Source organism: Streptomyces siamensis (assembly GCF_039543605.1).
Classification (GTDB): Bacteria; Actinomycetota; Actinomycetes; order Streptomycetales; family Streptomycetaceae; genus Streptomyces; species Streptomyces siamensis.
The window spans coordinates 57,672-115,342 of sequence record NZ_BAABKB010000042.1 but is presented as its reverse complement, the minus strand read 5'-3'; the positions used below and the strand labels follow the sequence as shown (position 1 = coordinate 115,342).

General features: G+C 72.2%; 42 protein-coding genes (2 of these 42 cut by a window edge). 26 read left to right on the top strand and 16 right to left on the bottom strand.

All coding sequences use genetic code 11. The annotated features are described in order from the left end of the window. From ABEB03_RS38995 to ABEB03_RS38980, 4 genes are all read right to left on the bottom strand, one after another. Positions 1–823 carry the 5' portion of an ABC transporter substrate-binding protein gene (locus ABEB03_RS38995; RefSeq protein ID WP_345657691.1) on the bottom strand. It extends 443 nt beyond the left edge of the window, so 823 of the gene's 1,266 nt are visible here — the first part of the coding sequence; its start codon is at positions 821–823; the stop codon falls past the left edge of the window. Positions 824–1,169: 346 nt separating this feature from the next. After that, positions 1,170–2,411, bottom strand: a complete 1,242-nt coding sequence (locus ABEB03_RS38990; RefSeq protein WP_345657690.1) for an ROK family transcriptional regulator — start codon at positions 2,409–2,411, stop codon at positions 1,170–1,172. A gap of 103 nt (positions 2,412–2,514) precedes the next feature. Further along, complete coding sequence (locus tag ABEB03_RS38985; RefSeq protein WP_345657688.1) at positions 2,515–3,774, bottom strand: FAD-binding protein; 1,260 nt, start codon at positions 3,772–3,774, stop codon at positions 2,515–2,517. A 120-nt stretch (positions 3,775–3,894) separates the two neighbouring features. Then, on the bottom strand, positions 3,895–4,029 hold the full coding sequence (locus ABEB03_RS38980) for a hypothetical protein (RefSeq protein ID WP_257005006.1): 135 nt from the start codon (positions 4,027–4,029) through the stop codon (positions 3,895–3,897). Here ABEB03_RS38980 and ABEB03_RS38975 point away from each other — a divergent pair. From ABEB03_RS38975 to ABEB03_RS38945, 7 genes are all read left to right on the top strand, one after another. Next, the gene (locus ABEB03_RS38975) at positions 3,998–5,005 is read left to right on the top strand and encodes a hydroxyacid dehydrogenase (protein ID WP_345657687.1); all 1,008 of its coding nucleotides are present in this window, start codon (positions 3,998–4,000) and stop codon (positions 5,003–5,005) included. The two genes, ABEB03_RS38980 and ABEB03_RS38975, sit on opposite strands and share 32 nt — an antisense overlap. A 163-nt stretch (positions 5,006–5,168) precedes the next feature. After that, entirely contained in the window at positions 5,169–5,831 is a 663-nt protein-coding gene (locus ABEB03_RS38970; RefSeq protein ID WP_345657686.1) for a pyridoxamine 5'-phosphate oxidase family protein, read from the top strand. A 71-nt stretch (positions 5,832–5,902) separates the two neighbouring features. Then, positions 5,903–7,234, top strand: coding sequence for a radical SAM protein (locus tag ABEB03_RS38965; protein ID WP_345657685.1), 1,332 nt, complete (start codon positions 5,903–5,905; stop codon positions 7,232–7,234). Positions 7,235–7,400: 166 nt separating this feature from the next. Continuing rightward, entirely contained in the window at positions 7,401–8,027 is a 627-nt protein-coding gene (locus ABEB03_RS38960) for a hypothetical protein (protein ID WP_345657684.1), read from the top strand. 260 nt (positions 8,028–8,287) lie between these two features. Continuing rightward, a complete protein-coding gene (locus ABEB03_RS38955) occupies positions 8,288–9,772 on the top strand; it encodes a cellulose binding domain-containing protein (protein ID WP_345657683.1) in 1,485 nt (494 codons plus the stop codon). Positions 9,773–10,026: 254 nt separating this feature from the next. Beyond that, positions 10,027–11,142, top strand: coding sequence for a ribosome small subunit-dependent GTPase A (gene rsgA / locus ABEB03_RS38950; protein WP_345657682.1), 1,116 nt, complete (start codon positions 10,027–10,029; stop codon positions 11,140–11,142). Positions 11,143–11,538: 396 nt separating this feature from the next. Further along, positions 11,539–12,975, top strand: coding sequence for a DNA-3-methyladenine glycosylase 2 family protein (locus tag ABEB03_RS38945; RefSeq protein WP_345657739.1), 1,437 nt, complete (start codon positions 11,539–11,541; stop codon positions 12,973–12,975). Positions 12,976–13,143: 168 nt separating this feature from the next. On the opposite strand, the gene ABEB03_RS38940 is transcribed toward ABEB03_RS38945, so the two are convergent. Then, entirely contained in the window at positions 13,144–13,884 is a 741-nt protein-coding gene (locus ABEB03_RS38940) for a Type 1 glutamine amidotransferase-like domain-containing protein (protein WP_345657738.1), read from the bottom strand. 404 nt (positions 13,885–14,288) lie between these two features. On the opposite strand from ABEB03_RS38940, the gene ABEB03_RS38930 reads away from it, so the two are divergent. Continuing rightward, complete coding sequence (locus tag ABEB03_RS38930; RefSeq protein WP_345657681.1) at positions 14,289–15,533, top strand: SGNH/GDSL hydrolase family protein; 1,245 nt, start codon at positions 14,289–14,291, stop codon at positions 15,531–15,533. Positions 15,534–15,541: 8 nt separating this feature from the next. On the opposite strand, the gene ABEB03_RS38925 is transcribed toward ABEB03_RS38930, so the two are convergent. From ABEB03_RS38925 to ABEB03_RS38915, 3 genes are all read right to left on the bottom strand, one after another. Beyond that, on the bottom strand, positions 15,542–17,860 hold the full coding sequence (locus ABEB03_RS38925) for a glycosyl hydrolase family 95 catalytic domain-containing protein (protein WP_345657679.1): 2,319 nt from the start codon (positions 17,858–17,860) through the stop codon (positions 15,542–15,544). 407 nt (positions 17,861–18,267) lie between these two features. Continuing rightward, complete coding sequence (locus tag ABEB03_RS38920) at positions 18,268–18,750, bottom strand: DUF456 domain-containing protein (protein ID WP_345657678.1); 483 nt, start codon at positions 18,748–18,750, stop codon at positions 18,268–18,270. A 36-nt stretch (positions 18,751–18,786) separates the two neighbouring features. After that, the gene (locus tag ABEB03_RS38915; protein ID WP_345657677.1) at positions 18,787–19,767 is read right to left on the bottom strand and encodes a helix-turn-helix domain-containing protein; all 981 of its coding nucleotides are present in this window, start codon (positions 19,765–19,767) and stop codon (positions 18,787–18,789) included. Between the two features lie 251 nt (positions 19,768–20,018). Between ABEB03_RS38915 and ABEB03_RS38910 the strand changes: the two genes are divergently transcribed. From ABEB03_RS38910 to ABEB03_RS38900, 3 genes are all read left to right on the top strand, one after another. Next, positions 20,019–23,717: a S8 family peptidase gene (locus ABEB03_RS38910; protein WP_345657676.1), complete on the top strand. Its 3,699-nt coding sequence runs from the start codon at positions 20,019–20,021 to the stop codon at positions 23,715–23,717. A gap of 198 nt (positions 23,718–23,915) precedes the next feature. Then, a complete protein-coding gene (locus ABEB03_RS38905) occupies positions 23,916–25,520 on the top strand; it encodes a protein phosphatase 2C domain-containing protein (RefSeq protein WP_345657675.1) in 1,605 nt (534 codons plus the stop codon). A 62-nt stretch (positions 25,521–25,582) separates the two neighbouring features. Further along, a complete protein-coding gene (locus ABEB03_RS38900; protein WP_345657674.1) occupies positions 25,583–27,325 on the top strand; it encodes a pyruvate dehydrogenase in 1,743 nt (580 codons plus the stop codon). Between the two features lie 98 nt (positions 27,326–27,423). Here the strand turns inward: ABEB03_RS38900 and ABEB03_RS38895 are convergent, their stop codons facing one another. Further along, positions 27,424–30,447 (bottom strand): alpha-mannosidase, encoded by a 3,024-nt coding sequence (locus ABEB03_RS38895; protein WP_345657673.1) that lies wholly within the window; start codon positions 30,445–30,447, stop codon positions 27,424–27,426. Between the two features lie 216 nt (positions 30,448–30,663). Here ABEB03_RS38895 and ABEB03_RS38890 point away from each other — a divergent pair, with 216 nt between their 5' ends. Continuing rightward, entirely contained in the window at positions 30,664–31,119 is a 456-nt protein-coding gene (locus ABEB03_RS38890; protein WP_345657672.1) for an ATP-binding protein, read from the top strand. A 76-nt stretch (positions 31,120–31,195) separates the two neighbouring features. Here ABEB03_RS38890 and ABEB03_RS38885 read toward each other — a convergent pair whose 3' ends face one another. Then, entirely contained in the window at positions 31,196–32,236 is a 1,041-nt protein-coding gene (locus ABEB03_RS38885) for a DUF2637 domain-containing protein (RefSeq protein ID WP_345657671.1), read from the bottom strand. Between the two features lie 313 nt (positions 32,237–32,549). Continuing rightward, positions 32,550–33,431, bottom strand: coding sequence for a (2Fe-2S)-binding protein (locus tag ABEB03_RS38880; RefSeq protein ID WP_345657669.1), 882 nt, complete (start codon positions 33,429–33,431; stop codon positions 32,550–32,552). Between the two features lie 156 nt (positions 33,432–33,587). On the opposite strand from ABEB03_RS38880, the gene ABEB03_RS38875 reads away from it, so the two are divergent. Next, positions 33,588–34,502 (top strand): GntR family transcriptional regulator, encoded by a 915-nt coding sequence (locus tag ABEB03_RS38875; protein ID WP_345657668.1) that lies wholly within the window; start codon positions 33,588–33,590, stop codon positions 34,500–34,502. A gap of 146 nt (positions 34,503–34,648) precedes the next feature. After that, positions 34,649–34,960 (top strand): hypothetical protein, encoded by a 312-nt coding sequence (locus tag ABEB03_RS38870; protein WP_345657667.1) that lies wholly within the window; start codon positions 34,649–34,651, stop codon positions 34,958–34,960. Between the two features lie 129 nt (positions 34,961–35,089). Here ABEB03_RS38870 and ABEB03_RS38865 read toward each other — a convergent pair whose 3' ends face one another. Next, on the bottom strand, positions 35,090–35,863 hold the full coding sequence (locus ABEB03_RS38865) for a hypothetical protein (protein ID WP_345657665.1): 774 nt from the start codon (positions 35,861–35,863) through the stop codon (positions 35,090–35,092). 135 nt (positions 35,864–35,998) lie between these two features. Continuing rightward, positions 35,999–37,672 (bottom strand): PucR family transcriptional regulator, encoded by a 1,674-nt coding sequence (locus ABEB03_RS38860; protein WP_345657664.1) that lies wholly within the window; start codon positions 37,670–37,672, stop codon positions 35,999–36,001. A gap of 404 nt (positions 37,673–38,076) precedes the next feature. Here ABEB03_RS38860 and ABEB03_RS38855 point away from each other — a divergent pair, with 404 nt between their 5' ends. From ABEB03_RS38855 to ABEB03_RS38835, 5 genes are all read left to right on the top strand, one after another. Further along, entirely contained in the window at positions 38,077–38,967 is an 891-nt protein-coding gene (locus tag ABEB03_RS38855; RefSeq protein WP_345657663.1) for an FAD binding domain-containing protein, read from the top strand. Next, a complete protein-coding gene (locus ABEB03_RS38850) occupies positions 38,967–39,575 on the top strand; it encodes a (2Fe-2S)-binding protein (RefSeq protein WP_345657662.1) in 609 nt (202 codons plus the stop codon). Before ABEB03_RS38855 ends, ABEB03_RS38850 begins: the two co-directional genes overlap by 1 nt. A 4-nt stretch (positions 39,576–39,579) precedes the next feature. Then, complete coding sequence (locus ABEB03_RS38845) at positions 39,580–41,973, top strand: xanthine dehydrogenase family protein molybdopterin-binding subunit (RefSeq protein WP_345657661.1); 2,394 nt, start codon at positions 39,580–39,582, stop codon at positions 41,971–41,973. A 269-nt stretch (positions 41,974–42,242) separates the two neighbouring features. After that, a complete protein-coding gene (locus tag ABEB03_RS38840) occupies positions 42,243–43,700 on the top strand; it encodes an NCS2 family permease (RefSeq protein WP_345657660.1) in 1,458 nt (485 codons plus the stop codon). Positions 43,701–43,744: 44 nt separating this feature from the next. Further along, entirely contained in the window at positions 43,745–44,896 is a 1,152-nt protein-coding gene (locus ABEB03_RS38835) for an XdhC/CoxI family protein (RefSeq protein ID WP_345657659.1), read from the top strand. 15 nt (positions 44,897–44,911) lie between these two features. On the opposite strand, the gene ABEB03_RS38830 is transcribed toward ABEB03_RS38835, so the two are convergent. Next, positions 44,912–47,674, bottom strand: coding sequence for a P-loop NTPase (locus ABEB03_RS38830; protein WP_345657658.1), 2,763 nt, complete (start codon positions 47,672–47,674; stop codon positions 44,912–44,914). A 164-nt stretch (positions 47,675–47,838) separates the two neighbouring features. On the opposite strand from ABEB03_RS38830, the gene ABEB03_RS38825 reads away from it, so the two are divergent. Further along, the gene (locus tag ABEB03_RS38825) at positions 47,839–48,462 is read left to right on the top strand and encodes a hypothetical protein (RefSeq protein ID WP_345657657.1); all 624 of its coding nucleotides are present in this window, start codon (positions 47,839–47,841) and stop codon (positions 48,460–48,462) included. A 154-nt stretch (positions 48,463–48,616) separates the two neighbouring features. Beyond that, the gene (locus ABEB03_RS38820; protein WP_345657656.1) at positions 48,617–49,798 is read left to right on the top strand and encodes a glycoside hydrolase family 6 protein; all 1,182 of its coding nucleotides are present in this window, start codon (positions 48,617–48,619) and stop codon (positions 49,796–49,798) included. A 331-nt stretch (positions 49,799–50,129) separates the two neighbouring features. On the opposite strand, the gene ABEB03_RS38815 is transcribed toward ABEB03_RS38820, so the two are convergent. After that, positions 50,130–50,618: an SRPBCC family protein gene (locus ABEB03_RS38815; RefSeq protein ID WP_345657655.1), complete on the bottom strand. Its 489-nt coding sequence runs from the start codon at positions 50,616–50,618 to the stop codon at positions 50,130–50,132. Between the two features lie 126 nt (positions 50,619–50,744). Here ABEB03_RS38815 and ABEB03_RS38810 point away from each other — a divergent pair, with 126 nt between their 5' ends. The 3 genes from ABEB03_RS38810 (at position 50,745) to ABEB03_RS38800 (ending at position 53,593) form a co-directional block, all read left to right on the top strand. After that, positions 50,745–51,755 carry a DUF2278 family protein gene (locus ABEB03_RS38810; RefSeq protein ID WP_345657654.1) on the top strand — a complete coding sequence of 337 codons (1,011 nt, stop codon included), beginning with the start codon at positions 50,745–50,747 and terminating at the stop codon, positions 51,753–51,755. Between the two features lie 247 nt (positions 51,756–52,002). Next, positions 52,003–52,224 carry an H/ACA ribonucleoprotein complex subunit GAR1/NAF1 gene (locus tag ABEB03_RS38805; protein WP_345657653.1) on the top strand — a complete coding sequence of 74 codons (222 nt, stop codon included), beginning with the start codon at positions 52,003–52,005 and terminating at the stop codon, positions 52,222–52,224. Between the two features lie 154 nt (positions 52,225–52,378). Further along, entirely contained in the window at positions 52,379–53,593 is a 1,215-nt protein-coding gene (locus ABEB03_RS38800; RefSeq protein WP_345657652.1) for a cytochrome P450 family protein, read from the top strand. A 164-nt stretch (positions 53,594–53,757) separates the two neighbouring features. Here ABEB03_RS38800 and ABEB03_RS38795 read toward each other — a convergent pair whose 3' ends face one another. Beyond that, positions 53,758–54,525 carry a polysaccharide deacetylase family protein gene (locus ABEB03_RS38795; RefSeq protein WP_345657737.1) on the bottom strand — a complete coding sequence of 256 codons (768 nt, stop codon included), beginning with the start codon at positions 54,523–54,525 and terminating at the stop codon, positions 53,758–53,760. 381 nt (positions 54,526–54,906) lie between these two features. Between ABEB03_RS38795 and ABEB03_RS38790 the strand changes: the two genes are divergently transcribed. Both ABEB03_RS38790 and ABEB03_RS38785 read left to right on the top strand, forming a co-directional pair. Then, entirely contained in the window at positions 54,907–56,577 is a 1,671-nt protein-coding gene (locus ABEB03_RS38790) for an NAD(P)/FAD-dependent oxidoreductase (RefSeq protein WP_345657651.1), read from the top strand. 129 nt (positions 56,578–56,706) lie between these two features. Continuing rightward, a protein-coding gene (locus ABEB03_RS38785) for an NAD(P)/FAD-dependent oxidoreductase (RefSeq protein WP_345657650.1) crosses the window boundary here: on the top strand, positions 56,707–57,671 show its 5' portion. 712 nt of this gene lie beyond the right edge of the window; 965 of the gene's 1,677 nt are visible here — the first part of the coding sequence; it begins with the start codon at positions 56,707–56,709; the stop codon falls past the right edge of the window.

Sequence of the window (57,671 nt, the reverse complement as noted above, 5' to 3'; positions counted from 1 at the left end):
GCATCTGCGGCATGGCCCACATGCCGCAGAACTGGATCGCGCACAGGCCCTGGTCGATCGCGGAGGGGTCCCAGTAGTCGGCCGGGGCGTCGAGGAGGAGATCCCCGCTGGTGAAGAGCTTGCGCATCTTCTTGAGGCCTTCCTTGACCCCCTCGGTGTGGTACGCGATGCGGTTCTGGTCGTCGAGGGTGTCGGCGCCCGCGGACCAGATCATCGGGTTGATGACCGCGTGCAGGTCGTTGCCGAGGAACAGGCCCTTGACCTTGCCGGTGGTGAGCTTTGCGGCGGCCTCGATCAGCTCGTCGAGCGTGGCCGGCACCTCGACGCCCGCCTTCTCCAGCAACGACGGGCGGTAGAAGAAGAACTGCGGGTCGTCGATCATCCGGACGCCGTAGATCTTCCCGTCGACCGTGTGCGAGGCGATGTCGGCCGGATTGAAGTCGTCCTTGACCGGCTCGACGATGTCGCTCAGGTCGGCGACCTGGCCGCTCTTGACGAGCTGGATCTGTGGATGGAACTCGAACAGGTCGGGCGCGTTCTTGGTGAGCAGGGAGGCGAAGAGCTTGCTCTCGAAGTCGGAGCCGGTGATCCACTGCGTGGACACGTTCGCCTTGTCGTAGTCCTTCGCGTACCGCTTGACGGCCTGTTCGGTGCCGGCCTCGCCGTACGCGTGGAAGTACTGGACGAGGTTCTTGCCCGAACCGCTGCCTCCTCCACGGCCGTTGTTGCCCCCGCACGCGGCCAGCGGGCCGAGGGCGGCGAGGCCCGCGGCGGCGCGCAGTACGGATCGACGGTCCCAGTTGCTGCTGCTCATTGCCGACATGCTTGACGTCCTTGTCTCGAATACGGCTGCGGCTCGGTCGCTCACGCGCCAACTGGCTCAAAGAACGTTGCGGTGCCGGACGTTAACCTTCGGCTAATACTTCGGCAAGGGGTTGGACGAAGCCCGTTCGAAGAGTTGCGGCGGGTTCGGAGTACCGGACAGGACGAGTCGGCGGGCGGGTCGGAACGGCCGTGCGGACACCGCCGACTCCCGTGCGATCACTGCGACATGAGCAGGCGGGCCGCGATCCGTCGTGACGGAGACGGCGGACGGCGTCGGGGCCACCGGGAGCCGTGACCGAGCGTCCGCGCTCAGCGGGGCGCCGGCGTCGAACCCCCGGCGGTGGTCAGCCCTTCGAGCCGCCGCGCGCCCGCACCCGTGGCATGGCCGCGTTCCGCTGCCCGACCGACTGAAGGGCCCCCTCCAGTGCGAACGTCGCGGCGCCGAGGCAGACGGGGTCGGTCGGAATGGGGGAGAGGACGATCTCGGTGGCGGCCAGCGGCCGCTTCAACGCGTGCCGGGCCACCGCGTCGCGCACCTCGTGCAGCAGCGGCTCCCCGAGCGTGGCCGCGACCCAGCTGCTGAGCACGACCACTTCGGGGTTCAGCAGATTCACCAGGTCGGAGATCCCGGCGCCGAGATAACGGGCTGTGTCCCGTACGACCTTGAGCGCCACGGGGTCCTGTGCGGCGACCCCCCGCGCGAGCGCGTCGATGGTGGCGGTCTGGTCCTCCGGGTGCAGCAGCACGCTGCCGGGGCTCAGCTCCCGCAGATTCAGCATGATGCCCGGCGCCCCGACATAGGTCTCCACGCAGCCGTGATTGCCGCAGTGGCACAGCCGGCCGTCCAGGACCAGCGTCGTGTGGCCCCATTCGCCCGCGCTGTTGCTGACCCCCCGGTGCAGCCCGCCGCCGAGGGCGAGCCCCGCGCCGACGCCCGTGCCCAGATTGACCACCACGGCGTCGCCGCGCCCCCGGGCCGCACCGAACCAGAGCTCCGCGACCGCGCAGGCGCGCAGCGGATTGTCGAGGTGCAGCGGGTAGGCGATGTGCTCGGCGAGCAGGTCGAGCAACGGCACGTCGTGCCAGTCCCAGTTGGGGGCGTACTCGCAGACGCCGCCCTCCCGGTCGACCTGCCCGGGCACGCTCACCCCGACGCCGAGGACCCGGGCCGCTTCCACGCCGGCCTGCGCGACCACCGAGCCGACGGCCGTCGCGACGTGCCCGACGACCTGCTCCGGACGGCTCTCGCCCGGGCGCATGTCCTCGTCCGCGCGCGCCAGCACGTTCAGCGCCAGGTCGAAGAGCTCGACCCGCACGTACGTCTCCGCGATGTCGACGCCGATCAACGCTCCCCCCGAGGCGTTGACGGCCACGAGGCCCCGCGGGCGGCCGCCCGCGGAGTCCTCGAAACCGACCTCGGTCAGCATGCGCAGGTCGAGCAGCTCACCGACGAGCGTGGCCACCGTGGCCAGACTCAGTCCGGTCGCCGCCGCCAGTTCCTGCCGGGAGGTGGGTGATTCGGCGATGATCTGACGCAGCACCTCGTAGCGGTTCGCCGTACGGATGTCGCGTGATGTGCGCTTCACCGGACCTGCCACCTCGATCCCCCGGTCCCTCCCCGTCACGGCCGGGCCCAGCGGCCACGGCGCGCCGCAAGGCTATGACTCGGGAAGGGCTTTCGACAAGGGGTTAGGAAAGGGGCTGGAGGAAGTCCCGCACAAACGCGTTGGTGAAGGTCCCCGCGGGGTCGAGGGCAGCCGCCAGCGCCCCGAAGTCGGTGAGCCGCGGACTGCGCGCGCGCACCACCTCGGAGGGCACCGTGAACACCTTGCCCCAGTGCGGCCGCGCGTCGAACGGCGCCAGCGCCTCCTCGACCCGGGCCACCACCGGCAGCACCGCCTGCGTGTCCGCGACCCAGGTGAAGTGCAGGGCGACCGAGTCCCGGCCGTACGCCGGGCTCAGCCACTGGCGGTCGGCGGCCACCGTCCGCACCTCGCAGATCTGCAGCAGCGGCGCGATCACGTGGCGGATCGCGTCGAGGGCGTGCAGCGCGGCCAGGGCGTCCGAGCGCGGCAGCAAGTACTCCGACTGGAGCTCGGCACCGCTGCTCGGGGTGAACTCGGCCCGGAAGTGGGGGAGCCGGTCGTGCCAGGGGCCGGGGACGCCGAGCTGCTCGGTGCAGTTCCGCGCGGGCATGCCGGGCACCGGGTGCATCGCCTCGGTGGCGGGCGCCGCCCACGGGAAGTCCACCGCCGGACGGTCGGTGCGCCGCTTCAGCCACACCTGTCCGAAGCCCGGCTGCCGCCAGTCGGTGAACAGGCTGACGCTGTACGCGGCCGCGGCGACCGCCTCGAAGTCCAGCCCCGCCAGCGGAAGTCCGGTGAAGACGTGCTGGCTCACCCCGAAGGCCGGCTCCAGGTCGAGGGTGAGCGCGGTGACCACGCCGAGCGCGCCGAGCGCCGTCACGGCGCCGTCGAAGCGGGTGTCGTCCCGGCCGATCGTCACGGTCGCACCGTCGGCGGTGACCAGTTCGACCTCGCGCACGGCGGAGGCGAGCGAACCGTTGGTGACCCCCGAGCCGTGCGTGCCGGTCGCCACCGACCCCGCCACCGAGATGTGCGGGAGGGAGGCCATGTTGTGCAGCGCCAGCCCGTGCTCGTGCACCCTGCGGGCGAGTTCGGCGTACCGCACGCCGCCCGAGACCCGTACCGTACGGGCCGTCGTGTCGACGTCCACCGCGGGCGGCAGCCCGGTCAGCGACAGCAGTACGCCGCCGTCGCCCGGTTCGGCGATCGCGTTGAAGGAGTGGCCGCTGCCCAGCACCCGCACCCGCGTGCTGTCGGCGACGAGGGCGCGCAGCGCGTCGAGCGAACGGGGCCGGTGGAGCTCCCCGGCCGTGTACGTGATGTTGCCGGCCCAGTTGGTCAGGGTGCCTGTCGTGCCTGTCATCCCTGTCGTCCTCCACGGGAAGTCGCCGTCCACGGCCGGTGGGACGGCCGTTCGTGGAACCTGTCCGGCCGGTCCGGCGCGGTGATCGGCCCCTCCGTTGACCCTCTCACGAGGCCACACCTACCGTAGAGACCGCTTGCTGTCGTGGAAGCCGATCACGACACCGATCGCGGCGTCGAGCGCGACACCGATCACGAAGCCGCCGAGCCGGAAGGTCACCTCGTTGCCCGAGCGTCCCCTGGCGATGTTCGCCATGACAGCCCAGAACGTGCCGCTGATCTTCCCGCCCGGGCCGATGGCCCGGCTGCGCGGGCTGGTCGACGTGGACCCCGCCCTGGTGGCGCACGACTTCACCGATCCCCGCGTCCGCGCCGTCCTCGCGGAGACCGAGATCCTCGTCACCGGCTGGGGCTGCCCCCCGCTCGACGCCGACACCCTGGACGCGGCCCCGAAACTGCGTGCCGTGCTGCACTCCGCCGGCTCCGTCAAGGGCTTCACCACGCCCGCCGTCTGGGAGCGCGGGCTCCTCGTGTCGTCGGCGGCCGACGCCAACGCGCTGCCCGTCGCCGAGTACACGCTCGCGATGATCCTGCTCGCGGGCAAGGACGTGTTCGCCCAAAGGGACCGCCTGCGCACCGAACGTGCCTTCCCCTACGGGCAGATCCTCCCCGGCACCGGCAACTTCGGGCGCCGCGTCGGCATCGTCGGAGCCTCGCGGGTCGGCCGCCGCCTCGTCGAACTGCTGCGCCCCTTCGACCTGGAGGTGAGCCTCGCCGACCCGTACCTCGACGAGGCGGGGGCGGCGGCGCTCGGCGTCCGGCTGCTGCCGCTCGACGACTTGCTCTCCGGCAGCGACATCGTGACCGTCCACGCCCCGGAGACGCCCGAGACCCGGCACATGATCGGCCGCCGCGAACTCGCCCTGATGCCCACCGGATCCGTCCTGATCAACACCGCCCGCGGCTCCCTCGTCGAGCACGACGCCCTGGCCGCCGCGCTGCGCGCCGACCGGATCGGCGCGATCCTCGATGTCACCGATCCCGAGCCGCTGCCGGCCGACTCCCCGCTGTACGACCTGCCGAACGCCTTCATCACCCCCCATCTCGCGGGGTCGCAGGGCAACGAGGTCGCCCGGCTGGGCCGCACGGTGCTGGAGGAACTCGAACGACTGCTGTCGGGGGAGGAGCTGGCGTGCCGGGTCGACGCGGCCGGGCTGGAGCGCGCGGCCTGACGCGGCCCGCGTGCCCCGGGGCCGGGTGATCCCGGCGGTGCGTCCCGTCCTCAGCCGAAGAGCGGCGCCGATGATTCTGCGAAATTCGTCGCGCACGACGGTTCAAGAGACTGATTCGGTCGAAGCGTGGCGTTGACGATGCGATATCGGTAGCGTGCCGGTCATGACCTACGGCCCTCTCCCTGAAACCGCCGTCACCCGCCACCGCCGGCTCCGTGAGCGGGGCAGCCTCGATCGGGCCGACCTGGACGCGATCCTCGACGCGGGGTTCGTCTGCCATCTCGGCGTGATCGTCGAAGGGCGGCCGGTCGTGGTGCCGACCGTGTACGGGCGCGACGAGCGGCACCTGTACGTACACGGTTCCGTGGCGAGCCGGAGCCTCGCCGCGGGGCACCCGGTGTGCGTGACCGTCACGCACGTCGACGGACTCGTCCTCGCCCGCTCGGTCTTCGAGCACGGGGTCAACTACCGCAGCGCGATGATCCACGGAACACCCCGCAAGGTCACCGACCCGGAGGAGAAGACCGAGGGGCTGCGGCTGCTCACCGAGCACGCGGCGCCCGGCCAGTGGGACTACGCCCGTCGGCCCAGCCGCAAGGAACTGGCCGCGACGACCCTGCTCGCGCTCTCCCTGGAGGAGGCCTCCGTGAAGATCCGTACCGGAGCCCCCGACGACGGCGACGGCCCCGACGCGGCGCTCGGCCTGTGGGCCGGCACCCTGCCCCTGGTCCCCACCTGGGGCGCGCCCGAGCCCGACCCGCTGCTGCCCGCGGATCTGGCCCCTCCGGCGCACATCGCGCGACGCGGGGGGACCCGGCACGGCTGACGCGCGGGCAGGGGCATACCGTGAGGAGTCGAGCAACGCAGACTGAACTGGTCGGGAGCGAGGAGAACGGGATGGGCAGCCGCACCGCGCTGGTCGAGGATCTGATGGAGCGGTTCCCGCACGTGCCACGGGAGGCCGTCTTCAAGGAGGACCTGCTCCGCGGGGGCGTCGCCTTCGACGCGTCGGCCCTCAGCGACAACGAGAGCGGCGAGGTCAAGCCGAAGTCCTACTTCATCTTCTCCTTCGACCACGGCACCCTGCCCGAACTGGGCGAGGCCGCCCTGCGGCGCCCGCCGGAGGAGATCATCCTCACCGGAGGGCCGTACGACCTGCGGCGCACCGTCGTGTCCGTACGGGTCAACCCGTCCTCGCCCTACCGTGTCGCCGCCGACGCGGACGGCATGCTCGGGCTGTACCTGGACGGGAAGCGGATCTCCGACGTCGGGGTGCCGCCCATGCCGGAGTACTACCGGCACAAGCTGTCCAACGGGAAGTCCGTGATGGAGGTGGCACCCACCATCCAGTGGGGGTACCTGATCTACCTCACGGTCTTCCGCGTCTGCCAGTACTTCGGCGCCAAGGAGGAGTGTCAGTACTGCGACATCAACCACAACTGGCGCCAGCACAAGGCGGCCGGCCGTCCCTACACCGGCGTGAAGGACGTCGAGGAGGTCCTCGAGGCGCTGGAGATCATCGACCGGTACGACACGGCGAAGGCGTCCACCGCGTACACCCTGACCGGCGGCGCGATCACCAAGACGGTCGCCGGACGCGACGAGGCCGACTTCTACGGCCACTACGCCAAGGCCATCGAGGAGCGCTTCCCCGGACGATGGATCGGCAAGGTCGTGGCGCAGGCGCTGCCGCGCGACGACGTGCAGCGCTTCAAGGACTACGGCGTGCAGATCTACCACCCCAACTACGAGGTGTGGGACCGCCGCCTGTTCGAGCTGTACTGCCCCGGCAAGGAGCGGTACGTCGGCCGCGACGAATGGCACAAGCGCATCCTGGACTCGGCGGAGATCTTCGGCGCGCGCAACGTCATCCCCAACTTCGTGGCGGGCGTGGAGATGGCGGAGCCCTTCGGCTTCACCACCGTCGACGAGGCCATCGCGTCGACGACCGAAGGTCTGCGCTTTTTCATGTCGCACGGCATCACTCCGCGCTTCACCACCTGGTGCCCGGAGCCGACGACCCCGCTCGGCAAGGCCAACCCGCAGGGCGCGCCGCTGGAGTACCACATCCGCCTCCTGGAGGCCTACCGCTCCACGATGGAGGACTTCGGGCTCTCCTCGCCGCCCGGATACGGCCCGCCCGGACCGGGCCGCGCCGTCTTCTCCGTCAGCTCCTTCATGGACAGCCTCCCGGCCCGGGACGAAGCGCAGGAACCGACCCAGGTGTGACCCCCGGTCGGCCCGTCGGGGCCCGGTGACCGTCTCCAGGAGTGAAGAGGCGCAGACGGTCGGGGAGCGGCCGCCCGGCGGAGTCGTGCAGACCGGCGGCCGCGACCGGTGGCGGTCGCGGGCCGCGCGGGGGAGCAGACCTGTCCGCGCCGGGTGGGTGGGGGCCATGGACGCGTGGGACGGTACGGCCGGTGTCGACGGCGCTTCGCCGACGCTTGCGCACGAGAGGCTGGAGGCCGGGTGCGCACCGGTCGCCGTGTTCGCGGAACTCGCGGCACGGACCGGTGACTGGCCTCTGTCGGCGTGGGCCGTCTGCCTGGCACTCGGCATCCCGGCCCCGGACGTGGCGGGGCGGTTCGCCCGCGGCATGGGCGGCATCGCCACGGAATTCCACCCGGGCGAAGAGGAACTGTGCGGCGAGGTCCTGGAGACCGTCGGGCTGTTCGACGTTCCCCGGCCGCTCGACGAGCGCGGCACCGAGATCGCATGTCTGCTGACGACCGCCGCCGGGGCGCTGGGCGGCATGCCCAGCGGCCGCGCGCTCACCCTGTCGCGCAGACACGTCAGGGGCGAGCTGACCGCGATGTTCCTGTCGCCGGCACGGACGCCGCCCCGGCGCGAGCGGGCCAGACCCGCGGAGTACTGGGCTGCCCTGTCCGCCGCGGGTGACCTGCTGCTCCAGGCCGGCGGCGAGGAAGGGCGCGAGGTCGAACGCGCGCTTCAGGAGTGCCGACGACACGCGGCCGAACACCCCTCGAACGGGGAGAGACCTGTGGTGCCGGAAGCGGATTGATACTCTCCGGCGTTCCTTCCGTATCACTCGGGGGACGCCGTGCCCGGACGGTCCGACGGACCGAACCGGTGCCACCGGGTGCCACGCCATGTGCGTACGGAGTTCGAGTACGGCATTTGAATACGCCGCTTGTCAGTTGTGCGGGAACCGTGAAAAGCTCGGGCCCCGTCGCGAGAGACAGGCCCCAACTCCCCCGTGGAAAAAGTCGAGTTGGGCATTGCATGACCTGGCACACGGAAGCAGCGGATGCAGGAGCCCCCATGCCCGACCTGCCGACCCCTCAGAACGCCGCCGAGGCCGCGCTGTTCTCGGAGTGCTGGGACGCCGTCCTGTCGTACGCGGACCTGTGCACGTCCGGCTCCGCGGCGGCCACCCAGCTGGCCACCGAGGCGTTCACCCACGGCATCCGGGAAGCGCGCACGAACAACGACGCGACCAAGGGCGCCGGCCGCAGGACGCCCCGCCTGCCCCGCGTCCCCCTGCTGCTCACCTCCGTCCGTACCACCGCCGCCGCCTGGGAGACCCACGGACAGGGCCACCGCCTCGACCCCGACCTCAGGCTGTGGCTCAACTCCGAGAAGGCCGCCCGTTACACGGGACCGCCACTGCACCGCCCGCTCGCGCTGCGCGGCCTCAAGGACATGCAGGAGGCCGACGCGGCACTCCTGTGGCTCGCCGAGGTCGAAGCGGTGCCGCTGCCCGCCGTGGCCCGGCGGCTCGGCCTCGACCCGACGGCCGCGGCCGAGGAACTCGGCCATGTACGGGCACTGTTCAGGGACCGCTGCCACCGCAACCACCTCGACACCCCCATGGACGCCGGCTGCCGCAGCTATGCCCGGCTCCTCGACGCCGTCACCCGCTCACCCGGTGCCGAGACACCCGAGGACCTCTCCCGCCACCTCGCCCAGTGCGTCGAGTGCGCGGAGGCCGCCGCCTGTCTGCGGCTGCACGGCGGCGGCCTGCCCGCGGCGGTCGCCGGCGGAGTGATCGGCTGGGGCGGCCTCGCCTATCTGGAGCGCCGGCGGCGGGCCGCGGAGGCGGGCCTGGCCGGCGGACGCGCCGACGCGGCCTCGGACACGGGCATCGCCGTGGGCACGGTGGCCCGGCCGCGGCTCGGACGGACCGGGCTCCTCGCCGCGGCCGTCCTCGTGTCGGGCCTCGCCCTCACGGTCTCCCTGATGCCCTTCGGCGACGGGAGCGGGCGCGACGCCTCCGCACGCGGCGACTCCACCGACCGGCAGCCCGTCGCGGACCCGGGCATCCCCTCCCCGTCCGCCACCGCCCGCCCGGCCGACTCGTCGGCATCGCCGGAGCCGAAGAAGCCGGCGTCGGCCACCGCCACGCACACGAGACCGGACCCGGAACCCCAGGGCACGTCCTCCTCTCCGGCCGGTTCCGCCACCCCGTCCGCGCACCCCACCCGGAGCGCGTCCTGCAAGGTGAAGTACGAGATCGTCGACGAGTGGCCGGACGGCTTCCAGGCCACCGTCGCCGTCACCTCCGCGCAGGCCCTCGACGACTGGCAGGTCGCCTGGACCTTCCCCGACGGCCAGCGCGTCACCCAGATGTGGGACGGCACCTTCACCCAGCACGGCTCCCGCGTCACCGCCTCTGCCGCGTCCTACAACAAGTCCGTCGCGGCCGGCGGCACCTTCGCCGTCGGCTTCATCGGCTCCTGGGACGACCGCAACGCGGTCCCGGACAACTTCACGCTCAACGGCGGACGTTGCATCCGCACGACTTGAGCCGCGGACTCCCGGATTTAATCGGTTGACGGACCTCAGGGGGGTCCGGCTACGGTGTGCGTGTTCGAGCGAAGGCCGGTCGCCTTCGCTCCCGGCGAGCGTTCCTGAGGAGGTGTGACCGATGGCTGTCGTTGCGATGGGCGCTGCCCGCATCCAGAAGTTCATCAAGTCCACCTCCGTGGCCGCCGGCTGACCTTCCTCTTTCCTCCGCGCCGGAGTGCGCGTGCCGGGGCCGCCCTTGTGAAGGGTCTCCCTTGACTTCCAGCTCCGCCTTCTCCGCTTCTCCCGCCTCCTCCACCCCCTCCGCCCTCGCCCCCTACGGCTGGGACGACGCATGGGCGGACGAGTTCGCCCCGTACGCCGCCGAAGGCCTCGTCGCCGGGCGGGTGGTCCGGGTCGACCGCGGCCAGTGCGACGTGGTCACCGCCGACGGGCTCATGCGCGCGGATACCGCGTTCGTGACGCCGCACGACCCGATGCGGGTCGTGTGCACCGGTGACTGGGTCGCCGTCGAACCCTCGGGCCACCCGCGCTACGTGCGCACGTATCTGCCGCGCCGTACCGCCTTCGTGCGTTCCACCTCCTCCAAGCGTTCCGAGGGACAGATCCTCGCCGCCAACGTCGACCACGCCGTGGTGGCGGTGTCCCTCGCCGTGGAACTCGACCTCGGCCGCATCGAACGCTTCCTGGCCCTGGCCTGGGAGTCCGGGGCGCAGCCGGTGGTCGTGCTCACCAAGGCCGACCTGGTGCCGGAGCCGGCGACGCTCGGACACCTCGTGCAGGACGTGGAGACGACCGCGCCGGGCGTCCCGGTGCTGACGGTCAGCTCCGCGACCGGCGAGGGCGTCGACGTCCTCGCGGCCGTCCTCGCCGGCGGCACGTCGGTCCTCCTCGGCCAGTCCGGGGCGGGCAAGTCCACGCTCGCGAACGCCCTGCTCGGCGAGGACGTCATGGACGTCCAGGCCACGCGGGACGTCGACGGCAAGGGCCGGCACACCACCACGACCCGCAACCTCCTCGCCCTGCCCGGCGGCGGCGTCCTCATCGACACCCCGGGGCTGCGTGGCGTCGGCCTCTGGGACGCGGAGACCGGCGTCGGACAGGTCTTCGCCGAGATCGAGGAGTTCGCGGCCGACTGCCGCTTCACGGACTGCGCCCATGTCGCCGAACCCGGTTGCGCGGTGCTCGCGGCCCTCGACTCGGGTGCGCTCCACGAACGCCGCCTCGACAGCTATCGGAAGCTGCTGCGCGAGAACCAGCGGATCGTGGCCAAGACGGACGCACGGCTGCGCGCCGAGATCCGTCGCGACTGGAAGCGCAAGGGGGCGGAGGGCCGGGCCGCCATGGAGGCGAAGCGAGGACGCTTCTAGCCGGGCCGGCCCGTTCCGTACTGAGCGGGCCGGTCCGTCCCGTACTGAGCGGGCTGGTCCGTCCCGTACTGCGCGGGCCGGCCCGTCCCGCGCTGCTCCGGCGGGTCCGTCCCGCGCTGCCCCGGCCGGTCCGTGCGGCCGGCTCCGGCAGGGACCGGATCGGGGCCGGGACCAGGCGGAGACCGGCGGGGACCCGTAGGGACCGGCAGGGTCCCGCCAGGCGCCGGGGCGAGGCGGTCCGGGCGGCGGCGGGGCGGTTCAGGGTGGCGGCGAGGGGCCCCACGTCGCCGCGCCGTGCCACGCACCGCCGCTCCGCCGCGCCCATCGGCTCGCGCCCAGCGTCATGTCCGAAATCCGCCGGACCCGTGTCGGGCGACGGCGCACACTGGGAGGGTGATCGACGAAGACACCAGGTACGAGGCCGTACGGAGCAGGGACGCCCGGTTCGACGGGGAGTTCTTCTTCGCGGTGGAGACGACCGGGATCTACTGCCGGCCGAGCTGCCCCGCCGTGACGCCGAAGCGGCAGAACGTGCGGTTCTACCCGACGGCCGCCGCGGCGCAGGGTTCCGGCTTCCGAGCCTGCCGCAGGTGCCGCCCGGACGCCGTGCCCGGCTCCGCGGAGTGGAACGTACGCGCCGACGTCGTCGGCCGGGCCATGCGCCTGATCGGGGACGGCGTCGTCGACCGCGAGGGGGTCGGCGGCCTCGCCGTACGCCTCGGCTACAGCTCCCGGCAGGTGCAGCGGCAGCTCACGGCGGAGGTCGGCGCCGGCCCCGTCGCACTGGCCCGTGCCCAGCGCGCCCACACCGCGCGCGTGCTGCTCCAGACGACCGGACTCCCGGTCACGCACATCGCGTTCGCGGCCGGGTTCGCCAGCGTGCGGCAGTTCAACGACACGATCCGTGCGGTGTACGCGTCGACGCCGAGCGAGCTGCGGGCCGCGGCGCCACGCACCGGTTCCGGCGTCCCGCGCGGGGCCACGCCCACCGCCGGGGTCCCGCTCCGGCTCGCCTTCCGGGGGCCCTACCAGTCCACCGACGTCTTCGACCTGCTCGCCGCGGAGGCGGTCCCGGGCATCGAGGACGTCGGCGGCCCGCACGGCAGGCGCACCTACCGGCGCACGCTCCGGCTGCCGTACGGAAGCGGCATCGCCGCGGTCGACGAACGCCCCAGCGGTGCCCGGCGACGTCCCGGTCCCGCGGACGCGGCGCACCCCGGCGGCTGGCTCGACGCCCGGCTCCACCTCACCGACCTGCGCGATCTGACCACCGCCGTGCAGCGGCTGCGCAGACTGTTCGACCTGGACGCCGACCCGTACGCCGTCGACGAGCGGCTGGGCGCCGATCCGCTGCTGGGCCGGCTGGTCGTCGCGCGGCCGGGCCTGCGGTCACCGGGCGCCGCCGACCCGGACGAGCTCGCGGTGCGCGCGCTGGTGGGGCGGACGGCGGCCGAGGACCTGGTGCGACGGTACGGGAAGGCGCTGGACGCCCCGTGCGGCACGCTCACGCATCTCTTCCCGGAACCGGCCGTGCTGGCGCAGGCCGAGCCGGACGGCACCCTGGGGGCCCTGGCCGCCGCCCTCGCCGACGGCGCACTGCGGCTCGACCCGGGCGCCGACCGTGACGACGCCCACGAGGCGCTGCTCGCGCTCGCGGGCATGGACGAGGGGACCGCGGCCGTCATCCGTACTCGTGCGCTCGGGGATCCGGACGTGGCCCCGCCCGGGCAGGACGTGCCGGACGGCTGGCGGCCCTGGCGGTCCTACGCCGTGCGGCACCTGCGCGTGGCGCGGCAGCGGGGGGAGGGGCCGGGCCGGGATCGCACGGTCTGATCGGACGGCCCGTCGGGACGGCGTGCGCAGACCGTCGGGACGAACCGTCGTGACGGCACGCCGGAGCCGACCGGTCGAAGCCGACCGGTCGAAGCCGTCCGGTCGAAGCCGACCGGACGGAGCCGGCACGACGGAGCCGAGGAGCCGTCGCGAGGACCCCGCGACGGCTCAGCCCACCGGCGACGGCAGCAGACGCGGTTCGATGCGTTCCTCCACCGCCGTGTCACCCTCGCGCCTGACCAGGTACGCGCCTTTGCCCGGTATCTCGGTGACGGCCTCGGTGAGTCGGGTGCCGCGGTAGACCAGGCCCACCCCGTCGTCGGTGCAGTGGGTGTCGGGCAGCGTGCCGTCGGCGACGAGCCGGTGCACCAGCGGGCGGCGGCCCGCGTCGCTGTCGTAGTGCACGCCGTTGCCGTACGGCAGGTAGCCGAGTCCGTCGGTGAGCGGGCGCAGCTCGGGGCCGAAGGAGTCCGTGGTGCCGCCCCGGAACCAGCAGAGGGAACCGGCGCTCACACCGCTGAGCACGACCCCGGCCTGCCAGGCGCGCCGGAAGACCGCGTCGAGGCCGTGGACGCGCCACACCGCGAGCAGGTTCGCCGCCGAACCGCCCATGACCCACACGACGTCCTGGTCGAGCACCGACGCCTCGATGTCCTCGAGGTTCGGCATGGGGAAGAGATGGAGGGGAGTCAGGTCGAAACCCGCCACACGGGCCGCCTCGGTCATCCGGGTGGTGAAGTGCTCGGCGTCGCCGATCGCCGTCCCGACGTACATGACACGAGGGCGACGGCCCCGGACCTCCGCCAGTTCCACGGCGTGGTGGACGAGGGCGTCGAAGGTCACCCGCGTGCGGTCTCCGGGACGATGACCACCCGAGGTGGCCAGAATGGTGGGCTCCGAAGCGGTCATGGCTCGCGACCCTACCAAGGGCGTGCCGTCGGACGATCTTCGACGGGAGGACCGCCGGAGCGGTCGGTCCTCAAGGCCCCGGCTGTGGATCCGCTTCGGGCGGACGCGGATCAGTTGCTCACCGAAGTGCGGCACCAACTCGTGCGGTCCGGTGAGCAGTTCGACCTCCTCGCGCATGCCGACGCCGCGCACTTCCACGGCCGAAGGCTGACGATGTCGTCGACGACGAGGGCGACCTCCGGGTTCTGCCGACGGGTTTCGGCAACCTCGGCAGGCCGTGCCCACCCGGCCTCGGCGCTGCCCGCCCCTCCGGCCTCCTGAACCGGCCCGCCGGTTTCCGCGGGGTGCGCCCAATGGTGTGACAGCGTGTTGAGCGGGCCGACGGCCAGGGAAACGATGCCCCCATGACCCGCGCGATCAAGGTCCGGTATCTTCTGGCCGCTCTGGTGACCACCGTGGTTCTCGCGCCGCCGCACGCGAACGCGGACACGGGGCGGTTCCCGGACGGGACGGCCGCCGGGGCGCGGGGCCCGGCGTGGACCGGCACGTGGGAGGCGGCCGCCTCCGGCACCGCCGACGCCCTGCCCGGTGCCTCGATCCGCAACGTCGTGCACACCAGTGTCGGCGGACGTGCGGCCCGCGTCCGCCTGTCCAACCGGCTCGGCACGGCACCGCTGCAACTCGGCTCCGTGACCCTCGCGTTGCGGCGCCCCGGCGCGACGGCCGGTCCGCGCGCCGTCGCGGGTTCGATGCGCAAGGTCACCTTCTCCGGTGCCGGATCGGTGACGATCCCCGCGGGCAGGGACGTGGTCAGCGACCGCGTGGACCTCACGGTCCCCGCCGACGCCGACCTGCTGATCTCGGTGCACACGCCCGTCGACTCCGGCCCCGCCACGTATCACCGCTCCGCGCTCCAGCCCAACTTCGTGGCGGTCCGGGGCGACCGCACGGCCGACGAGAGCGGCACCGCGTACACCACCACGCTCAACAACTGGTACTACGTCACCGGTGTCGACGTGCTCGGTTCCTCCGCCGCGGGCAGTGTGGTCGCGCTCGGCGACTCCCTCACGGACGGCACGGGCTCGACGTTCGGTGCCAACCACCGCTGGCCCGACCGGCTCGCCGACCGGCTGAGCGCCCTGCCCGCGCACCGCCGGCTCGGCGTCCTCAACGCGGGCGTCGCCGGGAACCGGATCCTGCTCGACGGCCGCGGCCCGAGGGCCCTGTCCCGGCTCGACGCCGACGTCTTCTCCCGCACCGGCGTCCGCTCGCTGATCGTGCTGCAGGGCATCAACGACATCAAGGGCCCACCGGAGCAGACGGATCCGCGTGTCATCGAGGACGCCTACCGTCTGATCGTGCGCCGTGCCCACGCCCACGGCATCCGCGTCGTCGGCGCCACGATCACCCCGTACGGCGGTCACAGCGCGTACACCCGGGCCCGTGAGGCCGCGCGGCGGGCGGTCAACGCCGCCATCCGCACACGCGGCCTCTTCGACGCGGTCGCGGACTTCGACGCCACCGTCCGCGACCCGGCCCACCCGAGCCGCATCCGCCCCGCCTACGACCCCGGTGACCACCTCCACTTCAACGACGCGGGCATGAAGGCGCTGGCCGACACCGTCGACCTCACGGCGCTCGCGCCCTGAAGCGTTCGCTACGCGGGCTGCCCCCATCGAGGTGCGGCCTCGGCCGGCCGGACCGGTGCGACGGTGAGGTCCGGGCGGTCGCCCCGCGCGGTGATCAGCGCCGACTCGCCCTTGCGCAGGGCGATGCGGATCGCGCCGTCGCCCGCGTCGGCGGTGCGCGGGGTCCGCCCGTGTCCGTCGCGGACCTCGACCGGTCCCGTGATGCCGTGCCGTACGACGCAGGGCGCACCCGCCTCGCTGAACAGCCGTACCCAGCGGGTCGTGCCGCCCGTGCGGACCGCCGAGAGCAGGAAGGCGCCCTGGGTGCGGAAGTCGTGGACGGTGAGGTCGCGCCAGGCCGCGGGCAGGGCGGGGAAGACGCGGACGACTCCGCCCCATGACTGGCAGACCATGTCGTGCAGGGACTGGGCGGCGGAGAGCGGGGTCTCGATGACCGGGCCCGACTCCTTGTACATGGTGTTGGGCTGGATGAACCGGGCCATCAGCTCGCCCAGGTACGCGAGCGCGTCCTCGCCCTTGCCGAGCAGCGCGGACATCGACGCGGCGCCGGTGAACGTGTAGCCCTGGAGGGCACCCTCGAAGCCCACCCAGTGCGCCAGCGACCTCTCGATCAGGGCGCGTTCGTCGGGTGTGCGGCCGGTCAGCTCGTACAGCGGGTACACGGCGAGCAGGTGCGAGTAGTGGCGGTGCGACTTCGCGAACGGGATGTCGGCGCCGATCATGAAGCCGTTGGTGTCGGTCGGGTAGTCCACCCGCCGGGCGAGCACTTCGCGCCAGCGGGGCGCCGACTCGTCGTCCACGCCGAGGAGTTCGGCGGACTCCAGGAGCGTGCGGCAGCCCCATGTCAGCAGCATCAGGTCGTAGTTGCAGTCGTGGGTGTTGCCGCCGTACTCGGGGGAGAAGGTCGCCGGGAGGTGGAGCCGGCCGTCCGCGCCCGGTTCCAGGAAGTGCAGGTAGTAGTTGACCGCCTTGCGCAGGAGCGGGAAGAGGACGTCGCGCAGGATCGACTCGTCCATGGTGTGGCGGTAGCTGAGCCAGACGTTGTGCAGGGCCCAGGTGAGGTTGCCGACCTCGGGGGTCGGCGGGTCCTGGCCCGGGATGCCGACGCCGTAGCCGGTGAGGGTGCCGGCCGCGCCGTTGACGAGCTGCGGGTCGGTGGTGCGCGGGATGCCGAGGGAGTCGCCCCGGTACCGCTCCGCCACCTCCTTGGCGAGGTTGTCCCGGAATTCGCCCAACGCCCTGGTCACCGCGTCGAGTTCGAGGTGGTTGGAGCCGTGGATCAGCCAGTACTCCAGTTGGACGTTGAGGTTCCACCAGGTGTTCGGCCACGGGGTGGGCTCCAGCCAGGGTCCGCTGGTGGCCATCACGGGGGCGTCCCGGCGGGCGGCCGACGCCGTCTTGTACAGCTGGATCCAGTAGAAGCGCTGGAGGCGCGCGTCGGGCAGGGAGAGGAAGCTCTTGCGGTAGTAGGCGTGCCACCGGGCGCGATGCGTCCGAGCCAGCCCGTCGTACGTCAGGGCGGAGGCGCCGCGCACGGCGGCGACCGCCCGCTCCGGCGCCGTGGCCTTCGGGTAGGAGTGCGCGACATGGACGTACAGGGTGCGCGTGCCGCCCCTGGTCCGCTCCCGCCACGCGGTCGCGTGTCCGCCGCCCGACAGCAGCGGCTGCACGGCGGTGAGGACGCCGTCGCGCTCCACGACCTCGGCGGGCGGATTGCCCCGGTAGCCGTCCGGCAGCGGTTTGAACGCGGCGCGCGGGCTGATGGCTTCCGCCGGGTGGAACACCCAGCGGAAGTCGCGCTCGCCCTCGCTGGGCGTCACCTCCACGGCGAGCACCGAACGGGAGTCGTGGACCAGTGCGCGCAGCTTCAGCGTGCCCTTGTCGGTGGTGAGCGTGCCGGTGAGTTCGGCGTCCTCCAGCCGCAGCCGCCAGTCCAGGCCGGTGATCGTGCCGGCCGGCTCCAGCGTGAACCAGCCGATCGGCAGGCGGGCGAGTCCGAAGAGCGAGCCGAACTCGGGACGGTGGTCCTGCACCTCGGAGTGCTGCACGTTGAAGCGCACGGCCCTGGTCTCGGCGCCCGGTTCGGCGTAGATGCCGGAACCGAGGAAGCCGTTGCCGAGGAACGGGCCCTCGTACCAGGTGCGCGGCATGCGCTGCCAGACCAGGTCGGCGTCGTCGAGGACCGCCGTCCACGGGTCGGCGGCGGTGCCGTCCGGCGTGGCGGCCCGGGGCCGCGTCTGTGCCCGGGCCTGCGGACCGCCCGCCAGCAGCGCACCTCCCAGGGCGGGGCCGGTGGCGAGCACGGTACGTCTGGACGGGCTGGGCATGGCGCCTCCTGGCGACTCGTACGGCAACACACGCACGGTGATTCATCGGAGCTATCCCAGAAGGCAACGTAGAGATGGTGCGGTAGCCCGTCAATGACCAAAGAGAGATCCGATGTGTTACTACGTACGTGAACAGCGGCCGTACGGCTGTACGCAGGCACACTTCCGGCGCCGCGCCCGATTCCCTCGGCCCGGGGGTCGGCTCCCAGACCCCGTTCCGGGCTCCTGGCCCCGCTCCTGGCCTGCCGCCGCCGGTCCCGGCTCCTCAGCCCGGCCCCGGCTCCTCGGCACCGGCTCCTCGGCCCGGCCCCGGCTCCTCGGCACCGGCTCCTCGGCCCGGCCCCGGCTCCTCGGCCCCGGCTCGGCGACCCTGACGTCGGCTTCTTCGCCACCGCCAGGGGCCCGGCTCAGCCCCAGATCACCGCCCCCAGCCATGCCCCCAGGATCAGCAGGCAGGCGAAGAGCTCCGTCAGGACGCTCCAGCCGCCCGCCCGCATCAATGTCCGTACCGCCGTGCCCGCCTGTCCGTGCCCGCCCAGCCGGCGCCGTTCGCACAGGTAGATGCCGCCGAGGAAACCGGGTATCGCTCCGACCACCGGCACCAGGAAGAAGCCGAGCAGTGCCCCGAGACCGGCGTACACCGCCGTCCGGGTGGTGGCTCCGCTCGCACGCAGCCGCCGCGGCGGGAGCGCCCAGCGGATCGCCCGGGACAGCAGCAGGACCCCGGTCGCGCCGACCAGCACCCCCCACGACAGGGCACGCGGGTCCTCCAGCGCCCACCACGCGACCGCGGCCCAGACCAGCCACGAGCCCGGCACACCGGGCACCAGTACTCCGGCCAGGCCGAGCAGCATCACCACGCCGACCGGCAGGAGTTCCCACGCTCCCATCTGCCCAGGGTGCAGGAGCGAACGGGAAGCCGCAGGTCAGTCCCGCGCCACCCAGCCCCGCTCGTACGCGTGCCAGCCGAGCTGGAGCCGCGTTGTCACCCCCGTCAGCTCCATCAGCCGCTTCACCCGGCGCTGCACGGTCCTCAGCCCCAGATCCAGCTGCTTGGCGACGCTCGCGTCGGTGAGCCCGGCGAGCAGCAGCGACAGGATCTCCAGGTCGGTGCAGTCCGGCCCGTCGGGTTCCTGCTCCAGCACGCCCCGGCTGCCGATCCGCAGGGGCAGCGCGTCCCGCCACACCGAGTCGAAGAGCCCGGACAGCAGCTCCAGCAACCCGCTCGCGTGCACGACCAGCGCGGACGGCTCCGCCGTGTTCGAGGTGAGGGGGACCATCGCCAGCGCCCGGTCGGCGATGACCAGCTTGGTCGGGACCTGGTCCACGACCCGTACCTGTTCGTCCCGGCCGAGCGCGGCGGACAGCTCGGTGATCCCGGTCGGCTTGTCGAGGACCGCGCGCTCGACGACCACCCGGAAACCGACGCCCCGCCCGACGGCCTGCTCCTCGGCGTCGTTGTCCATGCCGGAGACGGCCACGGGGTTCCCGGTGACCAGCGCGCACACCTCCTCGCTCGCCCCCAGCTGGAGCTGGAGGAAACGCTGGGAGACGGCCGCCGCGCCCATCACCACCTCGACCAGGTCGTGCACGGCGGGCTCCGCGGCCTGCGCGCGGTACTCCTCGGCGAGCAGCGCGGCCGCCAGCTCCGCCTTCTCCAGCTCGTGCCGCTGCTGGGTGAGCAGCGCCCCGAGCGCGACACCCGGCGGCGCGGCGACCCAGCGCCCGGGCCGGGCCGTCGACTGCGCCGCCAGACCGTGCCGCTCCAGCCGGCGCAGGGCGCGCTCCGTGTCGTACTCGCCGAGTGTGAGCCGTCGCGCGAGATCGGGCACGTCGGCGGCGCCCACGGACACGAGCGCCCGGTAGGCCGACTCGTGCGTCTCGTCCAGACCTATCGCTCCCAGCATGCGGCGAAGTCCCTCCCCGAGAATGCGTTCCGGCCGGTCGGTGGCGTCCATGGCGGGAAACAGCCACGGCGCAAACCCGCCTGGGCACATCATCGCCGCACCACCCGCCTCTCTGCCAAGCTCACGCCACCGCAGCATCAACCACCGCCCGTAATGCCCTCCTTGGGCCTTCTTGGCCTGCGCGGACACGGCCTCACCGGTTCGTCCGGGCGCCGGCGGACACGGGTGGAGCGATCTTGGGGAGTGGGATTTTGGGGAAGACGACCGTCCGTACGGCACTGGGCGCGGCGACCGCCGCCGTCCTCGCCGTCACGGCAGCCGTGCCCGCAGGGGCCGCACACGACACGAAGAAGCCGCTGACCGGAAGCGGTGCCGCCGCCTCGGGTGCCGTCGTCACGCTCGTCACCGGCGACCGCGTCCTGGTGACGAAGGACGGGGCGACCGCCCTTCCCGGCGACGACGGCACCACTCCCTTCACACAGACCCGCCGGTCCGGCGAAGACCTGTACGTCTATCCCGCGGGAGCCGTCGCCGCCATCGCGGCCGGCCGCGTGGACGAGGAGCTCTTCAACGTCACCGGCCTGGTCCGGCAGGGCTACGACGACGCGCACAGCGCGACCCTGCCGCTGATCGCCACGTACCGGGCGTCGGCCGCCCGCTCGGTCCCGGCCACGCCGCGCGGCGCCGAACGCGGTGTCGCCCTCGAACCGATCGACGGCCTCGCGCTCAAGGCCGACAAGAAGAACGCCGCGGACTTCTGGGCCGACATCACGAACTCCCGCTCCCGCGCGGCGGGCGGACTGAAGAAGTTGTGGCTCGACGAGAAGGTCCGGGCCACCCTGGACCGCTCGACCCGGCAGGTGCACGCCCCCGAGGCGTGGGCCGCGGGCTACGACGGCAAGGGCACCAAGGTCGCCGTCCTGGACACCGGTGTCGATGCCGAACACCCCGACCTCAAGGGCCGGATCACCGCCTCGGAGAACTTCACGGACTCGCCGGACACGAGCGACCGCCAAGGGCACGGCACGCACACCACGTCCACCGTCGGCGGCACGGGCGCGGCGAGCGACGGCAGGAAGAAGGGTGTCGCCCCCGGCGCCGACCTGCTGAACGGCAAGGTCCTCGACGACTCCGGCTCGGGCGCGGAGTCGTGGATCATCGCCGGCATGCAGTGGGCCGTCGACCAGGGCGCCGACGTCGTCTCGATGAGCCTCGGCAACCCGGCCCGCACCGACTGCACCGACCCGATGAGCGCGGCCACGCAGCAACTCGCCGAGTCCAGCCGCGACACGCTCTTCGTCATCGCGGCCGGCAACACCGGCCCCTCCCTCGACTCGGTCTCCTCGCCCGGCTGCGCGCCCGGCGTCCTCACCGTCGGCGCCGTCGATCGCGACGACTCCACGGCGTCCTTCTCCAGCCGCGGCCCGGCCTACGGCTCGCACACGCTGAAGCCGGAGATCACCGCGCCCGGTGTGGGCATCTCGGCAGCCAACGCGGGCGGCCGCGGCGTCTACGCCTACCAGTCCATGAGCGGCACGTCGATGGCCACCCCGCACGTGGCGGGCGCCGCCGCGATCGTCAAGCAGCGCCACCCCGACTGGGACGCGCAGCAGATCAAGGCGGCCCTCGTCTCCTCCGCGGACACCGGCATCCCCGGCGACGTCCGCGAGACCGGCGGCGGACGGCTCGACGTCAAGGCCGCGATCGACCAGACCGTGCTGGGCGCGCCCGCCGTGCAGGGCGGCAGCTTCGCCTGGCCGCAGGACGCCGGCGACCGCAGGAGCGTCACGGTTCCCTATACCAACACCGGTGACGAAAAAGTCGAGTTGAAGCTCTCCGTCGGCCGTGTCACCGGCAACGACGGTTCCACCGTCCGCTCGTCGGTCGCCCGGCTCGGCAGCCGCTCGGTGACCGTCCCCGCCGGCGCCACCGTCGAGGTACCGCTGAAGCTCGACCCCGACGCGTCCCTGACCCGCGCCCAGTACGGCGATGTCACCGGCCGTGTCCTCGCCACCGCCGACGGCGTCTCCGTCTCGACCCCCTTCTCCCTCTACGTCGAACCGGAGACCGTCACCCTGCGGGTCAAGCTCGTCGACCGGCTCGGCCGTCCCGCCACGTCCGGCTCGTCCGTCGACCTCATCGGCACCGACGACGCGAGCGGCGAGCGACGCTTCAACGAGGGCGCGGACGACCAGACGTACCGCGTACGCCCCGGCAGCTACTTCCTCTCCGGCTTCATCGCCACACCGGCGACCGCGGGAACCCTGATCGACTCGCTGTCCTACCTGGCCCGCCCGCAGCTGGAGATACGCAAGGACACCACCGTCGTCCTCGATGCCCGTACCGCCCACCGGCTGAGCATCAGCACGGACAAGGAGTCCGAACTCCGCGGCGCCACACTCGGGTTCGCCCGCTCCTGGGACGACACCTGGCTGCACGCCGGCACGGCCGAGGGCTCACGCTCGGTGCGCGGCTACTACGCCTCCGTCGAGGGCCGGGCGAGCGACGGCACCTTCGAGTTCGACAGCTTCTGGCGCGCCGCGGCCCCGCAGATCTCCGAACTCGCCGTCGTGGGCGGCCCGAGGCTGCACCCCGTGACCGCTTCCACCAACTCCGCCAACCTCGACGGCACCGGACAGGCCCCCCTCGTGGACGCCAAGTCCGGTACGGCACAGGACCTCGCAGGCGCCAAGGGGAAGATCGCCCTCGTCGAGCTGCCGGACGGCGGGAGCGCCACGGCCGTCGCGTCGGCCGCGAAGGCGGCGGGCGCGCTGGCGGTCCTCGCCTACCGTGAGGCGCCCGGCCGCTGGTACCCCGCCACCGGCTTCACCGGCGGCCCGCTGCCCGTCCTCGCCGTACCCACCGAGGAGGCCGAGGCGCTGCTCGCCGCCGGTGACGTGACCCTGCGCTGGAAGGCCACCGCGAAGAGCCCGTACGTCTACAACCTGGCCTTCCCGGAGACGGGTCAGATCCGCAACGCCCGCACCTACCGGGTCCACGACCGCGAACTGGCCGCCACGAGTGCCACCTACCGCGCGGTGGGCACCGCCACCGACTACATCGACCTGCCCTCGGTCACCCGCCCGAACGGACTCGGCGGCTTCTTCGGCGACCTGGAGACCGTGCCCGCGCCCTTCAGCCGCACCGAGTACTACTCGGCCGGCACCACCGGCTGGGGACACCAGGTCTCCAGCAGTTTCCCCTGGGGCGAGTTCATGATCGACCCGGTGCGCGGCTACACGAAGGGCGAACGGCGGACGGAGGAGTGGTACGGCGGAGTCCTCTCGCCGGTGGCCCCCCTGGACTCCTCCGGGGAGCAGGCACTCGCCGCCGAACGGCAGGGCAACCTGATCGGCGTGGCTCCCGGATTCTGGGGTGACGCCCAGCACCAGGGAATCCAGGGCGGGTTCGGTGACATCGGCTCCATGCAGTTGCGGCGCGACGGCGAGACGATCGGCGAAAGCTCCGTCCCCTACGGGGTGTTCGAGGTCCCGGCCGACGACTCCGCGTACGCCCTCACCCTCCACACGATGAAGATCGGCTCGCGCGTCTGGAACCGCTCCCCGCAGACCGTCACCACCTGGTCGTTCCGCTCGCACCTCGACGAGGACGCCTACTCGCAGGGCATCCCCCTGCTCTTCCCGCGCTACGGCCTGCCGGAGGACGGCCTGAAGACCCTGCCGGCCGAGGACGGTCAGCGGATCACGCTCACCGCGACCGGTCACGCGGGCTACCGGCCGGGCACGCTCACCTCGGTGAAGCTGTCGTACTCGTACGACGGTGGAGAGACCTGGAAGCAGGCCGCGACCACCCGCGACGCCGGCAAGTGGACCGCGACCGTCGATCACGGCGGAGCCCAGGGCGAGCAGGTCACCCTCAGGACCGAACTGACCGACAGCAACGGCAACTCGGTCGTCCAGACCGTGACCCGGGCCTACGACGTGCGCTAGACCCCGGTCACCACGACGCCGCCGGATGGTCCTCCCGTGGGGGGTGGGGCCGTCCGGCGGCCGGCTGTGCGCACGACCGCGCCCCGGTCGCAATACCGTTCGACGCTTCGTCCGACATGCCGTTCGACAGCCAGTCCCTTGGCCGGTTTTTCCGGATGCCCCGTTTTCAACCGGCCCTCGCGGTGGACAATTAGGGGCATGAGTCAGCAGGGGGAGAAGCCCACCGGTCATGAGGACGACTGGTGGAGGCAGTTGTACGACGACTCCACCGAGGACACGGGACCCGCCACCGCGGCCGATTCCCTGGACGACCGGTTCGCCTCGGCCGCCGGGACGGTCGAGCTGCGGTCCGGCACGGGACCGGACGCGCCCGTGGCCGATGTCCCGTCCCCGCCGGAGCGGCCCCCCGCGGTGCCGGGGCAGCGCGGTGACGGCCGTTCCCACCCCGGCCGGTGGGAGCGCCACGACCCGCCCGCGGCACCTCCCGAGGCCGAGCCCCCGCTCCGGCGCAGCGGCCTCACCCGGGAGCCCGCTCCTTGGGAGCCCCCGCCCCTCGGACCGCCCGCACCCGCCGCCTTCCCGCCCGGGCCCACACCGCCGGGGTTCCGCCCGCAGGAGCCCGAGCCCGCGAGCGACACCCCGCCGGAGGCGGGCGACCTCGCGCCCGGCCCCGCGCCGCTCCCGCAGGTACCCGCGTCGAGAACGCCCGCCGAACCACCGCCCCTGCCCCCGGCCCCGCCGCCCGCACCCCTCGCGGATCCGGAGGACGCCTCGCCCCCCGCCGCACCGGAGGAGGCTCCCGCCCGGGGGACCGCCCTTGCCCCACCCCCTTCGCCGCCCTCCGTCGGGCACGTCGGCTCCGGCCCGCCCACCTACGCAGCCGAACCCACCGCGCTCCCGCCCGCCGATCCGGACGACCTCGGCGACCTCGTCGCCGACACGGTCCTGGACGGCGCCTGCTACGGGACCAGCACCCTGCGGGCCGTGTCCGCGCGCGGCGACTCCGCCCGCTACCGCGGCGAGCCGCGCAGGGACTCGCTCCTCACCGCCCGCTTCGGGACGGGCGAACAGGCGCTGGTCCTGGTGGCGATGGCGACCGGGGCACGCGCCACCCCCGGCGCCCACCGGGCGGCCGCAGAGGTGTGCCGGTGGATCGGACAGGCCGTGGGCCGCAGCCACGCCCGGCTGGCCGAGGACATCCGGGCCGCCCGGCGCGGCGACCTGAAGTCCGGACTGCACCGGCTCACCGACCGCAGCCTCGGCAGGCTCCGGGCGAGCGCGGCCGAACAGGGCATCGAACCGGAGGAGTACACCGCCGGTCTGCGCTGCCTGCTGCTGCCCGCCGACCCGCAGTGCCGCACCCGGGTGTTCTTCGGCGTCGGCGCCGGCGGACTGTTCCGGCTGCGGGACGGCGAGTGGCAGGACATCGAGCCGCGTGTCGCCGAGGCCACCGGTGAGCCCGTCGTCGGCTTCGGGTCACTGCCCCACGAGACGCCCGAGGGCGACCGGCTCACCATGGACCTGGGCATCACCACACCCCCGAGCCCCTACGAACCGGCCCCCGAGCCGCCCCGCGACCCGTTCCGCTTCCGTGCCTCGGTCGCCCGCCCGGGTGACACCCTGCTGCTGTGCAGCGCGGGCCTCGCGGACCCGCTGCGCGGCGAACCCGGACTCGCCGAGCACCTCACGACGCGGTGGTCGGCAGCACAGCCGCCCGGTCTCGCCGCGTTCCTCGCCGACACACTGGTACGGGTCAAGGGCTACGCCGATGACCGTACGGCCGCGGCCGTGTGGGAGGCGTGACAGCGCGCCGTGTGAATTCATGGACCCAAGGGATCCGAGGAGCACGAAGGGGTGCGTGAGGCATGGCCAAGCAGAACGTCGCCGAACAGTTCGTCGACATCCTCGTCCGCGCGGGCGTCGAGCGCCTGTACGGCGTGGTCGGCGACAGCCTGAACCCGGTCGTCGACGCGATCAGGCGCAACTCCGCGATCGACTGGATCCACGTCCGGCACGAGGAGACGGCGGCGTTCGCCGCGGGCGCCGAGGCCCAGATCACCGGAAAGCTCACGGCCTGCGCCGGCTCCTGCGGCCCCGGCAACCTGCACCTCATCAACGGCCTGTACGACGCCCACCGCTCCATGGCACCCGTCCTGGCCCTCGCCTCGCACATCCCCTCCAGCGAGATCGGTCTCGGCTACTTCCAGGAGACCCACCCCGACCGGCTCTTCCAGGAGTGCAGCCACTACAGCGAGCTGATCTCCAGCCCGAAGCAGATGCCCCGGGTCCTGCAGACCGCCATCCAGCACGCCGTCGGCCAGTCCGGTGTCAGCGTCGTCACGCTGCCCGGTGACATCGCCGACGAACCGGCCCCGGACAAGCCCGTCGAGACCGCGCTCGTCACCTCGCGGCCCAGCGTCCGCCCCGGCGACACGGAGATCGACAAGCTCGTCGCGATGATCGACGAGGCGGAGAAGGTCACCCTGTTCTGCGGCAGCGGCACGGCCGGCGCGCACACCGAGGTCATGGAGTTCGCCGGGAAGATCAAGTCCCCGGTCGGGCACGCGCTGCGCGGCAAGGAATGGATCCAGTACGACAACCCGTACGACGTCGGCATGAGCGGACTGCTCGGCTACGGCGCCGCCTACGAGGCCACCCACGAGTGCGATCTGCTGATCCTGCTCGGCACCGACTTCCCGTACAACGCCTTCCTGCCCGACGACGTCAGGATCGCCCAGGTCGACGTGCGGCCCGAGCACCTGGGCCGTCGCTCCAAGCTGGACCTCGCGGTCTGGGGCGACGTGAAGGAGACCCTGCGCTGTCTGATCCCGCGCGTGAAGCCCAAGGGGAACCGGCGCTTCCTGGACAAGATGCTGAAGAAGCATGCGGACGCCCTCGAAGGAGTCGTCAAGGCGTACACCCGCAAGGTCGAGAAACACGTGCCGATCCACCCCGAGTACGTCGCCTCGGTCCTCGACGAACTCGCCGACGAGGACGCGGTGTTCACCGTCGACACCGGCATGTGCAACGTCTGGGCCGCCCGCTACATCTCGCCCAACGGCAGCCGCCGGGTCATCGGTTCGTTCTCGCACGGCTCGATGGCCAACGCGCTGCCGATGGCGATCGGCGCGCAGTTCACCGACCGCAGGCGGCAGGTCGTGTCGATGTCCGGCGACGGCGGATTCACCATGCTGATGGGAGACTTCCTCACCCTCGTCCAGCACGACCTGCCGGTGAAGGTCGTCCTGTTCAACAACTCCTCGCTGAGCATGGTCGAGCTGGAGATGCTGGTCGCCGGGCTGCCCTCGTACGGCACCTCGAACAAGAACCCCGACTTCGCGGCGGTGGCCCGCGCCTGCGGGGCGTACGGCGTCCGCGTCGAGAAGCCGAAGCAGCTCGCCGGTGCCCTGAAGGACGCCTTCAGCCACAAGGGTCCGGCTCTCGTCGACATCGTCACCGACCCCAACGCGCTCTCCATCCCGCCGAAGATCAGCGCGGAGATGGTGACGGGCTTCGCGCTGTCTGCGTCGAAGATGGTGCTCGACGGAGGCGTCGGACGGATGGTGCAGATGGCCCGCTCGAACCTGCGCAACGTGCCGCGGCCGTAGGCCCCGCCGCGGCTGCCCGTGCCGGCGGGCCCCCTCGACCACCGAGGGGACCCGTCGGCGCACAGGGCACCGACGGCACGGAGCGAGCGCCGGCGCGGCTACGCCGGCCGCAGCCGCAGCCGCAGCGTCAGGATCTGGAACGGCCGCAGGGTGAAGGGGCCCGCCGTCTCGTGGAGCGGCCGCTCCAGCAGGTCCGTCACCTCGGTACGGGCCACCGGGAAGCCGGCGGTCAGCTCGCAGCGCGCCCGGCCGCCCCGGGACTCGTACAGCCGCACCACCACATCGCCGCTGCGGTCCTCGGCGAGCTTGACCGACTCGACGGTGACGGCCGGGTTGTCGACGCTCACCAGGGGAGCGAGTGCCGGCGCCCCGGCCACGCGCAGCGGCAGATTGAGCGCGAGTCCCTCCGCGACGGCGTCACCCACGTCCGCACCGGGCAGCAGCGCGTATGTGAACCGGTGGGTGCCGAGATCGGTCTCGGGGTCCGGGCTGTGCGGGGCGCGCAGCAGCGTCAGCCGCACGGTCGTGCCGAGACCGTCCTCGTGCGCGCAGCGGGTCACGTCATGGCCGTAGGTCGAGTCGTTGAGGACCGCCACGCCGTACCCGTCCTCGGCGACCCGCAGCCACCGGTGGGCGCAGATCTCGAACCGGGCCGCGTCCCAGCCGGTGTTGGCGTGGGTGGGCCGGTGGACATGGCCGAACTGGATCTCGGCGGCGGAGCGTTCGGCGTGCACGTCGAGAGGGAAGGCGGCCTTGAGGACCTTCTCCGACTCCCGCCAGTCGACCTCGCTCACCACGTCCAGCCTGCGGGCCGCCGCAGCCAGCCGGATGTCCTGGACGATCCGGGAGCTGCCGAACGCGCGGGTGACCCGCACGACGGCCCGCAGCGGTCCGCTCTCCACGAGTTCCACCGACTCGGCGTCGGTCAGGTCCGTGCGGGTGCGCCGGTAGTGCCGGTCGATGTCCCAGGCGTCCCAGGCGTTGGGATGGTCGGGGTGGAGCTGCAGCAGGTTGCCGGGGCCGCACAGGACCTCCCGGCCGCGCGCGAGGTCCCGTACGGAGGTGAGCAGCCCGTCGCGGTCGATCCGCACCCGCAGCCACTCGTTCTCCAGCACGATCGTGTCGCCCGACCGCTCGGCCCGGACCCGGGCGTCCGCCGGGTCCGCCGTGTCCGGCACCGCGGCGCTCCCCAGTCCGGGCACGGTCACCAGCGCGTCCCCGACCACTTCCGTCCGCTCGTAGGGAGAGGCGTTCAGCACGGCGGGCGCGCCGGAGCCCAGTGCCCGCACGGCCCGGGCGGTCAGCTCGTCCACCTCGGCCAGCACCCGCGCGTACGTCTCCCGCGCCTCGCGGTGCACCCAGGCGATCGACGACCCGGGCAGGATGTCGTGGAACTGGTGCAGCAGCACGGTCTTCCACAGCCGGTCGAGCGCGTCGTACGGATACGTGTACGACGGTGCGCGCACCGCCGCGGCCGCGCACCACAACTCGGCCTCGCGCAGCGCGTGTTCGGAGCGCCGGTTGCCCTGCTTCGTCTTCGCCTGCGTGGTGTAGGTGGCCCGGTGGAGTTCCAGGTACAGCTCGCCCGACCACACGGGCGCGTGGGCCCCGTACTCCTCCTCGGCCGCCGCGAAGAACGCCGAGGGCCGCTCGATCTCGAGGCGCGGCGAGCCCTCCAGGGAGCGCAGCCGCCGCGCCTTCTCCAGCATCTCGCGGGTGGGACCACCACCGCCGTCGCCCCACCCGAACGGCACGAGCGAGCGGGTGGCCCGGCCCTTCTCGGCGAAGTTGCGTTCGGCGTGGGCGAGTTCACGGCCGTGGAACTGCGAGTTGTAGGTGTCGACGGGCGGGAAGTGGGTGAAGACACGGGTCCCGTCGATGCCCTCCCACCAGAACGTGTGGTGGGGCATCCGGTTGGACTGGTTCCAGCTCAGCTTCTGGGTGAGGAACCAGCGGACGCCCGCCAGCTTCGCCAGCTGCGGGAAGGCGGCCGTGTAGCCGAAGGAATCCGGCAGCCAGATCTCCTCGGTCTCGACGCCGAACTCCTCCCGGAAGAACCGCTTGCCGTGCACGATCTGTCGGGCCAGTGCCTCGCCGCCGGGCATGTTGGCGTCCGATTCCACCCACATGGAGCCGACCGGGGCCCAGTTCCCCTCCTCCACGGCCTTCTTGATGCGTTCCCAGATGTGCGGCTGGTGCTCCTTCACCCAGGCGTACTGCTGGGCCTGCGAGCACGCGAACACCAGCTCGGGGTAGTCACCGGCCAGTGCGGTGACGTTGGCGAAGGTGCGGGACGCCTTGCGGACCGTCTCGCGCAGCGGCCACAGCCACGCCGAGTCGATGTGGGCGTGCGCGGTCGCCGAGATCCGGTGCGCGCTCGCCGCCGCGGGCCGGGACAGCACCTCCGTGAGCGCGCCGCGGGCCGCGGGCGCCGTGCCGGGCACGTCGTGCAGGTCCAGGACGTCCAGCATGTCCTCCAGCGCCCGCAGGATCTCGTGCCGCCGTGGCCGGCCCGCGTCCAGTTCGTGCATCAGCTCCGAGAGCACCTCGACGTCGAGGACGAGCCGCCACACGTCGGGGTCGAGTACGGCGAGTTCGGCAGCCGCGAATCGGTAGACGGGCCCATCGCCTGCGGTCAGCACGTCCCCGAGGTGCGTAGGCTCGAAGCCGTGCAGGACCGCCGGGTTGGCCGCCGCCTCCAGCAGCAGGTTCACGGCCTCGCCTCCCCGCGCGGGCGCACCGACCGTCAGGTGCCGGTTGCGGGGATGGATCCCCTTCAGGGGGACGCCGGAGGCGTCGTACAGGAGCCCCTCCGCCTGGAAGCCGGGGCCGTCACCCGTGAAGCCGGGGTCGACGACCACCTCGACGTGCCGGCCCGCCCACTCCTCGGGCACCCGGCCCTCGATGCGGAACCAGCTCGTCGACCAGGGCTTTCCCCAGAGCGTGCCGGTGGTGAAGGGCTCGTAGGCGGCCTGGAGCGCCTGGTCGACGGGGACGGGTTCGCCGGGCACGTGCCACACGGACAGGGCGAGCGGGACCCGGTCGGTGTACTGCGCGGGGCGCAGGAACTGCCGCAGCGCACGCTCCAGGCGCGCCTCCACCAGCGAACGGTCGTCGTGCACGGCGGCTCCTCGGCGCTCGGACGGCTCTGTCCCGAGTGTCCCTTCCCCGCGTGAACACCGCGCACCCGCGTCGCCCCGGCGGGTGGTTGACGATTCGACATGACTGCCGCGTTCCCGCCTGGGCATGGATCCCCGTGAACGTGTTCGAACTGGAGGGGAACCGACATCGGCACGCAGGCGGGGGTCATGAAGAGGCAGGCACGAGGAGGTGGTCCCATGGCCATGGGGGCCTCCTCCGCCAAGGCAGTGGAGGAAGCGGCCGACGGGGCGGGCGACGGGGAGGACGGCGCGCAGCTCAGGCGCCGGCTGGGCAGGGCGGACCTGCGGGCGGTGCCCGAGGTGCGCAGGGCTCTGCGGGAGTTGTTACGGCACTGGGGCAGGCCGGGATGCTCCGAGATAGCCGAGCTGCTGACCAGCGAGCTCGTCACCAACGCCCTCATCCACACCGACCACGACGCGGTCCTGACGGCCACCGTCGGTCCCCGCGGACTCCGCGTAGAGGTCAGGGACTTCGTGGGACGCAGGCCCAGGCTGCGGTTGCCGGACGCCGACGACAGCACGCACGGCAGAGGCCTGGTCCTCGTCCAGTCCCTGGCCGACGCCTGGGGGGTAAGGGCGCACGGCGTGGGCAAGGCGGTGTGGTTCGAACTGGACGGCGGCGCGGTGTCGTAGACACCGCGCCGCCGTGGTGTTGTCCGGGCCGGGCCGGGATCCGGCCGGGCCGTCCGGCTCGTGCGGACCGGGGACCTCAGCCGAACTGCTGCTCGAGGTCCTTCAGCTTGCGCTCCAGCGAGTCGAGGCGCGGCAGGGCCATCGTGTCGTCCTCCGCGGTGAGGTCGACGGTGATCGGCTCAGTGCTCTTGCGGACGGGAGTGAGGGACGGCCGTGAGCGCACGGGCAGCTGCTCCGCGGTGGATATGGCAGGCTCCGCGGAGGCCTGGCCCGGCGCCCGCTCCACCGTCGCGGTCTCCAGCTCCCGGCCGCCGCCGCGGCCGGCCAGCCCTCGGTGGCCCCGGCTGAGCGCCTTGAGGTGAGCGCGCTCGACCCGCTCCTGCTCCCGGCGGCGCAGCCGGTTCTGCTCCTTCTGGCGCCGGTCCTCGCGGACCTCCTCGACGGCCTCGTCCAGGCTGCGGACGTTCTCCAGGAGCATCAGCGACCAGGCGCCGTACGTCTCCCGGGGCGCGCGCAGCCAGCGGACGATGCGGATCTGCGGCAGCGGACGCGGGACCAGGCCCTGCTCGCGCAGCGCGGCACGCCGGGTCTGCTTCAGCGCGCGGTCGAACAGCACCGCGGCCGACAGGGACATGCCCGCGAAGAACTGCGGGGCGCCAGCGTGGTCGATGCCCCGGGGAGCGTGCACCCAGTTGAACCAGGCCGCGGCACCCGCGAACGTCCACACGAGTATCCGGGAGCCGAGCGCCGCGTCACCGTGGCTGGCCTCCCGCACCGCGAGCACGGAGCAGAACATCGCCGCGCCGTCCAGGCCGAACGGGACGAGGTACTCCCAGCCGTCGGAGAGGCCGAGGTTCTGCTGGCCGAAGCCGACCAGGCCGTGGAAGGACAGCGCCGCGGCGACCGCGGCGCAGCAGAACAACAGCACGTAGGAGGCGGTGCCGTAGATGGCCTCCTTGCGCCTGCGACGCTCCTCGCTGCGCTCCCACGAGTCGTCGCTGCCCGCGCTCTCCCCGGACCGTTTGCCGCGCGCGAGCACCGCCACCGCCGCCAGCAGTCCCAGGAGCAAGACGCCGCCCGGAAGCAGCCAGTTCAGCGATATGTCGGTCAATCTCATCTGGGGTCCCTTGCATTGGGATAGGGCGTAACGCCCGCCATAGTGGCCCAATCCCGTCAGCCCTCAGGGGGTTTCGGGGCAAGAGGCCGCCAAGGGAGTGCAAGGGGATGCGCAGGGCGGCATTCTGCTCGAACTGCCGCGCGAGGGACGGGAGTTGAGTGCGAATAAGATTACCCGTACGGATGGTTCGACGGAAAGTTCCTGCGACAAGTGAGGAAGTTGTGAATCGACTGCGATCCGCGGAGCCTCACCGCGCGGGGGGTCGCCGGAGTTGATCTTAGGGCACTCGTGGGCCGCTCCCGTCCGGGACGGCTCAACCGGCCGCGGCCGCCGCCAACTTGGCCACCCGGTCCGCGTCGCAGGTGCGCGGGCAGGTGGTGCAGGTGTCCTCCGGGCGCAGCGTGTAGAAGAAGCAGCAGGTCACCCGGTCGCGGGTGGGCAGGGACTCGCCGTTCGGGCCGGTCAGCTCGCGGAACGCTGCGGAACCGGCGTAGGGCTGGGTCGACCCCGGCAGCAGCAGCTCCAGCTCGCGCATCGCCCGCCGCTCCTCGCCGAGCAGGTGCGCGATGTACCAGAGCCCCTCGACGACCTCGTCGGTCGCCATGCCCCACAGCGCTCGGCCGCGCCGCCGCATGCGGGGGCCGAAGCCGCCGAGGACCGGCTCCAGGTGCTCGGCCACCGCGGCCCGCACCTCCGCGCGCAGCGCCTCCTCGTCGGGGACGACGTGGGCGCCCGGCAGCCCGGCCGCGGGGTCGCCGGGCAGGCATGCGAACGTCGTGACGCGCACGGCCATGCTGCCGAGCGTGCGCTCGTATGTGACGTCCTCCACAGCGAAGCGGGGGACGCGGCGCCGCAGGAACCACGGCACGGTGATCAGCAGACAGGCCGGCCAGGCGTACCGGTGCAGCCCGAAGCCGGCCACGACGTCGGGGCGCGCCCGCTGTCCGTAGTCCCGGGTCACCTGCTCCTCGTCCCAGGCGAGGAAGGCGTCGAGGTCGGTCCCGCCCGCCGCCAACCCCGCTGCGCAGACCCACCCCTCGCCCGACGGCGCCGCCTCGCCGGCGCTCAGCTCGCGCACGCTCAGCCCGGCGAAGACCTCGGTCAGCCGTGCGTACGCGTCCCCGAGGGGCGACGGTCGCCCGGGGGCGGCCGGGGAGTCCGTGGCCGCTCCGTCGGACAGGGCTGTAGTGGGCATGCGGGACCATCCGCTTCACGATCGTTAGCAGGTAAGCCTTACCTTACCCGTCAGATCGGGTGTTTGAACTGAGGCCATGTGCGCCTATGGTGCTTGACGGACGGGTAACAACCGCCGCAATGACCCCCAAGTACCACCAAGCCCGGAGGAGGACCCGTGGAGCAGTCCGGTCCGCGCAGTGCGCACGGCTCCGCAGGCGCGAGGACCCCGGACATCCGTACGGGGGTCGTCCGGGTGCCCGCACAGCCGACGGCGGCGGACATGGACCGGGGCACGGGCAGCGAGCGGACACGGGGCGGGGTCCCCGACGGTGCCGTGCCCGGTGCGGGCGCCGGCGCCGTCCGGGGTGTGACCGGACCCGAGGCCGGGGGCCCGGCCCGCGCCCGCGGCGAGCACACGCACAGCGAGCCGCCCATCCCGCGCCCCCGGGTCGAGGGCGTCCGCCCCGTCGTGCAGCGCTCCTCCGTGCGCGGGCAGATCCTGGACGCCCTGCGCACCGCGCTCGTCGCGGGCGAGCTCGCCCCGGGGGAGGTGTACTCGGCCCCCGTGCTCGGCGAACGGTTCGGGGTGTCCGCGACCCCCGTACGGGAGGCGATGCAGCAGCTCGCGCTGGAGGGCGCGGTCGAGGTCGTGCCCAACCGGGGCTTCCGGGTCGTCGAACGCGGCACCCGGGAACTGGGCGAGCTCGCCGAGGTCCGCGCCCTGATCGAGGTGCCGGTGATGCTGCGCCTCGCGCGCACCGTGCCCGCCGGGCGCTGGGCGGAGCTGCGCCCCCTCGCCGAGGCCACCGCGCGCGCCGCGTCCTCCGGCTGCCGCGCCACCTATGCCGAGTCCGACCGGGCCTTCCACCGCGCGGTGCTGGCGCTGTCCGGGAACAACCAGCTGGTGCAGATCGCGGACGACCTGCACCGGCGCGCCCAGTGGCCGCTCGTCGGCGGTCCCGTCTCCCGGGGCCGGGCCGACCTGGTCGCCGACGCGGCCGAACACACCGCCCTCCTCGACGCGTTGATCGCCGAGGACCTGCCCGTTGTGCAGTCGCTGGTGCGCGAGCACTTCGCCGGGGCGTCCTGACCCCGCCGGCGGGCACCCCTTCCTCCCTTCGTGTCACGGAGCGGTATCCGCCGCGCAACACACCGTGACACCGGGAACCCGGCGCGCGGCGCGGGCGTGGCCCCCGGTACACGGCGAGAGCCGGACCGACACCGGGGGAGATTCCGATGCCCGACCCGTCCTGGATGGCCCAGCAACAAGCCCAGCAGGCCGCGCAGCAGGCGCAGCAGATCCACCAGAACCACGTACGCAGCCACCGCGAGATGCACGACATGGCCCGCGCGCACGCGCGCCACTCGGGGTCGCCCCATCTGCACCGCCCCGTGCCGTACGGCGGCGGCCGGAGCGGGGGACTGCGCGGCTTCCTCATCCTCCTGGTGATCGTGGGCGTGGTCGTCTACGTGGCCCGTGACCCCGAACTCCGCACCACGGTCCAGGAGTTCGCCCGCACCCTGCTGGCCCGCGCCCAGAGCGGCTGACGCAGGGGCCGTACGGCGGCCTGTGCGCCGGGCCGCACCCGGATCCGGCGAGTTCGCCGGCGGGCGGGTGCGGCCTCTCCCGTCCCGGCCGCCCGGAGCGGGCGAACCCGCTGCCGAGGGCGCCGGTGGTCAGGCCGTGGCCGCCGGTGGGGCCAGTTGGCGGGCCAGCCAGGTCGGGACGCCGCCGAGCAGCCGGAACAGGCGGCCCGCCTCCGCGCGCAGACGGGACGCCTCCGGTTCGGCCTCGGCGTCCGCCAGCGACGCCAGCGCGGGGGCCGTGCCCACGAGGTAGCCCAACTCCTCGCGGATCCGCAGTGATTCGGCGAACCCGTGCCGCGCCTCGGCCAACTCGCCGTCCCGCAGGGCGAGTCCGGCCAGATGCCGCCAGGTGAAGGAGAGCAGCAGCGGATCGTCGTGGGCCACCGCGCCCGCGTGCGCGCGCCGGTAGGCGGCGCGGGCGGCCTGCGGGGAGCGCGCGAGGTTCTCGGCGAGCAGTCCGCGCCGGAAGTCCAGCAGGGCCCGGCCCCGGGCCCCGGGCGCGAGCAGCGCGGCGGCCCGGCCGAGCGCGGCCCGCGCCTCGTCGGCCCGGTCGCGCACGCCGAGCAGAGTCGCCGCGTACGCGAGCTGCCCCCGCTCGCAGGCCGCCGCGCCGCGCTCGTCGTCGCTCTGCGCGACGGCCTCCGCGGTCCGCAGCGCGTCCTCCGCCTCGGCCCAGCCCTGTTCGGTGTACAGGCACCGTTCGACGAGCAGCGACGCCCGCTGGAGCGCCGCCTCCGCGGTGTGCGGCTGGAGCAGCGCGGCCGCGTCGGCCCAGCAGGCTCGCGAGCGCAGCCGCCATACCGCGGTCTGGAGTGGATCGTCCCCTGCAGTCGTTCCGTGACCAGACATGGCGGTATGCGCCACGTTGCCCTCCCCGAGCACACCATTGAGCTGTTGAGTGGTGGCATCTCAGCACGGATCGCGGGGCCCGGCCAAGAGGGTGGGTGAAGGATTTCACAAAGTCATAGGTGTTCGGCCGCCGCTCGCGGGCGCCGCGCGTCAGCTCATGCGCAGTGCCAGGAAGAAGTCCAACTTGTCCTCCAGGCGTGACAGATCACGACTCGTCAACTGTTCGATCCGTCCGACGCGGTAGCGCAGCGTGTTGACGTGCAGGTGCAGACGGCTGGCGCAACGCGTCCAGGAACCGTCGCAGTCCAGGAACGCCTCCAGGGTGGGGATCAGCTCGGCGCGGTGCCTGCGGTCGTAGTCCCGCAGCGGGTCCAGGAGCCGGGCCGTGAAGGCGCGGCGCACGTCGTCCGGCACGAAGGGCAGCAGGAGCACGTGCGAGGCCAGCTCCTGGTGTCCGGCCGCGCAGACCCGGCCGGGGCGCGCGGCGGCGACCCTGCGCGCGTGCCGGGCCTCCTCCAGCGCCCCGCGCAGACCCTCCGCCGAGTGCACGGCGGCGCTGACGCCGAGGGTGAGCCGCCCGTCGTCGTCGAGCCCGGCGGACAGCGGGTCCCGCACCGCCTCCAGGAGCGAGTCGGCGAGCAGTCCCTCCTCGGAGCCGTCGTGCTCCGCGGACACCGCCGGGAGCGGAACGAGCGCGATGGCCTCATCGCCCGTATGGGCGACCGCTATCCGGTCGGAGTGCTCGGGGCCGGCGGACAGCGGGTCGACGAGGATCTCCTCCAGCAGCGACTGGGCGACCGGGCCGCCCTCGATCTCGCCGCCCTCCCACTCGACGCGCGCCACGACCACCTGCCAGTGCGGGGCGGCGCCGAGGCCGGGCAGCAGGACCGGTGCCGCGACCCGCAGCCGCGCCGCGATCTCGGCCGGCGCCGCCCCCGTCTGCACCAGCTCCAGCACCTCCTGCGCGAGCCGCCGCCGGACCGTGCGCGCCGCGTCGCGCCGGTCCCGCTCCACCGCGATCAGCTGGGTGACGCCCTGGAGCAGGTCGAGCCGCTCCTCGGGCCAGTCCCCGGCGTCCGCCTCGACGGCGAGCAGCCAGTCGGAGAGCACGGTCTCGCGCACGTCCCGCGAGGCGCCGGAGGACCGCCCGGACGCGCGGATCGGGAAGAGCGAGTACGTGGCCGTGCCGACCGTCACCCGGTGCGGGCCGCGGCGGCCGGTGCGGGCCGCGGCCAGGTGCTCGGCGGCGAGCTCGGCGCACACGTCGGCCGCCAGAGCCGCCCCCGCGACCTTCGAGCCGGCGATGGGCCGCCCGATGGGCGACAGGACCCAGGCCCGCAGGTCCAGGTCGCTGCCGAGCAGGTCGAGGACCACGTCGGGGCCGCCGCCGGCCGGGCCGGACGTCATCATCCGGCGGTGCCGGTCCACCACGGCCGCCAGGTCCCCGGCCCGCTCGCCCGAGACCTGGCGCACGACGTGCTCGGTGATGGTCGCGAAGGCCACCGACTCGTTCACCGCGAACAGCGGCAGCCGGTGCCGGGCGCAGGCCAGGATCAGGTCGTCCGGCACGTCGCCCAGCTCCGCCTCACCGGCGGCGAGGGCGGCCACTCCGGCGCCGGCGAGGATGCGGACGAAGGACTCGGAGTCGGCGGCGTCGTGCCGCCAGGCGAGGCCGGTGAGGACCAGCTCGCCGCCCGAGAGGTACCGGCTGGGGTCCTTGAGGTCCGTGGTCATCACGCCGCGCACCGCACGGTCCAGCTCGTCCTCGCCGCCGAGCAGCCGCAGGCCCAGCGCGTCGGTGTCCAGCAGTGCGCGCAGCCGCATTCTCGTCGCCGCCGTTCTGTGTCTCGAAATCTACGATGGTTCTGTGGCGAGGACCCTTGTGGGTCGCCCCCCTCGGGAGCGGGGGCACGGGTCCTCGGGACGGTGGCCGAGGCCCCCGTGTGGCCGTGTCCTGGGCTTTCGTGAGCGGTGCTCCTTGATTCCCAGGTCGTGCCGGATGTTTCCAGAGGAAAGCGAAGAGGTTACTGATGACCTCCGTTCATACGAATCTACAAGATGAGCTCCCTGGCCAGCCAACTCCTTCATGGTTTCGGTGACTGACCCCGGTGCGGGACGGCGCTGTGTACTGGCCCCACTCCGCGTAAACAACTCATGAACGAGCCGGGCCCGCCGCACACGATCTGGCTTGAACAGAACGACCCACGATACGAAGAAGAGAGCCACTCATGGACTTCCTTCGCCCCGCCAGCTGGGAGGAGGCGCTCGCCGCCAAGGCTGAGCACCCCACCGCTGTGCCGATTGCGGGTGGCACCGATGTGATGGTCGAGATCAACTTCGACCACCGCCGGCCCGAGTACCTCCTGGATCTCAACCGCATCGGCGAGCTGAGCGAGTGGGAGGTCGGCGAGGAGAGCGTGCGCCTGGGCGCCTCCGTTCCGTACACCCAGATCATGGAGAACCTCCGCGGCGAGCTTCCCGGTCTGGCGCTGGCCTCCCACACGGTGGCCTCCCCGCAGATCCGCAACCGCGGCGGCGTCGGCGGAAACCTCGGCACCGCCTCCCCGGCCGGCGACGCCCACCCCGCCCTCCTCGCGGCCGGCGCCGAGGTCGAGGTCGAGTCGGTACGCGGCTCCCGCCTCATCCCGATCGACGAGTTCTACACCGGCGTGAAGCGCAACGCGCTCGCCGCCGACGAACTGATCCGCGCCGTCCACGTCGAGAAGGCCGACGGCCCCCAGCAGTACTCGAAGGTCGGCACCCGCAACGCCATGGTCATCGCGGTGTGCGCGTTCGGCCTCGCCCTGCACCCGCAGACCCGCACGGTCCGCACCGGCATCGGCTCCGCGGCGCCGACCCCGGTCCGCGCGAAGACCGCCGAGGACTTCCTGAACGCGGCGCTCGAAGAGGGCGGCTTCTGGGACAACGGAAAGATCATCACCCCGTCGGTCGCCAAGCAGTTCGCGGACCTGTGCTCCGCCGCCTGCAACCCGATCGACGACGTCCGGGGCACGGCGAGCTACCGCCGCCACGCGGTCGGCATCATGGCCCGCCGCACCCTGACCTGGACCTGGGAGTCGTACCGCGGCACCGCCGCCGCCACGGAGGGAGTCGCGTAATGCGCGTCAATTTCACGGTCAACGGCCGTCCACAGGAGGCCGACGACGTCTGGGAGGGCGAGTCGCTCCTCTACGTCCTGCGCGAGCGGCTGGGCCTGCCCGGCTCCAAGAACGCCTGTGAGCAGGGCGAGTGCGGTTCCTGCACGGTCCGCCTCGACGGTGTGCCGGTGTGTTCGTGTCTGGTCGCCGCCGGCCAGGTCGAGGGCCGCGAGGTCGTCACGGTCGAAGGGCTCGCCGACTTCGCCAAGCAGCGTGCGGAGCACGGTGGTTGCGCGACCGGCGCCTGCGGATCCGCCGAGAAGGCCGGGACGTCGCTCGACGCGGCGAAGCAGTGGGCGGCCAAGGGCCACGACTCGCAGACCGGTGAGGGCGTCGAACTCTCGCCCATCCAGGAGGCGTTCATCGACGCCGGTGCCGTCCAGTGCGGATTCTGCACCCCGGGCCTGCTGGTCGCCGCCGACGAGATGCTGGAGCGTAACCCGAACCCGAGCGACGCGGACATCCGCGAGGCGCTGTCGGGCAACCTGTGCCGCTGCACGGGCTACGAGAAGATCATGGACGCCGTCCGGCTCGCCGCCGCGCGCCAGTCCGAGCCCGAGGGGGTCTGACGCCATGGCCGACACACGTACCACCGGCATCCCGTCCAAGGTGACCCAGGGGTCGAAGACCAAGGGCGGCATCGGGGAGTCCACCCTCCGCCCGGACGGCACCCTCAAGGTCACCGGCGAGTTCGCCTACTCGTCCGACATGTGGCACGAGGACATGCTGTGGGGGCAGATCCTGCGCTCCACGGTCGCCCACGCCGAGATCGTGTCGATCGACACCTCCGAGGCCCTCGCACAGCCCGGCGTCTACGCCGTCATGACGTACGACGACCTGCCGACCGCCGTGAAGAACTACGGCCTGGAGATCCAGGACACCCCGGTCCTCGCGCACGGCAGGGTCCGCCACCACGGCGAGCCCGTCGCGATCGTCGCCGCCGACCACCCGGAGACCGCGCGCCGCGCCGCCGCGAAGATCAAGGTCGAGTATCGCGAACTGCCCGTCGTCACGGACGAGGCGTCCGCGACCGCGCCCGACGCGATCCTCATCCACGAGAACCGCGACGACCACCACATCGGCCACGTCCCGCACCCGAACATCGTGCACCGTCAGCCGATCATCCGCGGCAATGCCGAGAAGGCCGCCGAGAAGGCCGACTTCGTCGTCAAGGGCGAGTACACCTTCGGCATGCAGGACCAGGCCTTCCTCGGCCCGGAGTCCGGACTCGCGGTGCCGGGCGAGGACGGCGGCGTCGACTTGTACATCGCCACCCAGTGGCTCCACTCCGACCTGCGCCAGATCGCCCCGGTCCTCGGCCTGCCGGAGGACAAGGTCCGGATGACGCTCTCCGGCGTCGGCGGCGCCTTCGGCGGCCGCGAGGACCTGTCGATGCAGATCCACGCCTGCCTGCTGGCGCTGCGCACCGGCAAGCCCGTCAAGATCGTCTACAACCGGTTCGAGTCCTTCTTCGGACACGTCCACCGCCACCCGGCGAAGCTGTACTACGAGCACGGCGCCACCAAGGACGGCAAGCTCACGCACATGAAGTGCAGGATCGTCCTGGACGGCGGCGCCTACGCGTCGGCCTCCCCGGCGGTCGTCGGCAACGCCTCCTCGCTGAGCGTCGGCCCGTACGTGATCGACGACGTCGACATCGAGGCCATCGCGCTCTACACCAACAACCCGCCCTGCGGCGCCATGCGCGGCTTCGGCGCGGTGCAGGCGTGCTTCGCCTACGAGGCCCAGATGGACAAGCTCGCCGACGCGGTGGGCATGGACCGGGTCGAGTTCCGGCAGCTCAACGCCATGGAACAGGGCACGATCATGCCGACCGGGCAGCCGGTCGACTCGCCGGCCCCCGTCGCCGAACTGCTGCGCCGCATCAAGGCGATGCCGCTGCCGCCCGAGCGCCAGTGGGAGAGCTCCGAGGGCGCCGACGTACGGCAGCTGCCCGGCGGCCTGTCCAACACCACGCACGGCGAGGGTGTCGTGCGCGGCATCGGCTACGCGGTCGGCATCAAGAACGTCGGCTTCTCCGAGGGCTTCGACGACTACTCGACCGCGAAGGTCCGCATGGAGGTCGTGGGCGGCGAGCCCGTCGCCACGGTCCACACCGCGATGGCCGAGGTCGGCCAGGGCGGCGTCACGGTCCACGCACAGATCGCCCGCACCGAGCTGGGCGTCACCCAGGTGACCATCCAGCCCGCCGACACGCAGGTGGGCAGCGCCGGTTCGACGTCCGCGTCGCGCCAGACGTACGTCACCGGCGGCGCCGTCAAGAACTCCTGCGAGCTGGTGCGCGAGAAGGTCCTGGAGCTCGGCCGGCGCAAGTTCGGCACCTACCACCCCGCGTGGGCGACGGCCGAACTCCTCCTGGAGGGCGGCAAGGTCGTCACCGACGGCGGCGAGGTCCTCGCCGATCTGGCCGACGTGCTCGAAGGCGAGGCCGTCGAGGTCGAGGCCGAGTGGCGGCACCGTCCGACGGAGGCGTTCGACCTGCGCACCGGCCAGGGATTCGGGCACGTCCAGTACTCGTTCGCCGCGCACCGCGCCGTCGTCGAGGTGGACACCGAGCTCGGCCTGGTCAAGGTCGTCGAACTGGCCTGCGCCCAGGACGTCGGCAAGGCCCTCAACCCGCTGTCCGTCGTAGGCCAGATCCAGGGTGGCACCACCCAGGGCCTCGGCGTGGCGGTCATGGAGGAGATCATCGTCGACCCGAAGACCGCGAAGGTGCGCAACCCCTCCTTCACGGACTACCTGATCCCCACGATCCTCGACACGCCGACCATCCCCGTCGACGTGCTCGAACTCGCCGACGACCACGCCCCGTACGGGCTCCGTGGCATCGGCGAGGCCCCGACCCTGTCGTCCACCCCGGCCGTTCTCGCGGCGATCCGGAACGCGACGGGTCTGGAGCTCAACCGGACGCCGGTACGCCCCGAGCACCTCACGGGCACCGCGTAGGCACCGGGCAGGACTCTCCGGGCGGCGCAGGGAACGTCACACTTCGCCGCGCCGCCCGGAGTACTCAAGTGCCGCACCGCTCGCGGAACTTGAACCATCGGAAAGTGATCAACGTCAGTACCAGCAGCAGATCCTGATCGTTCGTCTCGGGCCGTCCCCCGGGTCGTGCGGCCGAAGCACCTTCCCAAATCCCACAGCCGCACGTGCGGTTGATCAGCCGTCAGGGCGGCTGTCTCGGGTGCCCCTTTGAACCTTGGGAGTAGGCCCACATGACCCAGCAGTCTCTGGAGCCGAAGACCGTCGCGGAGGACGCGGGCGCGGGTAGCCGCGTCCCGGCCGGACGGTCCTGGCTCGACCGGTACTTCCACATATCCCAGCGGGAGAGCTCGATCGCGCGCGAGGTGCGCGGCGGCGTCACCACCTTCATGGCGATGGCGTACATCCTGTTGCTCAACCCCCTCATCCTGTCCGGCAAGGACGCGGCGGGGGACACGCTCGGCCAGAAGGCCCTGATCACCGCGACCGCGTTCGCGGCGGCCTTCACCACGCTCCTGATGGGGTTCTTCGGCAAGGTGCCGCTCGCCCTCGCCGCGGGACTCTCCGTCTCCGGAGTGCTCTCCTCGCAGGTCGCCCCGCAGATGACCTGGCCGCAGGCCATGGGCATGTGTGTGATGTACGGCGCCGTGATCATGCTCCTGGTCGTCACCGGCCTGCGCGAGATGATCATGAACGCGATCCCGCTGGCGCTGAAGCACGCGATCACCATGGGCATCGGCCTCTTCGTCGCCCTCATCGGCCTGGTGAAGGCCGGCTTCGTGCACCAGGGCAAGTCGACCCCGGTGACCCTCGGCCCGACCGGTGAACTCGCCGGCTGGCCGGTCCTGCTCTTCGCGGCGACCCTGCTCGCGATCTTCATGCTCCAGGCACGCGGCATCCCGGGCGCGATCCTGATCGGCATCGTCGGCGGCACGGTGGTCGCCGTGGTCCTCAACGCGGCCGGTGTCATCGACCCCAAGCAGTGGGCCAGCGGCGCCCCCGAACTGCACGGCAGCGCCGTCTCGATGCCGGACTTCTCGCTCTTCGGCAAGGTCGAGTTCGGCGGCTGGGGCGAAGTGGGCGCGATGACGGTCGGCATGATCGTCTTCACCCTCGTGCTCGCCGGGTTCTTCGACGCGATGGCCACCATCATCGGCGTCGGCACCGAGGCCAAGCTCGCCGACGCGCAGGGCCGGATGCCGGGCCTGTCCAAGGCCCTGTTCATCGACGGCGCGGGCGGCGCGGTCGGCGGTGTCGCCGGCGCCTCCGGCCAGACGGTCTTCGTCGAATCGGCGACCGGCGTCGGCGAGGGCGCCCGCACGGGCCTCTCCTCCGTCGTCACCGGCCTGTTCTTCGCGGCCTGCCTGTTCTTCACCCCGCTCACGGCGATCGTCCCCGGCGAGGTCGCCGCGGCGGCCCTGGTCGTCATCGGCGCCATGATGATGATGAACGCCCGCCACGTGGACTGGGCCGACCGCGCCACCGCGATCCCGGTCTTCCTGACCGTCGTGATCATGCCGTTCACGTACTCCATCACCGCGGGAGTCGCGGCCGGCGTCATCTCGTACGTCGCCATCAAGGTCGCCCAGGGCAAGGCCCGGGAGATCGGGGCGTTCATGTGGGGTCTGACGGTGATCTTCTTCGTCTACTTCGCCCTCAACCCGATCGAAAGCTGGATGGGCGTCCACTGACGCCCGGCCACCCACCACGCAACCGCTGACAAGGAGACCGAGAGATGCTGGACATCGCCGAGGAACTGCACCGGTGGGTCGAGCAGGGACGCGATTTCGCCGTCGCCACCGTCGTGGCCGTCGGCGGCAGCGCACCCCGCCGGCCGGGCGCCGCACTCGCGGTCGACTCCGACGGCACGGCGATCGGCTCGGTCTCCGGCGGTTGCGTGGAGGGCGCGGTCTACGAACTGTGCCGGCAGGCCCTGGAGGACGGCGAGACCGTCCTCGAACGCTTCGGCTACAGCGACGACGACGCCTTCGCGGTCGGCCTGACCTGCGGCGGCATCATCGACATCCTGGTCACCCCGGTCCGCGCCGGCGACGCCGCCCGGCCGGTGCTGGCGGACGCGCTGGCCGCCGCCGCGGGCGGGCGGGCGGCTGCGCTGGCACGCGTCGTCTCCGGGCCCGCGGAACTGCTGGGCCGCGCCCTCCTCGTACGCCCCGACGGCTCCTACGAGGGCGGCTTCGGCGCCCACCCCGAACTCGACCGCACCGTGGTGGGGGAGGCCGCGGCCCTCCTGGACGCGGGGCGCACCGGCACCGTGGAGATCGGGGAGCAGGGCTCCCGCTGCGGAGCGCCGCTCACCGTGCTCGTCGAGTCCTCGGTGCCGCCGCCCCGCATGATCGTCTTCGGGGCGATCGACTTCGCCTCGGCCCTCGTCCGCATCGGCAAGTTCCTCGGCTACCGGGTGACGGTGTGCGACGCCCGCCCGGTCTTCGCGACGCCCACCCGCTTCCCCGAGGCGGACGAGATCGTCGTCGAGTGGCCCCACACGTACCTGGAGGGCACCGAGACCGACTCCAGGACGGTGCTGTGCGTACTGACCCACGACGCCAAGTTCGACGTACCGCTGCTCCGGCTCGCCCTGCGGCTCCCGGTGGCCTACGTCGGCGCGATGGGGTCGCGCCGCACCCATCTGGAGCGCAACGACCGCCTGCGCGAAGTCGGCGTCACCGAACTGGAGCTGGCGCGGCTCAGGTCGCCGATCGGCCTGGATCTCGGCGCCCGCACGCCCGAGGAGACGGCCCTGTCCATCGCCTCGGAGATCGTCGCCGACCGGCGCGGTGGCAGCGGCATTTCGCTGACCGGCGCCCACACTCCGATCCACCACGACGCGGGGTCGGCGCCCGTGGGGCGGATCGGGTCGGTGGCCTGACCCTGCTCCCTCGGGTCAGCGAAGTTCCTTGAGGGGAAGGATCGACCTGCCCGCCCGAGCCAGCACGGGAGCGAGGGACGGATCAGCTGTCGGCGTCAACGCGTCCACCGCTGCCTGCACCGCCGCCCATGCATCGGCCCCTTCGAGTTCGGTGGCCCGGAATCTGGCGAGATAGCCGCGATGGCGTTGCAGATGGCTGAGATTGCGGCGGTTGAGCTGCCGTTCCGACATCAGCCCGACGACTCCGCGCAGCGCGTCGAGGAACACGGCGTCGGACGACTGCGAGTGCAACTCGGTCAATCCGACGCCCATGCTCAGCAGGCTGACGTTCACGTCCTCCTGCTGAACGGACGACGGCAGTGCGATACCGCAGAGCAGGATGTTGGAGGCGTACTCACCGGCCAGTCCGGTGACCGTTCCCCATGCCGTGAAGAAGTTGACCTCCGGCTCGCCGTCGGTCATCGACGACAGCTCGCGACCAGTGCGTTCGGCGAAGCGCCGTGCGTCGTCGATACGGTCCGCACGGCGCAGCGCGATGATCTGAGCGGTGCGGAAACTGAGCCGCCACGGTGACGCGGCGACCGCGGCCTCGGCGGCGGTCACGGACTCCAGCGGAAAGCGTCGCTCGTTGGGTCCGACCAGGCCCAGGGACAGATAGGCGGCCGCGTGGAGGTCCTTGTCGAAGTCTCCGGTCTGCTTGTGGATCTCGACCGCCGCGGTGGTCAGCCGCTGTGCGAGGGCAGGGAGCTCCCCCGGGTCCTGCTTCTGGCTGATGTCGAGGGCGGCATCGGCGATGGACCGGTGACGGACCCAGAGCTCACGCCCGTATCCGGACACCGCCGCCTCCATGCCCAGCGGATTCGTGACCTCCCATTCGACGGCCACGGCCGGCTGCAGGCCCATGGCCTGAGCGAGCACTCGCTGGGACAGCGGGGCCGCTTGATCCTTCTCGGGATCGTAAGCGGTGTGGAGCAGCGCGATCATCAGGAAGCACTCCCGGAGCGTGCCGTTCCCGACGGGGGAGTACGCCTCGAGCCGCTGGAGCATCGCACCGACGTGTTCGCGCAGCATCGGCCCGTACCGCAGCTGGAGCATGGCCCCCACCAGAGCGCTGTCGCGGCGTCCGTAGGAAGCCGCGGCCAGCTGGACGAGTCTGTCGGCCCGCTCGTCCTCCGGCGTTCCGGCGAGTTCCCCGAGGGCGTCCGCTTCCTCCCAGGCGGTGACGAGATCCTGGCCGTCCTTCTCCGTGAGACCCAGGCTGGGTACCGTCTCGAGCGATCCCCGCAGCCGGCCGGTGGCGCCCCGGTCGCGCCACTCACGCTCCTGCGCCGTCAGCAACACATGGATGTCGGTGCGGCCATGGGCCTCGCAGGCCACGATGAGCCGCTGCAGGTCGTCGACGACGAGAGCCCCGTCGTCGCTCACCAGCAGGATGTGGTGGCCGGGCCGGTGCGGCACCGCCAGCAGTGCGTTGAGGTCGAGCGCGGCGCCGGGCTTGCGCCAGTAGACCGTGATGTCGTCGCGGGCCCTGACGAGGTCGACGGTCGCCTGTCGCAGGGCGATGCTCTTGCCCTCACCCATGGGAGCCACGGCGGCCACGATGCGCTTGGCGAGCCCGCCGTTGAGACACCTGTGCACTCTGCCGGTCAACGCTCCGACGAGAGACAGCCGGGGGACCCGGACGTCGAGCGCCGTGCGCCAGTCCGGTTCGGCGCCGTCGAAGAAGCCGACCACCTGGCCCGCGTCGTGCTTCCGGCGTGCCTCCTTCTCAAGGAAGGCGGGGGTCACCTGCAGCCAGCCGTCCAGATCGGGCTGCGGGGCGACCTGCAGATACTCGTCGAGCAGCGCCGGAAGCATCTCGTTGGCGTCGATACCGTCGTAGAAGTATGTCCGCGGTGCCGAATTGAGCTCCTTGAAGAGACCGGACGCGAAGTCGGCCTCGGTGAGCTTGGCGTACGAGCACCAGATCAGGTCGATGCCCGTCATCTCCTGCTCCTGCACGCGATCGCGCAGCGACCGGGAGAAGGCGTCGTCCCATCCGCTGTAGCCGATCACCACCACTGTGTGGTCGCGCAGCGACTCACGCAGACTGCCCCGAAGTTGGCTCCGCTCCTTCTCCAACTGGGCGACGGTGTGCAGTGTGTCGCCGCGGCGCCAGTATCCGTGCACGTGCGCGATGTCGATGTTGTTCCTGTGATCGCCCCGGATCAGCCTGCCGTCGAGGTCGAAGTACTGGAAGTTCGCTTCGGCGCCGGCCTTGCGCACGGCGATCTCCAGCAAGGGGTCGAAGTTCGTGGTGATCACCGGGCCGCGGCGCTCCGCGGGCACGAAGCGCAACAACCTGCCCAGCGCCTCCGTGGCCCGCGTGAGATTCCACTGGTCGAATTGCTCTTCGGCAGCCGCGAGTTCATGCGGATCGTTCCGTCGGTAGAGACTATTCCTGGTCGGGCTCTTGCCCGTGTAGGCCCTCAGGACCGCGGCACGGATGGCCGAGTTGAGCGCGTCCTGGCCGACGTTGTACTCGAGGAAGCGGGCCGCCTGCTGGTACCGCTCGCCGTCGCTCGGCCCGATGACCTTCTGGTCGAACCGGTCGCAGCTCCTGGGGGTGTCCAGCATTTTGCGCATCGCGTCGACGATCCCGCCGACCCCCTCCACCGCTCCCACGCTGATGCCCGAGCCGGTGACGAAGGCGATCGGCTTGTCGCCCTTGAGCAGCAGCGAAAGCAAGCGGGTGATCAGGTCGTCCTGATCGCCGGTCATCACCCCGTCGGTTGCCACAGAATCAACTCCCGCACATAGTCCGTGAATCCTTCGATTCTAAGTCAGCTCATGCGTCGCGGTTGACGACCGAACTTGTACCGTGGCCGGTGGCATCGGGTCCCCGGAGGGCGGGGTGCCCTCGGGTCAACGGCACAGCGGGGGAACGCAAGGTGAGTGGGTCGGTGGCCGAACAGGGCGGAACCGGAGGGCCGGAGGCGCCGGAAGGCCGCCGCCTCTCGTCGGCCGCGACGGCGGTACTGGGTGTCCTCCTCCTGGTCGACGTCGTGTTCGTGTGCGGAGCCCTGGTGAGTCTGTGGCCGGTGGTGCTCGAACTCGTCCAGCCCGGCAGCGACGTCGGCGCCGGGCTGCCGTGGTCGCCCTTCGGCCTGGCACAGTGGTCGCTCACCCCTGACACCGCGATGCTGGTCGCGGTGATTCTCTGCAGCGCCCTCGGCAGCTTCGTCCATGCGGCCACGTCCTTCGCGACCTATGTCGGCAACAGGCGGCTGTATGCGAGCTGGCTGTGGTGGTACCTGCTCAGGGCCGGCATCGGGGTGGCACTGGCCCTGCTGGTCTACTTCCTGCTGCGCGGTGGTCTCTTCGCCGGGAGTTCGGGGGCGGGGGCGACCAATCCGTACGGCTTCTCCGGCATCGCGGGTCTGTGCGGTCTGTTCTCCAAGCAGGCGACGGACAAGCTCCGGGAGATCTGCGACACGGTCCTGAGCACGACCAGCGACGGTGACCGTGACCGCCGGGACAAACTGGCCGTGGCACCGGACGGCGAACCCCGCGCGCGCGGTATGTGAGTCGTACCTGTCAGACGTTGCGGCAGGCAGCCCCGGTCCGGTGCGACGGGCCTTTCTCGTGCAGGCGTATTGACGCGAGCATGGCCTTCGATGACTCTCGTGGGAGCGCTCCCGCAAGTCCCTCGTGACCGTTGCGCATCAGGAGTGAACCCCTATGAGACGTGCCCCCACCTGGCTCGCCGCCCTCTCGCTCGGACTGACGGCCCTGTTCGCCGCGCCGTCCGCGCAGGCCGCCGACACCGCCGGGCCGGCCGGCCGCGGCCCCTCCCTGTACGTCCCGGACGCCAACCCGCAGGCGTACCGGCAGGCCTACGAACTCGCCCGCCAGGGCAAGTTCCTGGACGCGGCGGGCATCCTGGCCATGGTCGGCACCCCCCAGGCCGTCTGGTTCGGCGACCAGACGCCGGCCCAGGTGGAGCGCATGGTCCGCCAGGTCGTCCGGGACGCCGACGAGGACGACGCCGTGCCCGTGCTCGCGCTCTACGACATCCCCGGCCGCGACTGCTCCAACTACTCCGCGGGCGGGGCCGCCGACACCGCCGAGTACAAGGAATGGATCGACGCCGTGGCACGGGGGATCGGCAGCCGCGACGCGATGGTCACCCTGGAGCCCGACGCCCTCGCGCTGCTGCCGTCGGACTGCGGCCAGGACGACGCGCAGGGCACGAAGACCGCCGCGCGGTACCTGGAGGTCAACTACGCGGTGGACCACCTGGAGCCGCTGCGCGGAACCCGCGTCTACCTCGACACCGGACATCCCGGCTGGCACGCCGTCGACTCCATCGTGCCGCGTCTGATCAAGGGCGGTGTCGGCCACGCGTCCGGCTTCTACACGAACGCCTCGAACTACAACACCGACGACGCCAACTCCTGGTACGGCAAGCTGATCTCCTCGTGCATCGCCTACGTGGGCGCAGGCGGCGACGTCGCCGCCTGCCCGAACCAGTGGTGGCCGCGGGCGGACGCGCAGGCCTGGCTCGACGCGAACGTGCACACACCCCCGTCCCGGATGACGCACTTCGTCACCGACTCCAGCCGCAACGGGCAGGGCCCCTGGACACCACCGGCCGGCACCTATCCGGACCCGCAGGACTGGTGCAATCCGCCGGACCGCGGCCTGGGTGCCCGGCCCACCCTGCGCACCGGCGACCCGTTGCAGGACGCCCGGCTGTGGATCAAGACGCCGGGCGAGTCGGACGGGCTGTGCCTGCGCGGTACGCCGGGGCCCCAGGATCCGGAGCGCGGGACGGTCGATCCCGAGGCGGGCGACTGGTTCCCCGAACAGGCCCTGGAACTGGTGCGGTTCGCCAACCCGCCGGTCCTGCCGCGGAGCTGAAGCTCCGGCGGCAACCCCTGGTCCGCCCGCCCAGGGCCTGAACGGCTCAGGCGGTCCGGTCCGCCCGCCCAGGGCCTGAACGGCTCAGGCGGTCCGGTCCGCCCGCCCAGGGCCTGAACGGCTCAGGCGGTCCGGGCCTCCGTGCCCACGGCCCGATCGGCTCAGGCGGTCCGGGCCTCCGTGCCCACGGCCCGATCGGCTCAGGCGGTCCGGGCCTCCGTGCCCACGGCCCGATCGGCTCAGGCGGTCCGGGCCTCCCTGCCCACGGCCCGATCGGCTCAGGCGGTCCGGCCCTCCCGTCCGGTCGGTCCGTCCGCAGGGGGCGGGCGCCTCAGTCGGTCCGCAGCAGTCCGTCGACCGCCCGCCCGAACATCCAGCGAGCCGTCCGGTGCAGCGGGCGGTCGGCCGCCCCGGGCAGCCATCGCACGCTCAGGTCCTCCCGCCACACCACCCGGGAGCCGGCGGCGGGGTGGTCCGGTGCCCGCACCGGGCCGGGCGCCCCCGGTTGCTCCCGGGGGGCCGGATGCACCTCGATCTCCGCCCATCCCGTCACGAAGGTGCCGAGCTTCACGAGCCGGCAGTGTCCCGGCCGCCCCTCCGCGGGCGGCTGCCAGGTGACGACCTCCATCGGATCGTCGAACGCCAAGGGGCCCACGCCCGACCGTGCCACGAACACCGTGCCCACCCGGGTCGGCGGCGGCGTGCGCACGGTGACGCGCGTCAGCGGTACGACGGCCGCGTGTCGCGGCCAGTCGGTCAGACGGCGCCAGCTCTCCTCGACGGAGAGCGGGGCCGAGCGTTCGAACACGAAGAGGACCACGGTGTGATCGTAGGCCCCGAACGGGAGATGAATTATTGCGCAACCACCCGAAATGGGGCGCCACCGCCCCTACCATTCCCTCAAGGGGACGCGCAGTGCCGCCGTCCCCAGGGGGAGTTGGTCACCATGCCGCTGAAGGCGTACGGCGTACTGATCACACGGGCGGTCGACACCCGCCGGGAGGGTTCCGTCGACACCCCGCACTACCAGATCCATCTGACGGACGATCAAGGCGTCCACTACCGTGCCGCCGTCAACGTGAAGTCGCAGGAGCGGCCGTCCGAGCTGCTCTACCTCGTCGACGACGACCTGCACCACCCGGTCACCGCCCGGCTGGAAGGCCTGCCCTCCGGCTGGAACGCGCTGCCGTCCGACCCCGGCGGCCCGAATCTCGACTTCGTCCGCGGCAACCTCTTCGACCCGGCGCGGATGCGCCCGCTGCCGCCCGACGCGCAGGGCCCCGACAACGACCTGGCGGACCTGCTCGACCACTACGTCAGGCGCGCGGTGGACGACCCGGCCGCCCGGGTGTACCTCTTCGGCGAACGGTTCGGTCCCGAGCCGGCCGTCAAGGACAAGATCTTCGGCTTCCTGCCCGGGAACGGCGTCCACGACATCCATATGAACCAGGGCAACAGCGCCCGCTTCCAGGACGACGACGGCGTCCGGCAGGACGGCGGACTGCTGATCCACTTCCCGGCCCAGTCGCGCTGGGTCGGTGTCTTCCTCGCCTTCCAGAGCCAGTCCTGGCACACGGACGACGTCACGGGGCACGCCGTCGTCCCGCCCGACGACTCCCGTCCGCAGGCCGACGACCGGCCGGTGCGCATCGTGGCGGCCCTCGTCAATCCCCGGGGCCCGGCCCCCGAGGCGGAGAACGTCACGCTGCTCAACGCCTCACCCGCGCCGGTGGACCTCGTCGGCTGGCGCATCGCCGACCGGCTCGGCCACACCTGCCCGCTGCCCGCCGGTCCGCTCGCCGCCGGCGCGACGCTCCTGGTCCCCGTGTCCGACGGGGTCCAACTGGGCAACGGCGGCGGCCAGATCACCCTCCTGGACGCCCAGGGCCTGAAGGTGCACGGCGTCTCGTACACGGCTCGGCAGGCGGGGCGCGAGGGGTGGACCGTGGTGTTCTGAGGGCCTTGCGGCCCGAGCTCTCAACCGGTCACCCGGGACGCTGAGTTCGTCGTCACGGAACGGCAAGAGCCGGACACCACGGATGTCACGGCGGCGGCGGAGACTCTTCGGCGAGCATCGGCGGTGAAGGGACCGGGTCGCCCGCACGGGGGCGTGCACGGCCCCGTCGCCGCCGAGTCGATCGCCCTGGGCCGGGTGCGCCGGACGTCGCGCCGCGGCTCGCCGACGTCATCCGACGGGGACGCACATGAGCGAGTACACGCCCCACACCGGCGACCTCGTCGTCGACGAGGCGACGGAGAGGGTCGGCCGGGTCGTCGACCACATCGGGCCGCACTGGCAGCTCAGGCCGCCCGGTGGCGGCCGGGAGTGGGACGCTCACGGTCCGCTCCGTCCCGCCACGTCCGCGGAGCGGCCGTCCGACGGCGTGAACCCGCCCCCGCATCCGGCAACTCCCGCTTACCCTTGACCAGTTGACGCACCGACCACATCAGGTCCGTGCGTCACTCGACCTGCCCGCCCGACATGGCCTGCCCGCTCCCCGGATCCTCCCCGTCCCCACCCAGGCTCGTCCGAGACACCGCACCTCGACCGGTGACCCCCACCCCGAGAGAGGAGCCCCCGTGCCGCAACAGCCCTATGCCATCGATCCCGCAGGCGCCGATCTCCACACGGAGGCGGACCGGCTGCGCGAGCGCGGCCCCGTCGCCCTCGTCGAACTCCCGGGCGGGATACGGGCCTGGGCCCCCACCCGGCACGCGGTCCTCAGGCAACTCCTGGCCGACGCGCGGGTGTCGAAGGATCCCGAGCAGCACTGGCCGGAATGGATCGACGGCAGGTACCGCGAGACATGGGTCAGTCTCTGGGTCGGCGTGACCAACATGTTCACGGCGTACGGGGCCGATCACCGCAGGCTGCGCAGGCTCGTCTCGCCGGCGTTCACCAAGCGGCGCACGGACGCGCTGAGGCCCCGCATCGAGGAGATCGCCGCCCGGCTCCTCGACCGCATGGCGGAGGCCCCCGAAGGGCGGGCCGAGCTCCGCTCCGCGTACGCGCACCCGCTGCCGATGGAGGTGATCTGCGAGCTGTTCGGTCTGCCCGAGGACCGGCGGGCCGACACGGCACGCCTCATCGAGGCCAACATGGACACCACGATCACCTCCGAACAGGCCATGGCCACCTACCGGGAAGTCCATGAACTGCTCGCCGGACTGGTCGCGTCGAAGCGCGAACGGCCCGGCGACGACATGACGACGGCCCTGATCGCCGCCCGCGACGAGGAGGGCTCGCAGCTCAGCGAGACCGAACTGATCGACACACTGCTCCTCGTCATCGGCGCGGGTCACGAGACGACCGTGAACCTGATCGGCAACGCGGTGCACGCGCTGCTCTCCCACCCCGAGCAGCTCGCTCGCGTCCTCGCCGCGGAGATCTCCTGGAACGAGGTCATCGAGGAGACCCTGCGCTGGGCCCCGTCGATCGCCAACCTTCCGCTCCGGTACGCAGTCGAGGACATCAAGCTCCCCGAGGGCGCGCTGATCCCGCGCGGCGACGCGATCCTGGCGACGTACGCGGCGGCCGGACGCGACCCGCTGCTGCACGGCGAGACCGCGGGCCGCTTCGACGTCACGCGCGCCGTCAAGGAGCACCTCGCCTTCGGCCACGGCGTGCACTACTGCGTCGGCGCCCCGCTCGCCCGCCTGGAGGCGGCCGTAGCACTCCCGGCACTCTTCGCGCGTTTCCCGGACCTGCGGCTCGACGAGTCGGCGGGACCGGCTCGCCTCGCCGAGTCGTTCATCGGCCACGGCCACCGGGTACTGCCGGTGCGCCTCGGCTGACCGCCGGCCGGGGGCGGGCGGGTACGCGGGCGCCCGCCGGAGCCCGTACGTGTTCGGCAGCGCTCGTACGTGACCGCTCGCGCTGACGAGCTCGTCGGCGCGTACGTGCTCGGCCGCGCGCGAGCTCGTCGGCGCATACGGACTCGTCGGCCCGTACACGTTCCTCAGGGCCGGTACACGGTGCCGGGCTCGGCCTTCCCCGGGGCCAGCAGCTGCGGCACCGTCACGAAGACGTACCCCCGCTTCTTGAGCGCGTCGATGATCCCGGGCACCGCGGGCACCGTGCCCGGGTAGAGGTCGTGCAGCAGGATGATCCCGTCCCGGGACGACTGCTGGAGGACGCGCTTCTCTATCAGCGCCGAGTCGTTCGTCTGGTAGTCCTTGGCGGTCACGCTCCACAGGACCTCGGCGAGCCCGAGTTCGCGGCTGATCCGGTGCACCGTGTCGTTCGTCCGTCCCTGCGGCGGACGCATCAGCGTCGGCTTGCGGCCGGTGAGCCGCTCTATCGCGTCGTTGGGCCGCTCCAGCTCCTCGCGTATCTGCTCCGACGAGATGCGCGTCAGGATCTTGTGGTCCCAGGTGTGGCTGGCCACCTCGTGACCCTCGTCGGCCATGCGTTTCACCAGCTCGGGGTACTTCTCGATGTGCCGCTTGCCGAGCAGGAAGAAGGTCGCCGGGACCTGCTTCTCCTTGAGGATGTCGAGCAGCCGGGCCGAGTGCTCGCTCGGTCCGGCGTCGAAGGTCAGTGCGATGCACTTGGCCTCGCGGCAGTCGACGGTTCCGAAGCGTGCCTGCACGTCGGTCGCGGCTCCCGCGCGGGCGGTGCTCGGTGCGGTGGTGTGCACGGTCGTGCACCCCGTCAGCGGAAGGGCCAGCGCGACGGCGGCGGAGATCGCCGCGGCCATACGGAACCTGGTCCCCGGTCTTTTCATCTTCCTGGGCAGAGAAGGCATGTCGCGACTATACATGCGGTGTATACACTCGATGTATAGCCATTTGTGCTGCGCCGATGTGTGCTCCGGTTCGCCTTCATGGGGCGCTGCGGGAGCGCTGTCGCAGGGCTTCGGCGGGGGTGCCGGTGAGGGCGTAACCGTCGGGCGGCGCCGCGCCGTTGGCCGCCGCCCCGTGCCCGGCCGTTCCCGCGCGGGCGTGAACCGTCGCCCCTTTGTGTGCCGTTCGCCACACCTCGTCCACGTGCCGCTCGCTCCTGGTGAACGGCTCCGCGCGGTGCGCTCTTTACGAATAAGTCATTGTCTGTAGAATTCTCTCTACCGAGAATTCCTGCACGCCGAGCGGCGGTGAGGCACGTGAACGTGACCGGCAAGGACAGTGCGCGCACGAGGTACGAGGTCGCCGTGATCGGCGGCGGCTTCGCGGGGTCCCTGCTCGCCGCGGTCCTCGCGCGCAACGGGGTGCGGACGCTCCTGGTCGAGGGCGAGGAGGCCCCGCGCTTCGCGGTGGGGGAGTCGATGGTCCCGTACACGGCGGCACTCGCCCGCGTGGTCGCCCGGCGCTACGGCGTGCCCGAGATCGAACACCTCACCAGCCTCGAAGGCGTCCGGCGCGAGGTCTCGTCCCGCTGCGGGGTGCTGCGCAACATGGGGTTCGTCCACCACCGCCCACACCTGCGCCAGCATCCGGGCGAGATCTACCAGGTGGTGAACCCCTCCGTTGTACCGCCCGTGCCCCACCTCTTCCGCGAGGACGTCGACGCCCATCTGCTGGGCGTCGCGCGGCGTCGCGGCGCGGACGTGCGCACCGGCCCCGGCGCACGCGTCGAGGGGATCCGGATCGACCCGGACACCGGGGTCAGCCTGCGCACCGCGGCCGGCGAGGAGCTCACCGCGGAGTACGTGGTCGACGCGGGAGGCCGGCACGGACCCGTGGCGCGGGAACCGGGGGTGCGGGAGGAACCGACCCGGGCGCGTGTTCACTCCCGCACGCTCTTCACCCACATGACGGGAGTGACCCCGTACGACGCGACCGTCGCCGGGCGGCTGCACGACCAGCCGAGCCCCTGGCACCAGGGCACCCTGCATCACGTCTTCGACGGAGGCTGGCTGTGGGTGATCCCCTTCGACAACCAGCCCCGGTCCACGAACAGCGTGTGCAGCGTCGGGCTCACCCTCGACGCCCGCAGGCACCCGGCCCACGGCCTCGCGCCGCAGGAGGAGTTCGACCGGCTGCTGGCCGGGTTCCCCGACCTGGCCGAGCAGTTCCGGCATGCCGAGCCCGCCCGGCCGTGGACCACGACGGGCCGACTGCAGTACTCCTCGAAGCATGTCGTCGGCGACCGCTACTGCCTCGCGTCCCACACCGCGGGTTTCGTCGACCCCCTCTACTCGCGCGGCCTCGCCCACAGCCTGGAGGTCGTCAACGCCCTGGGCCGTCGCCTGATCGACGCGGCGCACGACGGCGACTGGTCCACCGGGCGGTTCCAGTACGTCGAGGACCTCCAGCAGGCCCTGTTCGACGCGCACGACGACCTGGTGTACGCGTCGTTCGTCTCCTTCCGCGACTTCGAGCTCTTCAACGCCGTCGTCCGGACCTGGACGGTGAGCACCGTGCTCGGCGCACTCGCCGTGGAGAACGCCTGCGCCGCGTACGGCAGGAGTGGCGACGACGCCGTCTTCCGTGACCTGGAGCGGACCCGGCACCCCGGATCCCCGCTTCCCGGCAGCGCGCACTACAACTCCCTCGGTTCCTTGACCCGCACCCTGTGCGAGGAGGTCGAGGCCGGCACGCGCACGCCGAAGGCGGCGGCGGACGGGATCTTCGACGCCATCGGGCGGGCCGACTACCTCCCGCCGTCGCTCGGCCTGGCGGACCCGGCCGACCGGTTCTTCCACAACACCCCGGCGCGTATCGCGCGTGCCGCCCGCTGGGTGCGAACCGACGCGCCGGACGAGGTCGGCGCGCTGCTCAAGGGCGCCATGGGAGGGCTGATCCGGGAGCGGCTGCGCGGCGTGCGCCGTTCCGGGTGACCCGGCGGGTGCCTTCCGGGTCACGACCGGAAGGCACCTCCCGGGCCGCTCCGGCGGACCGGGCCGGAGCCGCGCCGTCGACGCGGACCGGCCGCTGTCCTGTCCCACCCGACGACAAGGAGACCGTACGTGAACGCAACGGGCACATCTGAGCTGGAGAGGGAGACGTACGACGTGGCGATCCTCGGATCGGGCGTCGCCGGCTCCCTCCTCGGCGCGATCCTGGCCCGGCACGGGACCAAGGTCCTTCTGCTGGACGCCGGTTCGCACCCCCGGTTCGCCATCGGCGAGTCGACGATCCCGTTCACCCTGGTGTCGCTGCGCACCCTCGCGGAGCGCTACGACGTCCCGGAGATCGCCGCGCTCGCCTCGTTCACCGACACCACCCGCACGATCGGGCCGCGCTTCGGCGTCAAACGGCACTTCGGGTTCCTGCTGCACCACGAAGGCGCGCCGCAGAACCCGCGCGAGGTCAACGAGTTCAACACCCCGCCCCAACTGCTGCACGAGGCGGCCCACCTGTTCCGCCAGGACACCGACTCCTATCTCTTCCAGGTGGCGGTCAAGTACGGGTGCAAGGCGCGCCAGAACTTCTTCGTCACCGACATCGACTTCGACGGCTCGGGCGTCACACTGGCCGGGCGCGACGGCGAGTACCGGGCGCGCTACCTGGTGGACGCCAGTGGCTTCCGTTCCCCGGTCGCCGACAAGTTCGGGCTGCGCGAGGACCCCTGCCGGTTCAGGCACCACTCCCGCTCGATCTGGAACCACGTGGTCGACCTGACCCCCACCGACCGGCTCTTCGACCACCTCCCGGACGGCCAGCGGCCGCCGGTGCCCTGGTACGAGGGCACCGTGCACCACATGTTCGACCGCGGCTGGGCCTGGGTGATCGGCTTCAACAACAACAAGTGGTCCAAGAACCCGCTGTGCAGCGTCGGCATGACCGTCGACCCGCGGTGCTTCCCCAAACCCGACGGGGTGAGCCCCGAGGAGGACTTCGCCCGGCTCGCCGCGCCCTTCCCGGACGTCGTCCGGCAGTTCGAGGGCATGAAGGCGGTGCGGGAATGGACCTCCACGGGGCGCCTGCAGTA

Excerpts from the sequence above, each read along its gene's own strand:
- ABEB03_RS38985 (WP_345657688.1), bottom strand. The coding sequence starts at position 3,774 with ATGACAGGCACGACAGGCACCCTGACCAACTGGGCCGGCAACATCACG.
- ABEB03_RS38980 (WP_257005006.1), bottom strand. The coding sequence starts at position 4,029 with ATGGCGAACATCGCCAGGGGACGCTCGGGCAACGAGGTGACCTTCCGG.
- ABEB03_RS38970 (WP_345657686.1), top strand. The coding sequence starts at position 5,169 with ATGACCTACGGCCCTCTCCCTGAAACCGCCGTCACCCGCCACCGCCGG.
- ABEB03_RS38965 (WP_345657685.1), top strand. The coding sequence starts at position 5,903 with ATGGGCAGCCGCACCGCGCTGGTCGAGGATCTGATGGAGCGGTTCCCG.
- ABEB03_RS38960 (WP_345657684.1), top strand. The coding sequence starts at position 7,401 with ATGGACGCGTGGGACGGTACGGCCGGTGTCGACGGCGCTTCGCCGACG.
- ABEB03_RS38955 (WP_345657683.1), top strand. The coding sequence starts at position 8,288 with ATGCCCGACCTGCCGACCCCTCAGAACGCCGCCGAGGCCGCGCTGTTC.
- ABEB03_RS38940 (WP_345657738.1), bottom strand. The coding sequence starts at position 13,884 with ATGACCGCTTCGGAGCCCACCATTCTGGCCACCTCGGGTGGTCATCGT.
- ABEB03_RS38930 (WP_345657681.1), top strand. The coding sequence starts at position 14,289 with ATGACCCGCGCGATCAAGGTCCGGTATCTTCTGGCCGCTCTGGTGACC.
- ABEB03_RS38925 (WP_345657679.1), bottom strand. The coding sequence starts at position 17,860 with ATGCCCAGCCCGTCCAGACGTACCGTGCTCGCCACCGGCCCCGCCCTG.
- ABEB03_RS38920 (WP_345657678.1), bottom strand. The coding sequence starts at position 18,750 with ATGGGAGCGTGGGAACTCCTGCCGGTCGGCGTGGTGATGCTGCTCGGC.
- ABEB03_RS38915 (WP_345657677.1), bottom strand. The coding sequence starts at position 19,767 with ATGCTGGGAGCGATAGGTCTGGACGAGACGCACGAGTCGGCCTACCGG.
- ABEB03_RS38905 (WP_345657675.1), top strand. The coding sequence starts at position 23,916 with ATGAGTCAGCAGGGGGAGAAGCCCACCGGTCATGAGGACGACTGGTGG.
- ABEB03_RS38900 (WP_345657674.1), top strand. The coding sequence starts at position 25,583 with ATGGCCAAGCAGAACGTCGCCGAACAGTTCGTCGACATCCTCGTCCGC.
- ABEB03_RS38890 (WP_345657672.1), top strand. The coding sequence starts at position 30,664 with ATGGCCATGGGGGCCTCCTCCGCCAAGGCAGTGGAGGAAGCGGCCGAC.
- ABEB03_RS38885 (WP_345657671.1), bottom strand. The coding sequence starts at position 32,236 with ATGAGATTGACCGACATATCGCTGAACTGGCTGCTTCCGGGCGGCGTC.
- ABEB03_RS38880 (WP_345657669.1), bottom strand. The coding sequence starts at position 33,431 with ATGCCCACTACAGCCCTGTCCGACGGAGCGGCCACGGACTCCCCGGCC.
- ABEB03_RS38870 (WP_345657667.1), top strand. The coding sequence starts at position 34,649 with ATGCCCGACCCGTCCTGGATGGCCCAGCAACAAGCCCAGCAGGCCGCG.
- ABEB03_RS38860 (WP_345657664.1), bottom strand. The coding sequence starts at position 37,672 with ATGCGGCTGCGCGCACTGCTGGACACCGACGCGCTGGGCCTGCGGCTG.
- ABEB03_RS38855 (WP_345657663.1), top strand. The coding sequence starts at position 38,077 with ATGGACTTCCTTCGCCCCGCCAGCTGGGAGGAGGCGCTCGCCGCCAAG.
- ABEB03_RS38850 (WP_345657662.1), top strand. The coding sequence starts at position 38,967 with ATGCGCGTCAATTTCACGGTCAACGGCCGTCCACAGGAGGCCGACGAC.
- ABEB03_RS38845 (WP_345657661.1), top strand. The coding sequence starts at position 39,580 with ATGGCCGACACACGTACCACCGGCATCCCGTCCAAGGTGACCCAGGGG.
- ABEB03_RS38840 (WP_345657660.1), top strand. The coding sequence starts at position 42,243 with ATGACCCAGCAGTCTCTGGAGCCGAAGACCGTCGCGGAGGACGCGGGC.
- ABEB03_RS38835 (WP_345657659.1), top strand. The coding sequence starts at position 43,745 with ATGCTGGACATCGCCGAGGAACTGCACCGGTGGGTCGAGCAGGGACGC.
- ABEB03_RS38820 (WP_345657656.1), top strand. The coding sequence starts at position 48,617 with ATGAGACGTGCCCCCACCTGGCTCGCCGCCCTCTCGCTCGGACTGACG.
- ABEB03_RS38810 (WP_345657654.1), top strand. The coding sequence starts at position 50,745 with ATGCCGCTGAAGGCGTACGGCGTACTGATCACACGGGCGGTCGACACC.
- ABEB03_RS38805 (WP_345657653.1), top strand. The coding sequence starts at position 52,003 with ATGAGCGAGTACACGCCCCACACCGGCGACCTCGTCGTCGACGAGGCG.
- ABEB03_RS38795 (WP_345657737.1), bottom strand. The coding sequence starts at position 54,525 with ATGAAAAGACCGGGGACCAGGTTCCGTATGGCCGCGGCGATCTCCGCC.